The following is a 55678-nucleotide window of genomic DNA, read 5'->3' on the forward strand; positions in this document are numbered from 1 at the left end:
TCATCGGCACACTGTTGAGTTCTCAAAGAACACGCACACACCATCACCACCAAGAAACACGTTCTCGGCCGCTCCGGGGCAACTGTTCCAGCCTATCTCACCGAGCAGACCCGGTCAAAACCGGCCCCGCCACACCAAGAAGGCAGTCGAAGAAGAACCGATCGAAACCGGCTACACCTTCTAGGATTGTCTGGCGCCTACGTCCAACCTCGTGTCCCGCGCCTCTCGGCCGGGTCGGTGTCCGTGTCGCTCTGACTCGACAAAAGTTACGCGACAAACCTCAGAACACCAAAACGCCTGGTCGGAAGCGGTAATCGGCATTCGGTCGTCAGATTCGGGTGCCGCGGAGCGTTTCCAGCGGCGAATTCGGCAGGTGAATCCACCCCTCCCGCTCCGCCACCGCCCGATCCTCGTCATCGGGCAGCGTCGTCTTGCCGAGTGACGCCGCGCGGGCCACGACGGCGGCCACCACCGCGTCGAAGGCGTCGTCGGATTCCCGACACAAGCGCTCCCCCGCTCCGAGGTCCAGCCACGGCGCCGCCTCACCGAAGCCGGTCACGAGTTGGGTGAGTGCCGCCCTGTTCGCCAGTCCCTTGTAGCCACGTGCAGGCAGACCCCACCCGAGTAGCGCAGCGGCCGGGTACACCTCGACCGCGCGTCCCGAGACCCGGCCGGCCTCGACACCACTCTCTCGAAGCTCGGCGAGCAGGCCCGCGCAGCGAAACGCAACGTGCGCGATGCGATCGGCGGAGACGCTGAGCGGGGACAGCCCTGTCGACGCACGGACGACGAGGTCGGTGTGTCTCATCGCCAGCGGCCTGCGGCCGTCCCTGCTCTCCAGTTTGTTGGTGCCCGAGAGGGTGCCTGCGTCGTGTTCGTTCAGGAACCGAACGAACGCCTCGGGCCACCCGAAGGGCGAGTCGATCCCGGTTCGCTCGGCGCCGCGTCCGGCCTCGAGGATCTCCGCGTTGCCGACGCCGAGCCGCAGGCTCTCGACACTCGCCGCGCCCTCGGACCACGCGATCACCGCAACCGCCGTCTTCCCCGGCTCCGCCGCGAGGTCAACGCCCACCGTTCGCATCACACGAGGCCAGGTGCGTGCACCTTCACGTGGGCGACTAGGCAATGGTGCGACGGGAGCGCGCGGGGCGCTCGAGCCGACCGTGCGACTCCGCCCGCAGCTTCAGCAGGTAGAGCCCGGAGACGGACGCGACGATGAGCCACAGCACCGCGACCTCGACATCCAGGCCGTAGATGCCGATGGCGGCGCCGACGAGCCCGGTCACAAAGACACAGACACTGAGGGTCTTGAGGGCGGGAGGGGCGATTGTGGTCATGCTCGAACACCTACTCGGAGGTTCTTCGGCGCCCGCACGCGAGCCACCGTCTTGGTATCTGCTTCGTCGAGAATTACGCCTCTCGGGTGCGTAAGACTCCTGAGCCGCATTTCCGCACGAAACGCTAGCGGCACGTGGCAGACAATCCCGATAGGCGCGGCGCCGTTATCCAAATCGAGACCTTCGCCTACCTCGCAGGCAATTCGGAAGTCTTGTCCGAACGGTTATCCAAGGGCACGACCGCTTTTCTCCCGCTTCGTTAGATTGTCAGCGGCCGCGATTGAAGTTCGGCCGTTAAACAGAATCGAGAGGGAAGGCCCAACCGATGACCCGGACCCCCAAGTACCTGATGCTGTCCCTCGCCGCGACCGTGGCGTCGACCGCGGTACTCGCCATCGGCGCTCCCGCCGGGGCGGCGGATCTGTTCTGCGGCGGTACCGGCAGCGGCGGGAGCAGCGGGTTCGGAAGCACGGGCGGCGCGGGCAACCCGATCCCGTGGTTGAACGGCCAGGACGGGCGGCTCCCCAACCTGAAGGGCAAGACCCGGGCGATCGAGCATGTCACCGGTATGAACGGCCCCAACGACACCGCGCGGCGGTTCAACGTGGTCGGCACCGATCTCGGCATCATGTGGGACAACGGCGCGGGCCAGGTCCTCACCGCGTTCGGCGACACCACTGGGCTCAGCCAGGCTCCCCTGTGCGAAGGGCTGGTGGGCGACTGGCGGAGCAACGTGCTCTTCCGCAGCTCCGACCGCGAACTCGGCGACGGGATGAGCATCGACAGCTCGCCGCTGGACCGACCGAACCACTCGAAGGAATTCCTCCCGAGCAAGAAGATCCCCGGCATCGAGCACACCGTCATCCCGACCACCGGAATCTCCGTCAACGGGGTGCAGTACATCAATTACATGTCCATCCGCAGCTGGGCGGCGCCCGGCGAATGGGTCACCAATTACTCCCAGATCGCAACCTCCACAGACAATGGCGAGACCTGGACGCCGCGGCCGGAATCGGTGCGACTGAACGTCCTCGACGACGCCCTCTCCCGGGCGAATCTCCCGGCGACGGGAAATCAGAATTTCCAGATGGGCGCCTTCGTCAAGCACGACGGCTTCATCTACAACTTCGGCACCCCGTCGGGTCGTTCCGGGCAGGCCCGGCTCTCCCGCACCCCGGAAGCCTCGATCCTGAACGTCGCCGGCTATGAGTACTGGGACGGCGCTCGCTGGGTGGTGGGCAACCCGGCGGTCGCGGTGCCGGTGCTGGACGGCAGGGTCAGCGAGCTGTCGGTCCAGTACAACGCCTACCTGGGCAAGTTCATCGCGCTGTACTCCAACGAATCGAACGGGCTGGTCATGCGGACCGCGCCGGTGCTGACCGGGCCGTGGAGTGCACCGGAAACGCTGATCAGCGGCGCGACAGTGCCCGGCCTGTACGGCGCGTACATGCATCCCTGGTCGGAGGGCGAGAACCTGTACTTCCTGGCCACGACCTGGTCCGACTACAACGTGATGATGATGCGCACCACGCTCAGCCGCTGACCCCCGACGTCCGAGAGCCCCGCCGACCGCACGGGTCGTCGGGGCTCTCGGACGTTACGGGTTACTGCGAGACGTTGACCATCTCGTGGTCGGCGACGGTGCCCGCCAGCACGCGCAGGTGGTCGTCGGCGCTGCCCAGTGTGTGCTCGATCGCGACGAGCCGGGAGACGTAGTGCCCCACCGGGTACTCGGCGGTCATGCCGATGCCACCGTGCATCTGGATGGCCTCCTGACCGATGTGCCGCGAGGCCCGCCCGATCTGCAGCTTGGCCCGCGAGGCGATCGTCGGGTCCTTCACGCCGTCCGCAAGGGACATCGTGGCGTACAGGCTCATGCTGCTCGCCAATTCCAGCGAGACGTACATGTCCGCCGCGCGCTGCGTCAGGGTCTGGAACTTCGCAAGCGGAACACCGAACTGCTTGCGCTGCTTGAGGTACTCCGTGGTCAGCCGCAGCGTCTCCGCCATCGCACCCACGGCCTCTGCACACAGCGCGGCCTGCGCCCGCACCTCGGACGCGGTGATCGCGGCGGTGACGTCGCCGCCGTCACCGAGCTGCTCGGCAGGTGCGTCGGCGAACTCGATCTGGGCGCCGCGCAAGCCGTCGTGGGTGGCGTAGCCACGCCGCGTCACGCCCTCGGCGGCCGCGTCGACCAGGAACAGGCCAACTCCCCCGCCGGGCAGGGTCGCGCTGACGACCAGGGTGTCGGCGCAGTCGCCGTGCAGCACCGGGTTCTTGCGCCCGGTGAGGACCCAGCCGTCGCCCCGCGCGGTGGCAGTCGTCGAGACCACGCTCGCGGGCCAGCGGCTACCGGGTTCGGCGTGCGCGAACGCCAGCAGCACGGTGCCCTCGGCGACCCGAGGCAGGTAGCGCGCACGCTGGTCGGCCGAGCCCGCGTCGGCGATCAACCCACCGGCGAGCAGGACGGCGAGGTACGGCTCCGGCGCCAGCGCGCGGCCGATCTCGTTCATCACGGCCATCGTCTCGACCGGTCCTGCGCCCATCCCGCCGTCCTCCTCGGCGAACGGCAGACCGAGCAGGCCGATCTCGGCGAAGCTCTTCCACACGTCCCGGCTCCAGCCGAGGTCGGTGGCGGTGACGGCGTTGCGCTTCTCGGCGTCGTAGCTGCGACCGAGCAGCTCACGGGTCGTGTCGCGCAGCATGACCTGTTCGTCATTGAGTTCGAAGTCCATTGCGGCGCCTCACAATCCGAGGATCGAGGAGGCAATGATGGTGCGCTGCACCTCGCTCGATCCGCTGTAGATGGATACCTTTCGGTAGTTCAGGTAGGTCGGGGCGGCGTGCTGCGCCCAGGACGGCGACTCGATGTCGGCCGCGCCGAACGGCAGCGAATCGGGGCCGGCGACGTCCATGAGAATCTCGGTGGTGGCCTGCTGCAGCTCCGAGCCGCGCAGCTTGAGCAACGACGACGCCGGGTTGGGCTTGCCGTCCGCCGAGCCCGCGACCACCCGCAGCTGGGTCAGCTCGAGCGCGAGCAGCTCGTTCTCCAGCTCCGCGAGGCGCGCCGCGAACAGCGGGTCCTGCAGCAGCGTGCCGTCGCCGACCTTGGTCTGAGCCGCCAGCTCCTTGGCCCGTGCCAGGCGCACCTTGGAGGTGCCGACCCGGGTGACGCCGGTGCGCTCGTTGCCGAGCAGGAACTTCGCGTATCCCCAGCCGGCGTTCTCCTCGCCGACGAGGTTCTCGGCCGGGACGCGGACGTCCTCGAACCACACCTCGTTGACCTCGTAGCTGCCGTCGATCAGCTTGATCGGGCGGACGGTGACGCCGGGGGTCTTCATGTCGATGAGCAGGAACGAGATGCCTGCCTGCCGCTTCGGGGCATTGGGGTCGGTCCGGACCAGGCAGAAGATCCAGTCCGCGTGCTGCGCCAGCGTGGTCCAGGTCTTCTGGCCGTTGACGATGTAGTCGTCGCCGTCGCGGACGGCACGGGTCTTGAGCGAGGCCAGGTCGGAGCCCGCCTCCGGCTCGGAGAAGCCCTGGCACCACCAGATGTCGAGGTTCGCGGTCGCGGGCAGGAACTTCTCCTTCTGCTCCTGCGAACCGAAGGCCGCGATGACCGGTCCGACCATGTCGGCGTTGAACGCCAGCGGGTCCGGCACCGAGGCCAGCTGCATCTCGTCCAGCCACAGGTGACGCTGTACCGGCGTCCAGTCGCGGCCGCCCCACTCGACCGGCCAGTTCGGCACGGCGAGCCCGTTGGCGTTGAGGATCGCCTGGGTGGTCTTGAAATCCTCGGCGGTCAGCTCACCGCCACGCGCGGCGCGCTCACGGATGTCGGCCGGGATCTGGGTGGTGAAGAACGTGCGCATCTCGTCGCGAAAGGCGAGTTCCTCGTCGGTGAGTTTCAGGTTCATTGTGTGCTTTCTGTGTCAGATCGCCGAACCCCGGCCGGCCGAAGCGGACGGGGCGAGCCGAGAGCGCGCACCGCAGAACTAAGCGCACGCTCATTTCCTAAGCGCATGCTTATACTTGTCCCGTTGGCGGGAGTTGTCAAGGTCGAGAACGTGAAGCGGAGGCGAAGGTGAGCGAATCGGTGGCGGCCGAGACACCCGGCGTGGTGAGCAGCTCCAAGGCCGCCGCGCGGATCCGGGCCGCGGCCGTGGAGGCCTTCGCCGAGAACGGCTACGGGGGGACCACCACCCGCGACATCGCCGCCCGCCTCGGCCTGAGCCCCGCCGCGATGTACCCGCATTACAAGTCCAAGGAAGAGCTGCTCTACGCGATCAGCTACGAGGGCCACCAGCGGTGCGTCGAACTGCTCACCGACGCCGATCCCGTCGACTCGCCACCCACCGAGCGGCTGCGCGCGGTCGTCGGCGCCTTCACCCGGTGGCATGCAACGCACCACGCCCGCGGACGGGTGGTGCAGTACGAGCTGACCGCGCTCTCACCCGAGCACTACCACACGATCATCGGCCTCCGCCGCGACGTGAACCGGATCGTCAAGCGGATCGTCAAGGCGGGCGCCGCGGACGGCTCGTTCGTCGTGCCGGACGTCGAGGGCGTGACCCTCGCGATCACCTCGCTCTGCGTCGACGTCTGCCGATGGTTCCCCGGTGGCGGCTTCACCGAACCGGATCGGGTCGCGGACCTGTATTCCGAACTGGCCCTTCGCCTCGTCGCGGCCACGGCCTGACGGTCAGTCCCGCCCGCGGCCCGGTTCCGCGCGCGACGTCAGCGCCAGGATGTCGCGGTACAGGACGCTCTGATACGTCCCCATCAGCTCCTCGACCCCACCGAACTGGTCGCCGACGTGATGGGTGTTCTCCGCCGAGAGTTCCCGGCTGCCCGAGCGCGCGATGAGGTCGTCGATCCTCGAATCGAGGCTCATCGTCCGCTGCACCGCGGCGATGGCCTGCAACTGCTCCTCCGCCTGGGAGAGCAGGTCGCCGATGCGGGCCAGCGCCGCGACCCGTTCGACCAGCTGATGCCACACGGGCGCCAGCGCTGTCTGCCGCGCCGTGATCTGGGCGCGGGCACCCTCGCCCCGTGTGGACCGCATGGCCGCGGCGAGCTCGGCGCCGATCCCCCGCAGCGCCACGGTGTCGGCCGCGATCTGGATCAGCTCGTCCGCCAGGTCCAGCTGGGCACGCTGGATGAGGAAGTGCTCCGAATGCCAGGCCGACGACCCGTCGATCCGGTCGTACAGCGTGCCCGCCAGGTAGAGCAGGGTGTCGTACCGGTCAGTGAACCGCTCGCCCTCGGGTGCGGCGCCCTGGGCGAGGGCCTCGGCGGCCCGGCGACCGAAGCCGGCCAGCGGCGTGCTCTCGGTGAGCGCGGCGACGCGCTCCGCTGCGGCGCCGAGGGTCGCGTTCCGCACCTGATCGACGGGGCGATCGCCCGAGGCGACGGGCACCGGGGTCCGTTGCAGCGCAGCGAACAGCGCCTCCCGCTGGGCGGGTTCCAGGTGCACCCCGTCGCGTCTCTCCCGCCGGATCGCACGCACCCCGCTCGCGTAGTGCGTGGTAGAGAGCACCAGCGCCGACCGCAGGTGATCGAGCCGCTTGGCGACCTCGGCGGCCCGGAAGGTGAACACGGCCTGCACGGGCCCCGGCCGCAGCTCCGCAGCCCGACCCGCGAGCCGGGCCTGCTCGTCGGTGAGCCGTCGGAGCGCACCGAAGCCCCCGATCGACGGGATGGTCCGGCCCGTCCGCCGCCGCTCGGCCAGGATCTCGCGCGTGGCGACGTCGACGTGCCCCGCCGCGATCAGCACGGCGGCCTCGTCGGACAGCACCGGCAGCCGGGCCTCGACCCACGCGCCCTCGCTCCACCGTCGCACCTGCAGCGAGATGCGCTCGCGGCGTTGCGCCGCGGTCTCGTAATCGCCCGGGACCTGCGGGTCATCCGACATCGAGCCTCCTCGAGTTCCAGGACTCCACTGTTCCAGAAATCGAGGCGGGACGCTTCGACACGGCAGACGGGTGCTGCGCACGCCGACTTCCCGAAGAACCGACCGATTTGTCCGCTATGGTGCAAGTTCTCACAATTCATGAAATGGAGAAGGATCGATGATGGTTCGACGGCTCACTGTCGGGATACTCGGGTGCGCAGCGGTATTGGTCGCACCGACCGCCGCATCTGCGGCAACACTGTCCGAGTATCTGCCGCCCGAAGTTGCAGCCATGATCACCAGCGGATCCGCCGACGCCGCCCAACCCCTGCTCCCGTTGCTTCCCCCGCCGCCGTTCCCCGCACCGGCACCCGCACCGGCGCCGGCGCCGGCGCCCCGGTTCGTGCCGCCCGCTCCTGCTCCCCCTGCGCCGGCGAAGCCGAACCGGACGTACAAGAACTGCACCGAGGTCCGCAATGCCGGCGCGGCGCCGCTCTATCGGGGCGAGGCCGGCTACGCCGCCCACCTCGATAGGGACAACGACGGAATCGCCTGCGAAAACTGAGTTCGGCCGGCCGTGTGCCCTCCATGTCGAGCGGAGGGCACACGTGCCGTCGAATCACCCAGTCGCGCAGCACCGCTCGTCCCCGCCCGGTGTTAGTCTGCGGCGACCATGACCTACCTGGCGCTGATTCGGCACGGCGAGACCGAGTGGAACGCACAACGCCGCTTGCAGGGCTCTTCCGACATCCCACTCAACGACACCGGCCGCGCACAGGCGAGCAGGGCCGCCGACGCGCTGGCTGACCAGACCTGGGATCTACTGGTCAGCTCGCCGCTGTCGCGCGCGACCGAGACCGCAGACATCATCGGCGCACGGCTCGGCATCAAGCCCTCGGCCGCGTACCACGACCTGGCCGAACGCCATCTCGGCGAGGCCGAGGGCATCACCGACTACGAGGCCTACGACCGTTGGCCGCACGGCCGCTATCCGGATATCGAACCGAAGCCCGCGGTGGCGCAGCGCGGGCTTCGCGCCATCGACGACCTGGCCCGACACCACCCCGGGTCTGCGATCATCGCGGTCACGCACGGTGGGGTCATCCGCGCGGTCCTCGACGCCGTCCACTCGGCTCGCTCACCGCGGATTCGCAACGCCGGCATCAGCACCATCAGCCACGACGGGCAGCGGTGGACCGTGCACACCATCAACGGGGTCGAACTGCTGCCCCGGCACGCCAAGAGCCGGACAGGCCCGCCCGCGACCATTGCCACTACTTCCCGGGACCAGGTGCGAAACTCTTAGGGTGAGGCAACCACCCGAACGTGGAAACAGACGCCGGATTCGCCCGTCGCTGCTGCGGTTGTGGGGCATCGCCGCGGTCGGCCTGTTGTGGCCGGTCCCGGTCGCCGCGGCCGCGACGCCGCCGAGCCAGCCCGCCGCCTGCGTACCGTTCGGGACCGCCCAGCTGCCGCCGGGGGCACCGTCCGGCGGCGGCAGGCTCGGGTTGACGAACCTGCCGGTGTTCACTGGGCAGTCGGCCCCGGCCAGCGTCGAACTACGCACGCCGACCACGCAGTTCAACCGGTTCTCCGATTTCGCGCTTGTCGGCCGGGACCTGCTCACCCGTCCCCGAGCGACAGACGGAACCAACGCCGAACCGTGGCGCTACGTCCCGATGCCCGAATGCCTGCGAGGCCGCCTGATCGGGATCTCACTCGACGACGACGAGTTGGCGGCCATCGACGACAACGGCTGGATCTACACGATGGACAACGCCTCGCAGGACCCGATCCTGTGGAACTGGACATCCGCGTGGGGCTCGCCGCTGTGGTTCGCTCCTGGACAACAACTTCCGGGCGAGAACGGGAACGGTTGGGCACTGAGCGTCTCCTCCCCGTGGGACAACCAGACCTTCACCGACATCGCGGGGCGAATCCACTATGTGGGGCTGGGGAAGATGACGATGCTCCCCGCGCTCACCGGCGACGGCAGCCGCATCACCTTCGCCGACCCGTGGCTGCCGAACGACGACAGCTACGAGATCGGCGGCCCGCTCGGTGGCCGGTTCAAGTCGATCTCGCTGTCCGCGGCCGGGTCGACGACGTTCGTGATGAACAGGTACGGCGACATGTACACCCGCAGTTTCGATTTCGACTCATCGGGATCGGATTCGGTCTTCTTCCGGTACAGCTGGGACAGCCAGGCCGGCAAGCCCACCGCCCCCAACATCGTCGCCGAACTGCTCGATCGCAACACCGCCGCCATCCAGCTGCCCGCGCCCGACTGGGTCCATCAGCCCAAGGTCCCCGGCGAGATCACCTCGGCGATCAGCGTCAATTCCCTCGGGCCGGGCCCGGGCAGGCGTGAACTGCGGGTCGAGGGCCGCCGCGACGGCGGCACCGGGTTCTGGCACAAGGACCTGACCGCGCCCGCCTGGGAATTCACCCGCACGGACGCCCCGCGCCTCGGCATCCCCGTGGACAACCCGTCGGCGGACCGGTCGAACGACACCCTGGCCCCACCCGCACCGTGGCACCTGTCGGGGAACCTGCCCGCCCGGGACGGCAGCATCGACGGTCAGACCCTGATCGACATCGGGTTCCCCTACTCGGTGGTCGACCCACGGCTACTCGACGCGGTCGGATCGCACGCCGCACCGTCGGGCTACCGCATCTCGGTGTCGCAGTTCGACCCCGCGGCCACGAGCAGGGCGGCGACGGTGACCGCGCCCGACGGTACCGAGATCCCGGTGGTGCTGCACACCGCCGACGGACTGCGACTGTTCGACACGCGTGCCGCCGGCCTCGACGCCGAACCGCGCCATCTCGTCGGCGCCGTCGAGGTCCCCCGCGACGCCTTCTACTCGCGCGGCGACGATCCCGCGCTCGAGAGCTTCGTCCGGGACTGGATGCGGGGCAAGCAGATCGCCGCGATCACCCTCAGCGCCACCGACCACGATCTGGTGGTGAGGTAGCAACGTCCAATCCGTCGAACGCCAACCGAGGAAATCAGGTGCCGCGATGCACAAGCCCACCGTTCGAACCATCGCACTGACCGCGGGCGCGATCGCGGCCCTCACGGCATGCGCGGACCCCATCTCGGGAGTCGCGCAGGATGATCCGCCGTCGCAGGAACAGGTCGCAGAGTTGTTCGACACCTGGAACGAGACGCTGGCGACCGGCGACCCCGAGGCCGTCGCGGACCTGTACGCCCCGGACGCGGTGCTCCTCCCGACGGTGTCCAATGTGGTGCGCACCGACCGCGCGGGCATCATCGACTATTTCACCGGCTTCCTGCCCAGCAAGCCCAGCGCGGTGATCGAGCAGTCCGTCGTCAACGTGCTCGATGCGGAGAACGCGATCGACACGGGCGTCTACCGCTTCACCCTGAACACTCCCGAGGGCCCCGAGCTCGTCGATGCCCGTTACACATTCGTGTACGAGAAGAGGGACGGCAAATGGCTGATCGTGAACCACCACTCCTCCGAAATGCCGGAATCATGAACCGGCCGACCACGCCCCGCAGTCGGCTCGTCGCGCTCTGCGGCGTGCTCACGGTGGGCGGAGCGCTCGCGCTGACCGGCTGCGGCGACAGCAACGACGGCCTCGCGACCACCTCGGGGTCGGTCACCGCGGCGCCGGTCGACTCCCCCACCTCCGCGTCGGGCGCCACACTCATGTCGACCACCCCGAACACCGCCTGGAGCACCGACCCCCAGCGGGCCGACGCGTCAGCCGATGCGCGCCTCACGGTCACCGGACTGCGCGTCGGCGGCCACGACGGCTACGACCGCGTCGTCTACGAATTGGGCGGCACCGGCGTTCCCGGCTGGACGGTCCGCTACGCCGACCTCGCCGTCCAGGAGGGCAGCGGGGAGGTGATCCCGATGGCAGGCGATGCGATCCTCGAGGTCCTCATCTCCGGGAGCGGCTACCCGTTCGACACGGGCATCGCCGAATACGACGGGCCGAATCCGTTGTCGGGCGAGGGTTCCGAGCTGGTCACCGAGACCCGGATCTCCGGGGTGTTCGAGGGGACGACCCAGTCGTTCATCGGGCTCGAGTCCGGCGGGCATCCGTTCACGGTGTCCACGCTGAGCGACCCGACCAGGCTGGTCGTCGACATCGAGCACTGACGTCGACGACCAGCCCGGCGGCACGCGCGATCACACCCCGGCGATCGCCTCCAGCGGCTTGGTGCGCGCGGCCCGCGCGGCCGGCCACAGGGCGGCAAGCACGCCGACCACCGCGGAGCCGAGCAGCATGGCCACCACCTGCCCCCACGGCACCGCGATCACGTCGAGACCCTCATCCGCCAGCGTGCTGACGAAACCCCAACCGAACGCGAGTCCGAGCAGCACTCCCACCGCCGCACCGAAGACCGCGATGAGCACCGACTCCAGGTAGATGGTGCGGCGCACCTGCGGTCGTTGCATGCCGACGGCCCTGAGCATTCCGATCTCGCGGCGCCGCTCCACCACCGAGAGGGCGAGGGTGTTGATGATGCCGAGGATCGCGATCACGATGGCCAACGCGAGCAGCCCGTAGAGCACCGCCAGCAAGGTGTCGATCTGCTTGCCCTGACTGCCCTTGAACTCCTCGCGGTCCTTGACCTGCACGACGAGGAACTTGTCCGTCGCCGCCGCCAGATCGCCGCGCATCGCCACAAGGTCGGCGCCGGGCTGGGCCTCGATCAGCACCGCCCAGACCGCCCTGACCGCGGCCGGCGTCACCTGCTCGTACACAGATTCGGGCACCATCCAGTCACCGAGGAGCTGGGAGTCGGCGTAGATGCCGGTGACATTGGTGGTCACCTGCTCGCCGTCGCGGTCGGTCAGGACGACGGGCGTACCGAGTCGCCACCCCTTCTCGTCGGCGGTCGTCCGAGAGATCAGCATGTTGTTGCCCGCCAGCTCGGCCGCACCCTCCTCGAGGGTGTAGTCGAGGACACCGTCGAGCTGTCCGCTGAGGGCGGTGCCGAACTGTGGCTCGTCGTCGATCTTGACCGCGACGCCGTGCAGTTCGACCGCATCCGCCACCCCTGGCACCTCCTTGGCGGCGGCCGCCGCCCCGAGAGGAACACCCATCGCGTCCGGGCCTGCGAGGATGTAGTCGGCGCGGACGCCGGTGTCCACCAGGGAATTCACACTCTCCTTCGCGGACGCGCCGAACACTCCGATCACCGACACCAGCATCAGCCCGAGGGTCAACGCGAACGCGGTCGCCGCGGTGCGACGGGGGTTGCGCACGGCGTTGGTGCGGGCCAGCCGGCCCACCGGACCGAACGGCTTGGCGAACACCGCGCCGAGCGCGCCCACCACCGGGCGCGAGAGCGCGGGCGCCGCGAGCAGGACCGCGACGATCAACGCGGCCGCCCCGAGGCCGACCGTCGTGGCCGCTCCGCCACCCGTGCCGCGCGAGCCGACCAGCAGCAGTACGCCGCCGACCACCGCGGCGATCGCACCGATCAACGTCCGCACCCGCAGCGAGTCACCCGTGGAGGAGAACTCCTCCCGCATCGCCGCCACCGGCGGCACCTTGGCCGCCCGGCGCGCGGGCGCGTAGGCACTGACCACCGTGACGAGCACCCCGACGGCGAGCGCGACGATGACGGTGCGCGGCTCCAGCTGCAACGACCCGGAAGGCAACCCGACATCGAAACTGTTGAGCAGCGCGCGCAGCCCGTATGCGAGGCCGACGCCCGCGGCGATGCCGAGCGCGCTACCGAGGAGGCCGACGATCAGCGCCTCGAGCACCACCGAGCGCCCCACCTGCTTGCGGCTGGCGCCGATCGCCCGCAGCAGCGCGAGCTCGCGCAGCCGCTGGGCCACGATCATCGAGAAGGTGTTGTAGATGATGAACGTTCCGACCAGCAGCGCGATCGCGCCGAACGCGAGCAGGAAGTAGTTCATGAAGCTGAGCGCCGAGTTCACCTCCGCCTTCACGTCCTCGCGGACCTGATCGCCGGTGTCCACCTTGAGATCCGGGAGGGCGGCCGCGACCCGGTCGCGCAGCTCGGACTGGGAGACCCCGGTGCCCGCTACATCGATGTAGTCCACGTGGCTGCCGTCGGTGAAGAGCTCGCGCGCCTGCGCTCCGTCGAACTGCGCGCCGACGAATCCACCGGAGTCGGAAGGTGTTTCGTAGATCCCGCTGACGGTGACGTCGATGACCCCGCTCGTCGGCACCAGCACCTGGGTCCGGTCACCCACCGCGAGACCGGCCTTGCGTGCCGCGCCCTCGTTGAGCGCGATCTGGCCCGGAGCGGCCGGCGGCGCCCCCGCGACCATCACATCGGGATCGCCGAGCGCCTGCTCCGGCGGGGTGTAGGACAGCCCGATGCTGGGCGCACCACCGGACTGCAGCGGCTTCTTGTCGGCGCCGAGCAGCACGATCGGGCCGTCGACGGCCGGCACGACCGCGCGCACCCCGTCGACCGACTCGAGCGTCGGGAGCTCGGTGAGCGGTACCCCGCTCGACCCCTCCTCCAGTCCGCTGACCCTGACGTCGACGCCCTTCGCCGCGTCCGCGAACAGCCCGTCGAAGGTCTTCTGCAGCGTGTCGGTGAACACGAACGACCCGGCCACGAATGCGGTGCCGAGGACGACGGAGAGCACGGTCAGCGCGAGCCGGACCTTGTGCGCCGCGAGGTTTCGCAGCGACACCTTGCGCATGGGTGATGCCATGTCTCAGCCCTGTCCGTCGACGGCGACGGTGTCGAGCCGCTTCATCCGGTCGAGGACGGTCTCGGCGGTCGGGTCACGCAACTCGTCGACGATGTGGCCGTCGGCGAGGAAGACCACCCGGTCCGCGTAGCTCGCGGCCCGCGGATCATGCGTGACGATCACGACGGTCTGGCCGAACTCGTCCACCGCGGCCCGCAGGATGGCGAGCACCTCGCCGGAGGAGCGCGAGTCCAGGTTGCCGGTGGGCTCGTCGCCGAAGATGATCTCCGGCTGACCGGCCAGCGCCCGCGCGCAGGCGACACGCTGTTGCTGACCGCCGGACAGTTCGCTGGGCCGATGGTCGAGCCGGTCCTTGAGCCCGAGCCGGGTGAGCACGTCGTCGAGCCAGGACGGATCGGCCTTTCGGCCCGCGATGTCGAGCGGAAGGGTGATGTTCTCCAGTGCCGTGAGCGTCGGAACCAGGTTGAACGCCTGGAAGACGAAACCGATCCGGTCGCGCCGCAGCTGCGTCATCTGCTTGTCGGACAGGGTCGTCAGCTCGGTGTCCCCGATCATGACCGACCCCGAGGTGGCGGAGTCCAGCCCGGCCAGGCAGTGCATCAGCGTCGACTTACCGGACCCCGAGGGCCCCATGATCGCGGTGAACTCGCCGCGCGCGAAATCGGCCGACACCCCGTCCAGCGCCCGGACCTGGGTGTCCCCCGAGCCGTACGTCTTGTTCAGGTTCTGCGCGCGGGCCGCGACGGGGGTGGGGGCGGGCGTTTCGGTTGACACCGCTACGGCGCCGAGGGCATGCGAGCTCATGACTGCCTTTCGTCCTGGGGCTGGGCTGACACTGCGACCGCATCAGTCTTGCCGGAGCCGATGTGCGAGCGCCATCAGGGACCACCCTGATCTTTTGGCACATCGAACCATCACGCGAGGCGATCGGTGGCAGCTCGTCAAAGAACCGACGCACCGCCGCCGAGGTGCGATCCGGCGACCCCATCGCGTTTCGACTGGGTTAGAGCGGTGAAGACCGGCCGAGAAGGGGTTCTCGAAGTCGTCTGTCCGACCCAGGCCCTACCCTGGTAACCATGCGAATCGGAGCACACGTACGCGAGGACGACGATCCCATCGGGGCAGGTGAGCGGCTCGGCGCGGAGGTGGTGCAGCTGTTCCTCACCGATCCGCAGAAGTGGAACAAGCTGACCCCGCATCCGAGGACCGAGCAGATCCGCGACAGTGCGATCGACGTCGTGGTCCACTCGTCGTACGTCATCAACGTGGCGAGCCTGAACAACCGGATCCGGATCCCCTCCCGCAAGTCGGTGGCGGATCAGGCGAAGGCCGCGGCGGACCTCGGCGCGATCGGCCTTGTCGTGCACGGCGGGCACGTCCGCGACGGCGAGGACCCCGCCGCGGGGTTCGACAACTGGCGCAAGCTGTTCGAACGGCAGGCCGACAAGGGTGGCTTCGAGGTGCCGATCCTGATCGAGAACACCGCGGGCGGGGAATCGTCGATGGCCCGGCGGTTCGACGACATCGCCCGGCTGTGGGACCAGGTCGGCGAGTTCGGCGCCGGATTCTGCCTCGACACCTGCCACGCGTGGGCCGGTGGCGAGGACCTGGTCGGCGTGGTGGAGCGGATCAAGGCGATCACCGGGCGCATCGACCTGGTGCACCTGAACAATTCCCGCGACGAGTTCAACTCCGCGCGGGACCGGCACGCAAACCTGACCGACGGCACCATCGACCCGGAGGTGCTGGCGGCCGTCGTGCTCGCAGCGCAGGCCCCGGTCATCTTGGAGACCCCGGCGGACGGCCTCGCCGACGACCTCGCCTACCTGCGCGAGGCCGTCGGCAACGCCTGAGCCGATATCGCCTACAGCGCCTCGGCGATCCGCTTGATCTGGTCGAGCCGCGCGTCCCATTGCGCGCCGATCTCCTCGAGCCTGCGGCCGACCGCACTGAGAGTGGCGCCGATCGCGCGGTATCGCACCTCCCGGCCCACCGGGACGCGTTCGACCAGCCCGGCGACCTCGAGCGCCGCGAGGTGTTTCGCGATCGCCTGCCTGCTGACGGGCAGGCGATCGGCGAGCGCGGACGCCGACAGGTCCGCCTCGCCGAGCAGCACGAGGATGTCCCAGCGGGTGTCGTCGGCTAGCGCCGCGAACACACGGGTCGGGGTCGGCCCCCCTCCTGTCATGCCGCCTTCGCCTCGAGGTAGGCCACGAGCTCGTCCAGTTCGGCGTTCCAGCCCTGCCGGTTGCCCTCGAGCGCGTCGCGGCGCTCGGACTCCTCGTCGCTGACCCGGTCGAATCCGGTCTCGACGACGGTGAGCTCGGTGGAGCCGCCGAGCTCACGGAGCGCGAATCGCACGTCCGTACCCCGGATCAGGTCGGGGTCATCGGCCTGGCCCCAGCGGTACCCGAAGCGGTCGGGCTCCTCGACCTCGATGATCTCGAGCGGCATGTCGCCGTGCTCGTCCCAGCTGAAGACGCCCCTGGCCCCGACGGTGAGCGAGTCGATCACCGCGCGCTGGCCGAACCACTTCGCGATGTGTTCCGGGTCGGTCAGCGCCTGCCACACCCGATCGCGCGTCGCATCGATGACCACCGTCCGGCTGACGGTGTAGCGCCCCTCGTCCACGGTTGCCTGACCTGTCGACGTCATCTGGATCTCCTCCTGTGGGTTGCCCGCGATATCTGCAACCCAATGGTTGCACTCGATGGCAATCAATGCAACCCCCCGGTTGCATCGAGGAGGTTGCGTATCGCCGCCTGTCGCTCCCGGGGATTCGGGTCGCCGATTGTTAGGATGGGCAAGTGAACTCGCTGGTCGAGGCCCTCAACTCCGATACCGCACCGTGGTGGGCGGTACCACTGTCGATGATCCTCGGGATCCTGCTCGGCGTATTCGCCGTCCGGCGCGGCAGATCGACCCCCACCCCGGAACCGGTCCGCACCGCCGCGTCAGACCCGCAGGCCCGGTCCACCTACGTGCGATTCCTCGCCGCGGCCGACCGGGCACACAACAGCATCGTCGAGGTCGACCATGCCGTGCTCGCCGAGGCGGACCTCGAGGAGTCGCTCGAGGCCGAGGACCCGCAACTGAAGGCCCTTGCCCGGTCCATCGTCGAGATGGACTCGATCGCGAACGAACTCCGGATCTGCGCCCCCGGCCCCGTGGTCGGCGCGACCGTCGCCCTCTTCGGATTCGTCACCGACTCCACCATCGACGGGGTCACCGACCAGGACGCGTTCCGGGCCCGGTACAACGACAAGAAGGCAGCACTGATCGGCGCGATCCGAGAATCGCTCGGGGAGCAGCCGCTCACGACTGCACGCTGAACGGGCCGGAATCCGGAACATCCCGGATAGCATCACGGCTCATGCGACTGCTTGCGTGTCTGCTGCTCACGGCTGCCCTGGTCACCGGAGCGACGTCGATAGCAGGTGCCCAACCGGTTTCGGCCAATTCCGACCCGTTCTACTCGCCGCCCAAGGGTTTCGAGGCCGAGCAACCGGGCGCCATCCTGCGCGAGCGGACGGTCGAGCTGGCGTCGTTCTCAACGCTGCCGTTCGACGCCAGAGCCTGGCAACTGCTCTATCGGACAACCGATCTGGACGGCGAGCCGACAGCGACGGTCACCACGGTGATCCTGCCCGGCGGCCCCGTGCCCGCGGGCGGCAGGCCGCTGCTGTCCTATCAGGTGGCGCAGGACAGCGGGAACCTGGACTGCGCGCCGTCGATCGGGATGCGCGCGGGATCCGGCATCGAGGCCTTCACGACCCAGGGCGAGATGACCTTCCTGCCCGCCGCTCTGCACGAGGGTTGGGCGGTGTCCGTGCCGGATCACCAGGGCCCCCGGTCCGCCCTGCTCGCGCCCCGCGAGCCCGGCTATGCGGTGCTCGACGGCATCCGCGCTGCGCAGCGGTTCGCCCCCCTCGGGCTGGCAGGCGCCAAGACCCCGGTCGCCGCGTGGGGCTACTCCGGCGGCGGCCTCGCCTCCGGGTGGGCCGCCGAGATGCAACCGTCCTATGCGCCGGAACTGGACATCCGGGGCGTCGCCCTCGGATCGCCGGTACCGGAACCGTTGGCCACGATGGGCACGCTCAGCGGCACCGTGTGGTCGGGTCTGCAGCTGGTCGGGCTCAGCGCCTTTCAGCACAGCTTCCCCGCCGCGGCCCGGTCGCTCGAGGAGCACCTCACCCCCGAGGGCAAACGACTGATGGACGAGGCAACCGGCCGATGCCTGGCGCGCAACCTCGCGAGCGGGGTGATGCGCGACAACGCGCCGCTCTTCACCATTCCCATCGACCGGTTGGTCGAGCTCCCCGGAGTGGCCGATGCCTTCGACGAGATGCGGCTCGGCAGGCACAGCCCGACTGCACCTGTCTACGTCTACAGCGGCGTCATCGACGAGGTCGATCCCATCGACACGGTCGACCGACTGGTCGAGCGGTACTGCGAGGGCGGTACCCCGGTGACCTACCGGCGGGACTCGACCGGACTGCACACCGGCCTCATGCTGACGGGCGCACCCGACGCCAAGAACTGGCTGCGGGCCCGACTGACGGGAGCACCCGTCGGGCCCGGGTGTGACACCCAGACGGTCACGTCCACGCTGCTGTCACCCGGCGCGGTCGACACGTACGCGACCTCGAATCTGCAGACCCTGCAGACGATGCTCGGCGTGCCGATCCGCTGAGCCCGACAACGGGCGGTCGGGCGCTGAAATCATCTCTCGCCGGGTGCACGGTTATCCGGTACCTTCTCCTCGGAGCAGCACACGACACGAGGAGCATTGAGTGAACGGCAAGAACCTGGCACGTCGCACCACCGCCGCATTCGCCATCGGCGCGACCGCCACCCTCGTGTTCGCGGGCACCGCAGGCGCCGACCCCCAGTCGGACGGCATTCAGGATCTCCGCAAGGCCGCCGCCAACTCCGAGGCGAACAGCGCCGCCGTCGACGTCCTGGTCGGCTCTCCTCTGGTCACCACGAACATCGCGAGCTCCTTCGGCCTGTTCGCGTTCACCTCGCCCACGATCGGCTGCGGCCCCGGCGTCCCGATCACGCTCACCGGAGCCTCCGCCAGCAGCGGCGGCGACCTCAAGACCGGCCAGATCCGGTTCCAGGCCTCCCCCCGCGTCTCCGGCGTGGCGAAGGGCTCCGGCCTGACCGCCGTGTGGGTCAACACCAGCACCGGCGCGAGCGGCATCGCGCCCATCGACGGTGTCACCGAGTTCGGCACCCCGTCGCTGTCGAAGGTCGTCGACTCCGGCCCCGGCAACGTCGCCGCCGCGCTGTTCGGCACGGTCACCTACGCCGACGCGACCTGCGTGGTGCTGCCGACCGTCGGCATGTTCACCGTCGCCGCCCCCGCTGGCACTCCCGCCAAGTAGCCCCGGATTACGTCGCCGGGGCGGCCTCGATCGTCTGCCCCGCGACGAGATCGGCGTACGCGCCGCCCGCACCGACGAGTTCCTCGTGCCTGCCGCGCTCCACGATCCTGCCGCCCTCGAGCACCAGGATCACGTCGGCCTCCCGCACCGTGCTCAGGCGGTGCGCGATGACGATCCGGGTCTGACGCAGCGTGGTCAGATTCCCCGCGACGGCCGCCTCCGTTCTCGTGTCCAGCGCGCTGGTCGCCTCGTCCAGCAGGAGGATGCACGGGTCCGCCAGCACCGCCCGCGCCAACGCCAGCCGCTGCCGCTGCCCGCCGGACAGCCCCGCCCCCTCCCGCAGCACGGTGTCGTAACCCATCGGCATCGCGGCGATCTCGTCGTGCAGGCAGGCCACCCGGGCGGCCGCGATGATCGCGTCCCGCCCGGCCCGTGGCCGGCACAGCCCGATGTTCTCGGCGATGCTGCCGGTGAACAACACACACTCCTGCGTGACGACGCCGAACTGGGCGCGCAGCGACTTCAGGTCGACGCCAACGGAATCGATGCCGTCGAAATGCACTGATCCCTCGGTCGGCGGGAACAGCCCGAGCAGCAGGCGCGCGAGGGTGCTCTTGCCCGAGCCGGAGCGTCCGACCAGCGCCACCGTGGCCCCCGCAGGAATCTCGAGGTCGAGGTCGCGCAGCACCCACTCCGAGCGTGGGTCGTACCGAAACCCCACGCCCCGCAACGAGATGGATCCACGAAGCTGCGGCGCGACCGCGACCTCGAGGCCGTGCTGCTCGGCAGGGGCCTCGAGAATGTCGCCGATCCTCCGCAGGTGCGCGCCCGCCACCTGGAGGCGCTGCAGGGTGCCGACGAGCGAGCCGATCGGCGCCAGCGCGGCAAGCGCGATCCCGTTCAGCGCGATCATCTGACCGAGCGTCTGCTGCCCCGACATCACCTGGGTCGCACCGACGGTGATCAGCGTCGCGGGGGCCGCGACCCGCAGCGTCGAGAGCGCCGCGTCCAGCGCACCCTGCAGCAGGCCGCTGCGCGCAGCATCGTGCACCGACGCGGCGAACAACCGCGACCACTGCGTCAGCACCGCGGTCTCGGCGCCGGAGGCCTTCACCGTCTCGATCCCGCCGACCGCCTCGATAAGCTGCCCCTCGGCGGCGGTCTGCCCGGCGAGTTCCCGCTGCCCGAGCTCGACCACGCGGCGGTTGCTCAGCACGATGAGGCCCACCGACGCCGCCGCGAACCCGGTCAGCCAGAGGCCGACCAGGGGCGACCACCAGTACACCGCCGCGAGGTAGCCCAGCGCCAGCGGCCCGTCGAGGAGTGCGGCGACGACCGGGCCGGTGACCAGTTCGCGGACCGCACCCACCGATGAGATGCGTTGCACCACATCGCCGGTCCCCCTCCTGAGGAAATACCCGAGCGGAAGGCGCAGCAACCGCTCGACGAGTGTCGCGGTGACCTCCGCGTCGACCTGACTGCGGAAGAGGACCAGCAGCGCGCTCCGTGCCAGCCCGACCCCGAGGTAGCCGAGGGCCGCGGCGCCCACGGCGAGCATCACCGCGACCAGCAGGCCGCGATCACCGTCCGGAATGACCCGGTCCACCAGGACGGCCGAGGACAGTGGCAACGCCATCCCCAACGCCTGCAACGCCGCCGAGGCGAGCACGGTCCGGGCGATCAGACCGCGTCGGCCGCGCAGCAGGAGCGAGGCCAACTCCCGGCGCCATGGCGCCCCCGCGCGTTCGGACCGGTGGGGTTCGAGCGAACCGCGCTCGAACTCCAGCAAGACACCGGAATAGCCCTCGTCGAACTCGGCATGACCGATTCTGCGCCTGCCACGGGCCGGGTCCACGATGTGAACCCACCGCGGACCGACCCGCTCGACCACCACGAAATGATCTCCGCGCCAATGCACAACGGCCGGCAAGGCCACCTCGCCGCGCAGCACGATCTGTGCCGGTCCGCCCAGCGCGCGTACGCGCAGCCCGTACCCGCGAGCGGCCTGTACCAGCGCCAACGCGGTCAACCCGTCCCGCCCCGCGCCCAGTTCCTCGCCCACCTCGGCCGCGGTGTGATGCGACCCGAAATACCGGAGGATCATCGTCAGGCACGCCGCACCACAGTCCGACATCCCGTTCTGGGCGACGGGGACGATCCGCGTCACGGCCGGTGCACCGGCGCGCCGGTGGGCGTCTTGGCGGCGTCACCCCAGAACCACTCGACCCGGGCGGCCTCGCGCCGCTCGTCCAGCCACTGCGCGAACACCGCCTCCGACACCGCCCGGTCGGCTCGTGCGTCCGACGCCGCTCCGAATCGCGCCAGCACCTGCACGACCCGCCATCCGGATTCGTCCCGCACCGGACCGAGCAGCTCCGACGGTTCGGCCAGGAACAGCGGCCCCGCAACAGATTCGGGCAGCTCGCACCTGACCACCTCGGTCATATCAACGCCCGAGAGCGTGGCCGAGGCCGCGAACTCCCCCGCGGCCGCTGCGGCGAACGCGCACACGGCATCCTCGGTGCAGTCGACCATCCGTGCCCGCACGAGATCCAGGAACCGTTGCGCCTCGGCGTGATCGGCGAATCGCACGGAGGCGACCCGCGCCCGATCGAGGGCGCCGGCGTTCTCGGCAAGCCACCCGGGGCGTCGGTCCGCCACCACCAGCCGCTTCAGCTCGGCGATGGCGGCCTCGCGCTCCACCAGCTCCTCGAGCGCCGCATGGCTGAGTGTCCTGGCACGCATCCAGCGCTCGGTGTCCGCCACCGTCAGCAGCCCGCGCGCCCGCCGGAACGCGTCCATGGCGTCCTGCAGTGCGCCCGGCTCCAACCGCACGGGATTCTCGGCGAGTTCCTGCTTGATCAGGCACACCGAGATCAGCCGGTCGAGCAGGTCGGTCCGCTCCCACATGACGTCGAGGTAGGCCATCGCCTCCTCGATCGCGAGCGCCTCCCCGTTCACCCGCAGCAGCATCGATTCGGCGGTGCGCTGGGTCCCGCGCAGCGACCACGGTATGGCCCGGTCGGGCGCCCACGAGAGCGTGGCCGTGCCCACCCCGGTCTCGGTGAGCAGCAGCCCGTAGTGCATCGAGTCGTCCAGCGCCTCGCGGTGCCGCAGCAGCCGCATCCGGGTGCGCGGATGCCGGGCGCGCAGCGGGGCGAGCGCCTCATGGGGGTCGGGCCGAGCCGAGCCCTCGTTGAGCTGCACCAGCAGGCTCAGCGCCTCGGCGAGCAGGGTCGGGTTCGGTGCGGTCATCGGTTGGCTCCGAGGGTTCGTTGAGGGAGGTGACGGTCGGCCGAGCTCAAGAGCAGGGCGGCCAGCTCGGCGGAGATGGTCAGCCCGGTGGCGTCCTCGATCCACAGCCACTGGCCGGACGGATTGATCTCCAGGAAGACATACCGGCCGTCCGGGGTCACGATCAGATCGATTGCGCCGTAACGCAGGCCGAGCTCGGCGACAAGGACTATGCAGCGTCTGGCGACGTCGCCGGGGAGGTCGTGCACGGCGTACCTGGTCGCGGACGGGTCGTAACAGCGCCAGTCGAGGCGGGTGTGATTGCTCTCCTGGCTGTGGATCTCGGCGGCGAAGACGGTCGCGCCGACGACGGTCACCCGCAGTTCCACCCGCTTCGGCACATAACCCTGGACGATGAGCGGGCACAGCCGCATCGCCTCGGCCGAGGCCACGTCGACGGTGGTGGCGAGTTCAGCCATCCGGGCGTAGCTCTCGTCGCCACGCACCAGCCACGGTCGCTGTAGCGGCTTGGTGATGACCCGGCCCTCGTTCTCGTCCCAGAAGTCGAGGAACTCATCGGGATCGGTCGTGATGATCGTCGGCGGGAGCTCGAAGCCGAGTCGTCCCGCAAGGGCGAGTTGCCCCGGTTTACGACCCGCGTGCCGGATCGCCGACCTGGTGCCCGGCACGGCGAGGCCATCCAGGTCGTCCCAGAGTCCCGAGGCAAAGGACTCGCATTCCTGCTCGACGTACTCGCGGGCCGCGGGCTCGATGACGGCAGGGTGCGCGCGCGGGTCCTGTGGGCGGCGGAACCAGACTGCGTCGACGGAATCAAGGTCCACCCGCTCACCGTCGCGAACGAGTCCACGGCTCAGCCGGCCGTCGGATGTGTACCGCACCGACAGCGCCGCCGCGGAGGGGAACTCGGCGGGATCGAAGACGGTGACGCGGGCGCCCGCGGCGTCGAGGAGGCCCGTCACCGTGTCGGCGTGGGCGTCACCGGGCTGCGTCAGCACCAGGATGTGGGCGGCGGGCTCTGGCATGGCGATTGCTCCTCGTGTGCGTCAAGAAGGCGCAGGGGGCGCGGTTCGCACCGCGCCCCCTGTCTCCCCCTGTGGGTGACCGATCAGAAGTCGGCGTCGGTCCCGGTCCAGCCGTCGACCACGTCGATGACCTTGCTGGAGCGGCCACGGTCACGCATACCGCCGGACACGGCCGCGAGCTGGGCCTCGTTGAGCTCGGCGCCGGCCGCGGGGATCTCGGTGATGGTGGTGTTGCGCATGTCGTTCTCCTGTCGTAAACGGTGTCGGTGTGTCCGACCAGAAGACAGTGCCTGGCCTCGGTGGGAAACGATTGGCAGTGCGCTGCACGGCGCTGGCAACTCACTGGCAAGTCGCTGGCAAGCGCGCCCCCTATGCTGATCGGCATGCTCGAGCCGACCGCAGCCACGCCGCCTCCGAAGTCCGTGTACCTGCAGGTTCTCGGCCCGGTGCGGGTTCTCGTCGGCGATGAGGACGTCTCGATCGGCGGCCCGGTGCCGCGGGCGTTGCTGTCCCGGCTGGCGATCGCGGCGGGCGAGAGCGTCTCGGACGACGCCCTGATCGACGACCTGTGGGGTGCCGATCCGCCGCCCAGCGCCAAGGTCACCCTGCAGGGCTATGTCGCACGGATCCGCCGGGCGCTCGATCCCCACCGCCGCGGGGCGCGTTCCCTGGTGCTGACGCGGCGCGGCAACGGGTACGCGCTCGAACCCGATGCCACGGACTGGCAGCAGTTCAGCACGTTGGCACGGGCAGGCAGAGCGCATCTCGTCGACGGCAACGCCGCGTCGGCAGCCGAAACCCTCGACGCCGCACTGGATCACTGGTGCGGCGACGCGTACGCGGACGTCACCGACTCCGAAGCCGTGTCCGTCGAGGCGCACCGGCTCGACGCGCTCCGGCTCGACGCGGTGGAGGATCGGATGGAAGCCGCACTCGCGCTGGGCGAGTACGGATCCGCGGCGGCCCGGCTGGACGCGTTCACTCGTCGGTACCCGCTCCGGGAGCGGTCGTGGGAACTACTGGCCCGCGCGCACTACCTCGCCGGACGTCCCGGTGAGGCCCTCGACGCCCTGCGCCGGGCTCGGGACACGCTCGCCGACGAGCTCGGGACCGATCCGCGCCCCAGCCTGCTGGCGCTGCAGGCCGCGATCCTCGAGCACGACGTCGCGCTGACGCCCGCACCGACGGCCCCGGCCGCAGCCCAACCGCCGACCCCGCCTCCGACCCCGCCTGCGGCGCCGGATCCGTTCGCGCACAACATCCCTCTCGCCCTCTCCCCGCTGGTGGGGCGGGCGACCCAGCTCGCCGAACTCGCCGCGCTGATCCGCACGCATCGCCTCGTCACGCTCACCGGCGCGGGCGGCATGGGCAAGACGAGGCTCGCACTCGAAGCGGCGCGGTCCCGACGGGACGCCGACGGGCCGTGGCTGGTGGAGTTGGCAGGCGCCCGCGACGGCGCCCAGGTCACCGACGCCGTCGCCACCGCCCTCGGACTGACCGTCGCCGGCGGTGTCGAGTCCCTCGCCGTAGTGCTTCGCGAGCGTGAACTACTACTGGTCCTCGACAACTGTGAACAGGTCGTGGCCCCGGTCGCAGACGTGGTCACGACGATCCTGACCCGGTGCCCGTCGGTTCGGATCCTCGCCACCAGTCGCGAAGCCCTATTCGCTGCAGGCGAATTCGTGTACGAGGTGCCGCCCCTCACCGACGGCGAGGACGTGCAACTGTTCGTCGAGCGTGCCGCCGCACAGCTCGGCGCCTTCGAACCGGACGCCGAGGAACGTGCCCTGCTCGACCGGTTGTGCACCGAACTCGACGGAATGCCCCTGGCCATCGAACTGGCTGCGGCCCAGTGCCGCACCCTGTCGGTGCGGCAGTTGATCGCGAACATCGACGATCGCTTCAGCGTGCTGCGGGGCGGCCCGCGCACCAACGCGCGGCACACCACGATGCTCGCCGCGGTCGAGTGGTCGTACCGGTCGCTCAACCCTGACGAGCAGTGCCTCTTCCAGTCCCTGGCGATCTTCGAGGGTGGGTTCGACCTCGACGCGGCGACCGCCGTCGTCGACCACCCGACCCTGCTCGCCGACCTGGCCTCCCTCGTCGACAAGTCGCTGATCTCCGTGGTGGGTGGCGACCCCCGCCGCTATCGCATGCTCGAAACCCTGCGCGGGTACGCGGCACTGATCCGCGATCGCTCGCACACCGCGGAGCTGCGCGAGCGGCACACCCGGTGGATCTGCGAACTGGCCGACGGCGCCCATTACGGGCTGCGGGGACCTCAGAGCACCCGGTGGATGCGGCGGCTCGACATCGAGATCGGGAACGTCCGCGCCGCGTTGGACGCCAGCCTGCACGACCACGAGACCTACCTCCGGATCGCAGGCGGCGTCTACTGGTACTGGTACCGGGCCGGACACGTCGCGGAGGCGCTGAGCTACCTCGATCCCGCTCTGCAGCAGCACGATGACCAAGCGATGTCGGACATCCCGAGCCTGATCCGGGTGCGCGCCGTCTCCGGGGTGACGCTGATCCGGTACCTCGCCGGCGACATGGCCGGACTCCTCGAGGCGTTCGGCAGGCTCGCCGAACTCCACGTTGACACGGCCGACCCCGTCGCGCGGACGGAGGCCGCACTGATCCTCGCCTTCTTCGAGGCCGGCTCCGGGCTCGTCGAGCAGGCACGGGCGCACGCGACGAGTGCACTGGACTTCGCGCGGCGAACCGAGCAGCCGTTCACCGAGTGCGAGGCGCTGATGTGCCTGGGGACGGCGGACTTTCGGGACGGCGCCTTCGACGACGCCGCTCGCAACCTCGGTGCGGCGACGAGGGTCGCGGCGGAGTACGGATACGGCTGGTGTGAGGCATCCACACTGTGGATCGACGCGAAGGCCGATCTGGCCCAAGACAAGTGGGGCGGCCCTGCGGAGGACAAGCTGATCCGGATGGTTGCGGTGTGCGAGTCCAACGACGACGTCACCTCGTGGCTGGTGGCGGTGGCCACGCTTGCCTACGCGGCGTTCCGGCGCGGGGACCACGACTCGGCCGCGGAACTGACCGGGGTGGTGGCCAAGCAGGGCGCGCTGATCGGCTACCACCCGCATACGATGGACCCGGTCGACCTGGCCCGCTACGACCGTGAACTCAGGGCGGGGATCCCGTCGGACCGTCTCGAGGCGGGTCTGTCCCGGGGCGCCGCACTGTCCCGGGACAGGGTGACGATCCGGGTCCCCGACGCCCCTGCCCGGTCGGCGTGATCCGCTAGTAGCGGTCGCGCTTGGGCTTACGGTCGAACTTGCCCTTGCCGCCGTCGTGCGTCGGCCGTTGCCCCGGCGGGCCCTGGTCCGGCGTCAGCTGGATGAGCACACCGGAGATCCGGGTCCGCCGCAGCGCCTCAAGGGTCTCGTTCGCGAGGTCCGCGGGCAGCTCCACCAGGCTGTGATCGGGCCGAATGCTGATGTGGCCGAAGTCGCTTCGCCGAAGACCGCCCTCGTTGGCGATCGCGCCGACGATCGCGCCCGGCGCCACCCTGTGCCGCTTGCCGACCGCGATCCGGTAGGTGGCGAGCTCCTGCCCCTCCCGACCGAACTTGGGCGTGTCGTCGAACTTGCGGGGCGGGCGCTCCGCTCGGGGCTCGCGCTCGCGGCGCGGCGGCGCGGGCGGCTCGGGCGGCATCAAGAACGTCTCCCCGTCGCGCGAGAGCACGGCCAGGGCCGCCGCGATGTCGGCGAGCGGCACGTCGTGCTCGCGCTCGTAGTCCTCGATCAGAGTCCGGAACAGCGCCAGGTTGTCGGAATTCAGGCTCTCGGTGATCGAGTCGCCGAACTTGGCGACGCGCTGCGCGTTGACGTCCTCGACCGTCGGCAGCTGCATCTCCGTCAACGGCTGGCGCGTGGCCTTCTCGATCGCCTTGAGCAGGTGCCGTTCCCGCGGCGCCACGAACAGCAACGCCTCGCCTGAGCGTCCGGCGCGGCCGGTACGGCCGATGCGGTGGACGTAGGACTCGGTGTCGTGCGGGATGTCGTAGTTGACGACGTGCGAGATGCGCTCGACGTCGAGGCCACGGGCCGCGACGTCGGTGGCGACGAGGATGTCGAGCGCACCGTTCTTGAGCTGACCGATGGTGCGCTCACGCTGCGCCTGCACGATGTCGCCGTTGATGGCGGCAGCCGAGAACCCGCGCGCCCGCAGGCGTTCGGCGAGGTCCTCGGTGGCCTGCTTGGTGCGGACGAAGATGATCATCGCCTCGAAGGACTCGACCTCGAGGACCCGGGTCAGCGCATCCAGCTTCCGCTGGTGCGCGACCTGCACGTACCGCTGCGTGATGTTCGGGGCGGTCGACGTCTTGGTCTTCACGGTGATCTCGACCGGATCGTGCAGGTACTGCTTGGAGATCTTGCGGATCGCCGGGGGCATGGTCGCCGAGAACAGCGCCACCTGCTTGTACTCGGGGGTGTCGGCCAGGATCCGCTCGACGTCGTCCTGGAAGCCCATCTTGAGCATCTCGTCGGCCTCGTCGAGCACCAGGTAGTCCAGGTGCGAGAGGTCGAGGGTGCCCTTCTCGAGGTGATCGATCACCCGGCCAGGGGTGCCGACGATGATCTGCGCGCCGCGCCGCAACCCGGACAGCTGCACCCCGTAGGCCTGGCCGCCGTAGATCGGCAGCACGCTCAGGCCGGGGATGTGCGCCGAGTACTTTCCGAACGCCTCCGCAACCTGCAGCGCCAGCTCACGGGTTGGCGCCAGCACCAGGGCCTGCGGCCGCTTCTGCTCGGTGTCGATGCGGGAGAGGATCGGAACGGCGAACGCCGCGGTCTTGCCGGTGCCGGTCTGCGCGAGCCCGACGACGTCATTTCCGGACATCAGCGGCGGGATGGTCGCGGCCTGGATCGGCGACGGCGACTCATAGCCGACGTCCGAGAGTGCCCGCAGCACCCGTTCATCGATGCCGAGATCGGCAAAGGTGGTGGTGTCGGTTTCCGGCTCGGGGTTGTGCTCGGTGTCGCTCATCTCACCAGGAGTTTAGTACGTCGCCGCCGGGAGTCCCGTTCACGCCCTTGTCGCGCCCGTCGCCGACACCTGCCGGACGGGCTGACGGAGCACCGTCCGCAGCTTCTCGGGCGCGGACTTCCTGGGGTCCCCGAGGTAGATCTCGTGGTGCTTGCCATTGAATTCGAGACCTCGCCCGGGAATGAACTCGTCGTGCAACCGCTCGAGGGTCGGCGCCTCGTCGTCGTACGAGCCGACGTGCATGATCTGCGCCGACAGGCCTTCGTCGTGCCGTTCGTGCCGCAGCTCCCCCACGACGGGCAGCTTCTTCTTGGACTCCGTCTCGGCCAGGATGGCCGCGACCTCCTCGGCGGTCATCCAGTCCGGCTGGCGGATCTGCATCGTCCAGTTCCACTCCGACTTGCTGCGGTCGACGAAGACCGCGGGATCCGGCGCCCACCACCGGCCCTCCAGCGGCCCGACAACGTAGTCGGCCTCGCGCCCCTTCTTACTCGCGAACTTCACCGCGTACGAGGCGGCGTACAGCGCCTCCACCGCCAGCCGATAGTCCTCGGAGACGTTCGGGTCTCCGTGACCGTCGATCATGAGGAACCACATCGGCGGAACCTCCACCAGCACGAAGTCATCGGCCGCCGGCGAGTAGAGCTCCTTCTGCTTCTTGAAGTCCAGCTTGCTCATCGTTTCCTCTCAAGGGATGTCAGGGTCCGGTCGACCCAGCTCAGTTCCGCGTCGAGCATCACGACCGAGTAATCGAAGACGGCCTCGACGAAATCCGGTAGTGGTTGTTGGGCGTCGCGCGCGGCGAGCACCTCGGCCCGCTTGCGCAGCAAGGCGTCCGAGCGTCGCAGAAGTGCGGCGACCGACTCGGCGGGCGGGATGAGCGGCCAGTTGGCCATCCCGACCAGCACCGGCGCGGTGGTCGCGGACGGCTCGGCGAGCAACTGCGCGGTCCGCTCCGCGGCGGCCGCCCGCCCGGCCGCGGTGATCGCGTAGACGCGGCGGGGCCTGCCGGGTCCACCGGCCACGGCCGCCACCTCCTCGATGAGTCCGCGCTTGTCGAGCTTGCCGAGGAGGTAATAGATCGAGGAGAACCCGATCTGGGTCCACTGCCGCATGCCGCGCTCGTCGATCACCTTCTCGAGATCGAAGCCGTGGCGAGGACGCTCGGCGATCAGGCCGAGAACGGTCACCTCGGATTCGGTCAGGTCTGCGGGCACGACTCATATCCTAGCACTAGGATATGAGTCGGTGTGAGCCGCACCACCCCCCTGGTCGCGGCGCCGCAGCGGCCGCTGATCACAATGTGCCCGTCCCATTCGTCCGAATACTGACCAGGAGCGCCCGTGCCCGAGCCGACGCCGATCCCCACCCACTGGTACAACATCGCGGCTGACCTGCCGGTGCCGCCGCCCCCGCATCTGCACCCCGGCACCAGGGAGCCGGTCACCCCCGCCGACCTCGAGGCACTGTTCCCGAGCGCACTGATCGCGCAGGAGGCCGCCACCGAGCAGTACATCGAGATCCCCGAACCGATCCGCGAGGTGTACCGGACCTGGCGCCCGGCACCGCTGATCCGGGCGAAGGAGTTCGAGAAGGCGCTCGGCACCCCGGCCCGCATCTACGTCAAGTACGAGGGCGTCAGCCCGGTGGGCAGCCACAAGACCAACACCGCGGTCGCGCAGGCGTATTACAACGCCCAGGACGGGGTCAAGAAGATCACCACCGAGACCGGCGCGGGCCAGTGGGGCAGCGCACTGTCCTTCGCGTGCGCCAAGTTCGGCATCGAGCTCGAGGTGTGGCAGGTGCGTGCGTCCTACGCATCCAAGCCGTACCGCCGGCACCTCATCGAGACCTACGGCGCCACCGTGCACCCGAGCCCGTCCGACCTCACCGCGTCCGGGCGCAAGATGCTGGCCGAGTTCCCCGACACCCCTGGCTCGCTCGGCATCGCGGTCAGCGAGGCCGTGGAGGTCGCGGCAGGCGACCCCGACACCCGCTACGCCCTCGGCAGCGTGCTCAACCATGTGGTGCTGCACCAGACCGTCATCGGACTCGAGGCCGTCGAGCAGCTCCGCGCGGCAGGCGAGGCCAACGCGGACGTGGTGTTCGGCTGCGCGGGCGGCGGATCCAACCTGGCCGGACTCGCGTTCCCGTTCATCCGCGAGGTGCTGCACGACCGGGCCACGACGCGCATCGTCGCCGCCGAACCGGCCGCCTGCCCCTCGATCACCAAGGGCGAGTACCGCTACGACCACGGCGATGTCGCGGGCCTGACCCCGCTGCTGAAGATGCACACCCTCGGCCAGGACTTCGTCCCGGACCCGATCCACGCAGGCGGCCTGCGCTACCACGGCATGGCACCACTGCTCAGCCACACCGTCGAGCTGGGCTACGTGCAGGGTCAGGCCGTCGACCAGACCGAGTCGTTCGCCGCGGGCGTGCTGTTCGCGCGCGCCGAGGGCATCGTGCCCGCGCCCGAGTCCGCGCATGCCATCGCCGCCTGCGCCGAGTACGCACGCGGACTGACCGAGCCCGAGGTCCTGGTCATCGGCCTGTCCGGACACGGCATGCTGGATCTGCCCGCGTACCAGGCATACCTGAACGGCGATCTCACCTCCACGGCATAGGACGCACCGGTGGGCGCGCCCGCGGCGCGCCCACCGGCTGGGCCATACTCGTGCCATGGTCGAGATCGCCGTTGCCCAGTTCTCCGCCGGACAGGACAAGCGGGAGAACCACCTGACGCTGCGAAACCTCGTCGGCGAGGCGGCCTCGCGCGGCGCGCAGTTGGTCGTGGCACCCGAGTACGCGATGTTCACCGCGCCGCCGACGGATGAACGCATCCTGTCCTCTGCCGAACCTCTGGACGGCCCTTTCGTGGGCGGGATGCTCGAGATCGCCGGACAGTTCGGCGTGCACGTGATCGCAGGCATCAACGAGGCGCTCGACGGCGACGAGCGGGTCTCCAACACCCTTGTCGCGGCGGCTCCCGACGGCCGGATCGCCGCCGTCTACCGCAAGCTGCACCTCTACGACGCCTTCGGTTACCGCGAATCCGAGTTCTTCCGCGCCGGGGCGATCGACGATCCGGCGACCTTCGAGGTGGACGGGCTCACCTTCGGCATGCAGACCTGCTACGACCTGCGATTCCCCGAGGTCACCCGGCGGATCGTGGACGCGGGCGCGGACGTGCTGTTGCTGCCGGCCCAGTGGGTGCCGGGGCCGCTCAAGGAAGACCACTGGACCACCCTGGTGCGCGCCAGGGCGATCGAGAACACCATCTACGTCGCCGCCGCCGACCAGAGCGCCAGGACGGGGGCGGGGAACTCGATGATCGTCGACCCGATGGGCGTGGTGCTCGCGTCGCTCGGCGATCAGGTCGGGACCGCGCGCGCCGAGGCCACCGCCGAGCGGATCGCCCAGGTTCGGGCGACCAACCCGGCACTGGCGCTGCGCCGGTTCGGCATCACCGAGCGCTAGGCCCCTCGCACGGGCGCCGGAGGCGCTCGAGCGGCGTAGCGTCAGAGACAGGATGCTGTACGAGACTCGCGCGAAAGCCGGTCGCGCGTTGGCCGAGTCGCTCGGCCACCTGCGCGACGCGGATCCGCTCGTGCTCGGGCTGCCGAGGGGCGGGGTGCCCGTCGCGACCGAGGTCGCGCACGAACTCGGCGGCGAACTCGACGTGATCCTCGTCCGCAAGCTCGGCGTCCCCTGGCAGCCGGAACTGGCGATGGGCGCGCTGGGAGAGGGTGGCGTCCGGGTGCTCAACGACGACGTCCTCGCGCAGACCGGGATGAGTCCGCTCGGGCTGGCCACCGTCGAATCGCGCGAGCGCCGCGAACTCGAGCGGCGCGCACGGGTGCTGCGCGGCGACCGGGGGCGGATCCCGCTGCGAGATCGGACCGTGGTGATCGTCGACGACGGCATGGCCACCGGGGCGACGGCGACGGTTGCGTGCCGGGTGGCCAGGGCCGACGGGGCCGCCCGCGTGGTGGTCGCGGTGCCCGTCTCCTCCGAGGAGGCGGTCGCTCGGCTGGCCAAGGAGGCGGACGAGGTGATCTGCCCGCTCGTCCCGCACTGGCTCGGCGGAGTCGGCGGCGCCTACCGGGATTTCCACCAGCTCACGGACCAGGAGGTGACCGACCTGCTCGACATGTGACCTTCGCCTCAACCCGACGAAAAACCTGCAGATCACGCTAACTGGAGTTACATGTACTCCCCACGGCGAGGGGTGAACCCTCGCAATCCGGACAACCTTGAGAGTGCATACCGATCACAGATGTGATCCAATGCACACTCCACACGTCAGTAGTACCTGGAGGGGTCACAGTGCGAGAGTTCGAAGTTCCGGCGTCGTTTTCCATCCCGGAAGACATCTCGATGGCCGATACGGTGTTCCGCCTCGAGAAGGAGAGCCCCCAGCACGTACCCTTCAAGCGACTGGTCAACGGCGCCTGGGTCAACGTCACCGCGGCCGAGTTCGCAGCGCAGGTCAAGGGCGTCGCCAAGGGCCTGATGGCCTCCGGGATCGCGCTCGGCGATCGCGTCGCCATCCTGTCCGCCACCCGCTACGAGTGGGTCGTGCTGGACTACGCCATCTGGACCGCGGGCGGCTGCACCGTCGCGATCTACGAGACCTCCTCCGCCGACCAGGCGCAGTGGATCCTCGAGGACTCCGCCACCTCCGTGTTGGTCGTCGAGACCGCGAAGCACGCCGCCACCGTCAAGGACGTCGCCGAGGCCGCACCCGCGCTGCGGGAGATGCTGCAGATCGAGGCGGGAGCCATCGACGAGCTCACCGCCCGCGGCTCCGCCATCACCGACGAGGAACTGCACGAGCGCCGCGGTCAGGTGAATGCCGCCTCCGCCGCCACGCTCATCTACACCTCCGGCACCACCGGCCGCCCCAAGGGCGTCCAGCTCACCCACTCGAACTTCTACGCCGAGTCCAAGGCCGTGAAGATCGCGCTGAACGACGCGATGTACGAGGGCCAGAGCACCCTGATGTTCCTGCCGCTGGCGCACGTGTTCGCCCGCGCCATCTCCTTCGGCGCCTTCGACAACAAGGTGACCGTCGGCCACACCGCCGACATCAGCACCCTGCTCGAGCAGTTCGCGGCGTTCAAGCCGAACTTCATCCTGTCGGTGCCGCGCGTGTTCGAGAAGGTGTACAACTCCGCCAAGCAGAAGGCCGAGGACGGCGGCAAGGGCAAGATCTTCGCGAAGGCCACCGACACCGCCATCGCATGGAGCGAGGCCAAGGACACCGGCGGAGCGGGCCTCGGGCTCAAGCTCAAGCACGCCCTGTTCGACAAGCTGGTCTACGGCAAGCTGCGGGCGGCGCTCGGCGGCGAGTGTGACCGTGCGGTGTCCGGCGGCGCGGCACTCGGCGCGCGTCTCGGCCACTTCTTCCGTGGCATCGGTCTCCCCATCTACGAGGGCTACGGCCTCACCGAGACCAGCGCCGCGATCACCGTGAACACCACGGACGCCCAGAAGGTCGGCTCCGTCGGCAAGCCGATCAACGGGCATGCGGCGAAGATCGCCGAGGACGGCGAGCTGCTGGTCAAGGGACCTGTCGTGTTCAACGGCTACTGGCACAACGACGCAGCCACAGCGGATTCCATCCGCGACGGCTGGTTCCACACCGGCGACCTCGGCTCGATCGACTCGGAGGGCTTCGTCTCGATCACGGGTCGCAAGAAGGAGATCATCGTGACCGCCGGCGGCAAGAACGTCGCCCCGGCCGTGCTCGAGGACGCGCTGCGCGCCCACGCGCTGATCAGCCAGTGCCTGGTCGTCGGCGACGCGAAGCCGTTCATCGGCGCGCTGATCACCATCGACCCCGAGGCCCTGCCGGGTTGGCTCGAGCGCAACGGCATCGCCGCGGACATCGCGATCTCGGAGGTCGTCAAGCACCCGGACCTGGTCGCCGAGATCGACGCCGCGGTCGCCGAGGGGAACAAGAAGGTCTCCAACCCGGAGCAGATCAAGAAGTACCGCATCCTCGATGTGGACTTCACCGTCGAGACCGGCGAGCTGACCCCCACCCTCAAGCTCAAGCGCAACATCATCCACCAGGAGTTCGCGACGGCAATCGAAGCCATTTACACCTGAGCGATCCCCGGCCGTGAGTGAATGGGTCGTCCCTCCGATCGGGGGGACGACCCATTCGTTTCCAAGGAGGAGTGCCAGATGCTCAACCCGCAGGACGTACTCGTGTACGACCCGGTGACGACGTTCTTCAACAACCTCGCGCTCGCGCTCGGCTCGGCCGACGCGGTCATCATGACCTGATCCGGCTCAGTAGGTCGCCGGCAGATCCGCGCGCAGCTCCGCGGTGAAGTCGGCGACCGAGAGCGGACGAATCTCGACCGCGGACTCGGTCCGCACCAGATACCGACCATCACCGCTCACGTCGATCCAGCTGAACGCCCGGCTCGTCGACGACGCGGGCCGGTCGAGTCCGGCGGTCACGGTCACCTGTCCCACCCCGTTGCGCGGCAGGTCGAGGAGCGCGCGGATCCGGGCCGCCGCGGTCGCCGAGCGCACCGGTACCAGGAGTGAGGATCGGCGTCCGCCACGAACCTCGGACACCGGAGCCCTCATCGATCGTCCGCCACCCGCCTCGGCCCCCGGCAGCATGTCCATGATGCGCTGGGCCAGCGTGTCCACCCCGCCCAGGCACATCGCCAGGTCTCCGCCCGTGTCCGCCGTGGGTCCAGGGCGCTGCGCGACGACAACGGAGGTGCGCTCGCTCGCGCACCCAAGCACCCGGACCACGGCTGCGGGTCGCCCATCCCATTCGGCGGCGAGCCGCCCGTCGCTGACCGCGGCAGGCCGGCCATCGCTGATGGCGGCGCCACCCTCCACTCCGAATATCTCCACGCGCACGGACGGTTTCGCGAGAATCTCCAAGGCGACGGCGAGCTCCGCGGAGCGGTAGCCCTCGTACCAATTGGACAGCGCTCGCGCGTGGGCGGCACTGTCGTCGACGGTGCGGTGCACCTCCAGCGGGTACGGGAACCGGTCGAGTCCGGCCTCGCGCCAGGCGTGGTCGAACTCATCCGGGCTGAGATTCCATCGCATCCTGATCAACCGTCCGTCCCCGACTAGGTGCCCCTGTTCCGGTTGGACGCACACGCGCCCGACGCGGTTCCACCTCCGCGCTCGCTCGGCTAGATCCGGGCCGCGTCCACCAGTCGCTGCGCCACCGTGACATCGCCGAACACCTCGAGTGCCGCGAGCGGCCGTCGCCGCCACATGGTCAGCAGCAACTCCTGCGCGGTGCCACGGACCGCGACATCGCCCTTGGCGTGACCGGCCTCGACGGCGACCCCCTCGGGCCCGAACCGCAGCAGCCATTCCGCATCCTCGGTGTCGGTGCCGTGCAGGTGCACGGTCCTGCCGTGCAGCTCCGGTGGGATCCGATCGGCCGGCATGGCGCGGACCAACATCAGGCGCGCCCACTCGTCGACGCCGTCCGCGGCCGACTCCGCGGAGATGTCCGCCGGCGGGGGCCCGCCCGCGGCGTGCACCGCGTCGGCAGCGTCCACCCGGTGCACCGCCACCTCGTGTGCCTGCCTGCGCGCCCAGAACCCGACGGTGCCGGGACCCGCGAACGTCGGTGCACCGCGGTCGAAATCGTGGGCGGCGATCTCGTCCAGGAGCTGCTCGAGGGATTCCCGATACGCCGGCAGGCAGTCCGGGCCGCGGGGCAGCGACTCCGGCTGACCGGCCCCGTCCAATTCGGCAGCCGGCCCCGCCGCGAGCGTCGTCCGCACCCATCGGTGCACCCGCCCTGTGTGCCGCACGACCCGTTCCAGGGTCCACCCCGGCACCGTGGGGACATGGGCGTCGAGCGCCGCCGCGGGCATCGCGGCGAGCCGCAGGCCCTCGGTTCGCAGCGTCTCGAGGTGTTGGTCGGGTGTCATTCTTGAACGGTACCCAGCACGAAGGCCGCGACGTCGGAAGTCACGACCCGCTGGACCGGTTCGTGCAGCAGATCGTGACCGGTGTCCGGGTACTCGCGCAGAGTGGCGGACGGCAGCGCCGCGGCCCACGACCGGACCGGATCGATCGGGGCCATCCTGTCGTCGACGCCGTGCATTGTCAGGATCGGCAGCCGCGTGTCGATCGGCGGCCGGGTGGCGATGACGCGAGGGAGCGCACTGAGCACGGCCGCGTGAAACCTCGCCGGCGCCGCCTCGATCGCGGCGAGCGCCGCGGCAGCGCCGAGCGAATGCCCCATCACGATCACAGGAAGATCCGGTCGCTGCTCCTCGGCGATCGCGGCCAGCCGCAGGGCGTTGTCGCCCAGTCCTGGCAGCGGACCGATCACCCCGAGATCGCCCTCCGACAGACCATGGCCGATGTGGTCGAGGGCCCACACCTCGATCCCCTGCGCCGACATGGCCCGTCCGAACCGGTGATAGTTACCGCTGTGCTGGCCCAACCCGTGTAGGAACACCATGACGACGACCGGATCTGGCACCGGCCAATATCGATAGTGCACCTGCCCGCTGACCCCCGAGAAGAATGGCATCGGGACATTGTGCCGTCAGCACACCGCGCAGGGGCACGAAATCATCTGAGATAGTCAACCGATGCCGCGACGGTTCCTCGCATGTGCCCCCACCCTCCTCCGTACCCTCGGCGCCGTCACGATCGGAGTCGCGGTGAGCGGATGTGGCAGCGCAGGCATCGAGGGAACGGCGGTCGCCGCCGAGGACTGGGGCACCCCCGCCACCTCCAGCGAGCAGGCGCCGCCGCGACCGCCGACCCCGGGTGCCACCACCGACACCGCCCGGATCGCCGCCGGGTCCGCGGTCGACCCCGAGACCTACCACGACGCGAAGGAGACCGACTCCTCCCCCGCCGCGCCCACCATCGGATTCCACTTCACGACACCGAGCGGCAACATCCGCTGCTCGACGCCGAAGGAGCCGACCGTGCTGCTGTGCGAGGTCAGCGACCACACCTATCCGTCCGCGACCAAACCCGCGGACGCGAAGGAACCGTGCCAGTGGTTCCCCGACTACGCGATGCTCACCGACGAGGGCGTCGCCGCGGGCGTGTGTCTGCCCAGGGCGCTGGTCACCAGGGGCAGCAAGGTGCTGCCGTACGGCAGCAGCATCCGGATGGGCGACTTCGGCTGCCTGAGCACCGAGGGCGGGCTGCTCTGCGCCGACGAGGGTTCCGGGCACGGCTACCAACTCAGTCGTGAGGCGCTGCGAGCCTTCTAGGGCGGAGCTGCCTGTTCAGCCCCCGGCAGGAGCGCAGGCCGCCACCAGCACGGGCAGCGCCTGGGCCGCGGTGGCCCGCCAGCAATGAGTTGCCACGGCGGTCAATTCGGTTGGCTCCGGATTGATCTCGACCACGGTCGCACCCGACGCGGCCGCCCGCGCCGGGAGTTCCGCCGCCGGGTGCACCATCCCAGAGGTACCGACGACCACCATCAGGTCGCACCCCTCGACCGCACCCTCCGCGACGTCCCACGCCGCCTGCGGCAACTGCTCGCCGAACCACACCACGCCCGGCCGGACCGCCGCGCCGCACGCGGCACACTCGGGTGGCGAAAGACGTTCCACCGGTGCTCGGTCCGGAAGGACGTCGACTTCCGCCGCCGTTCCGCACGCACTGCACCGCGGCGCGAAGAGGCTCCCGTGCAGGTGCGCGGCGACGTCCGAGCCTGCCCGCTCGTGCAGGTCGTCGACGTTCTGGGTGACCACCGCCAGCTCGGCAAACCGTGCCCAGTCCGCCACGGCGCGGTGACCGGCGTTCGGCTGTACCCGCCGCACCAGCGCGCTACGCCACTGGTACCAGGCCCACACCAGCTCGCGATCACGTTCCCACGCCTGCGGGGTGGCCAGCTCGGTCGGGTCGAACCGCTGCCACAGCCCGGTGAGCGCGTCGCGGAAGGTGGGCACGCCGGACTCGGCGGACATGCCCGCCCCGGAGAACACCACCACTCGGGCAGCGGTGCGGGCCGCGTCGATCAGCGCCGGATCGGGTTCAATGGGGCTCATGTCGACGATTGTGCCCGGATACGGCGACACCCTGCCCAAGCTGCTGATCGTGGACCCGGCACCGGACCCGGCCGCGGAGGACCGGATCGCCGGGTCGCTGCACCGCATCGGTGTCGCCTCCCGGCCCACCGGGCTGCGCGCGCCGGGGCAGCACCTGTTCGGGACCCGGATCGTCTCCGCGGTCGGCGATGCGTCGTGGCTGGATCGCGAGTACGCCGAGGTGGGCCGCTGGGTGCGGGTGATCGTCGCGCTCGGCCCGGCCGGCTGGGACGCGACGCTGCGCGCACTGGCGGGGGCTGGCGTCGTACCGTCCGAGCCCGCTCCCGGGTTCGTACCAGGGGCCCGCCTGACGCTCACCCCGGCCGACGGCCGCCCGGTGACGGTGCTCGGCATCCACCATCCCGCCGACCAGGACCCGCTCGGGGAGGCGGCGCTCGACGCCGAGTTGGCGGCGGCCCAGACCCTGGCGGGGATCTCCGCGGCCTGCGGCGGGCGCGGCTAGGTCGCAGCCGCGCCGACCCACCGGATGTGTCGGCGCCGTCTGCGATAGTCGTCCCGTGTTCCTCCTCGACGACGTGTTGATCTTCAGCGCCAGCGACTTGTCCCAGGCCGCGGAGTGCGAGTACGCGCTGCTGCGCAGGCTCGACGCGAAGCTGGGGCGGATCGAACCGGCAGGCGCCGACCGGACGGACCCGATGCTGGCCCGGACGTCCGAGCTCGGCGACGCGCACGAACAGCGTCAGCTCGACCGGTACGTCGAGCGCTTCGGGGACGGCGTGGTGCGGATCGACCGACCGCGCCTGGACTGGGAGGAACTGACCCGGGCGAACAAGGCGACGGTGGCAGCGGCCCGGTCCGGTGCGGACGTGATCTACCAGGGCACCTTCTTCGACGGACGCTTCCTCGGTTTCTGCGACTTCCTGGTGCGTGAGGGCGACCGGTACGTGGTGGTCGACACCAAGCTCTCGCGCCACGCCAAGGTCACCGCCCTGCTGCAGTTGGCGGCCTACGCGGACGCGCTGACTGCCGACGGGGTCCCCGCCGCGCCGCACGCCACGCTGGTCCTCGGCGATCACAGCACCGCGGACTTCGCGCTGGGAGACATCGCCCCGGTATTCCGACAGCGTCGCGACGAGCTGGTCCGGGTCCTCGACGGGCACCACCGCGAGCAGGCGCCGGTGGCCTGGTCCGATTCGCGCTACCGCGGCTGCGGCCGGTGCGAGCAGTGCACGCCGGAGATCGTGCGGACCCGGGACCTGCTGCTGGTGGCCGGGATGCGATTCTCGCAGCGGGAAAAGCTGATTCGCGGTGGCGTCGTCGACCTCGACGCCCTCGCCGACCGCACCGAGCCGGTCGAGGGTATGAGCGCGCGCACCTTCGGCGGACTGCAGGCCCAGGCCGCCGCACAGGTCCGGCAGGAGCGCTCGCACACCCCGGTGTACGAGGTGATCGACGGCGCGAGCGCGCTTGCCGCCGTCCCGGAGCCCGACCCGGGCGACATCTTCTTCGACTTCGAGGGCGATCCGCTGTGGGCGGAGGACGGATCCACCGACTGGGGCCTCGAGTACTTGTTCGGCGTGACGGAGACCGACGGGACCTTCCGCCCGTTCTGGGCGCACGACCGCGCCCAGGAACGCCGCGCCCTGCTCGACTTCCTCGACTACGTCGCCGAGCGCCGCAAGCGTTTCCCCGGCATGCACGTCTACCACTACGCGGCCTACGAGAAGACCGCTCTGCTACGGCTGGCGGGCCGCTACGGCGTCGGCGAGGAATCGGTGGACACGCTGTTGCGGGAGAACGTGCTGGTCGACCTGTACCCGTTGGTCCGCGGCGCGGTCCGGGTCGGCGCCTCGTCGTACTCGATCAAGAAGCTCGAACCCCTGTACATGGGCAAGCAGCTGCGCGACGGCGACGTGACCAACGCCGCCGCCTCGATCGTCGCCTACGCGGACTACTGCGCGCTGCGCGACGCGGGGCGCGAGCGCGAGGCACAGGAGCTCCTGAAGGAGATCGCCGACTACAACGAGTACGACTGCGTCTCCACGCTGCGGCTGCGGGACTGGCTGCGGGCCGTCGCGGCCGAGCACGGAGTGCAGCCGCACCCGGCGCAGCAGGTGCTCTCGGCGCCCGTCGAGGAGGCGAGCGCGGCCGAGACCGCACTCCGCGACCATGTCGGCGACGCCCTGCCGGGAGAGCGCACCGACGACCAGCGGGCCGCAGCCCTGATGGCCGCCGCGGTCGGCTACCACCGACGCGAGCGCAAACCGTTCTGGTGGGCGCACTTCGACCGGCTCGTCCAGCCCGAGGACGAGTGGGCGGACTCCGCCGACGTCCTGGTGGCCGAGCGGGCCGAGGTGCCCGTCGAGTGGCACAAGAGCACCCCGCGGCAACGCAAGCAGCGCAGGCACGTTCGCCTCGCCGGACACTGGGGCGCAGGCACGACGGTGCGCGTCGGTGACCAGTTGTACGCGCTCTACGAGCAGGGCACCGGGATCGGCTCCGACGACCCGCGTACCCGCGGCGCCGTCCTCGTCACGGTCCTCGCGCTCGCGGAGGAGGACGGGCCCGACGGCGAGCCGCGCGAGGTGGCCGTCGTGGAGGAACTCGAGCCGACCGGCACCGGCCCGCACGCCGTCCTACCGATGGCCCTGGCCCCCGGCCAGCCGGTCCGGACGGTGGCCATCGAAGCCGCGATCGCCGAGCAGGCCGCCGCGATGGCCGCGGCCCTGCCGTCGATGCCCGCCTCGGCTGCCGTTGACGTGCTGCGCCGGGTCCCGCCCCGCACGCGCTCCGGCAATCCGCTCCCCGTGGCCGACCCGGACCACAAGGCCGCCGCGATCATCGCTGCACTGCGCGACCTCGACGACTCCTACCTCGCGGTGCAGGGGCCACCCGGCACCGGCAAGACCCACACCGGCGCCGCGGTGGTCGCCGAGCTGGTGAACCGGCACGGCTGGCGAATCGGCGTTGTCGCCCAATCACATTCGGTGGTCGAGAACATGCTCGATGGGATCGTGCGCGCCGGGGTGCCCGGCGAGCGGGTCGCGAAGAAGCCCGGTTCCGGCCTGGCCGAGAACCCGGCGTGGACGAAGGTCGAGTCCAGCGGACTCGCGGCCTTCCTCACCGAGCACGAGCCGACGGGCTGCGTGATCGGCGGGACCGCATGGGATCTCGCGCACACCGCCCGGGTTCCCGCGGGCAGCCTGGACCTGCTGGTGGTCGACGAGGCCGGTCAGTTCTCGCTCGCCAACACCGTCGCGGTGGCGATCTCCGCACGCAACCTGCTACTGCTGGGCGACCCTCAGCAGTTGCCCCAGGTCAGCCAGGGCACCCATCCGGAGCCGGTGGACACCTCGGCCCTCGGCTGGTTGGCGGAGGGTCACGGCGCACTGCCGCCGGAGCTCGGCTACTTCCTGGACCGGACCTGGCGGATGCACCCAGCGGTGTGCTCGGCGGTCTCGGACCTGTCCTACGACGGACGGCTGCACTCGCAGGAGCCGGCCACCACCGCCCGCGCCCTCGCAGGCGTGGAACCCGGCGTGGTGGCCCTGTACGCCGAGCACCACGGCAACTCAACGGAGTCGGTCGAGGAAGCCGAGGCCATCGCGGCGGAGGTGCGCGCGTTGCTCGGCACCCCGTGGACACCCGGTGCCGGCGAGGACACCCGTCCGCTCGCGCAGTCGGACATCCTCGTCGTCGCCCCCTTCAACGCCCAGGTGAGCCTGCTCCGACGGACCCTCGGCGACTCGGGGCTCGACGAGGTCCTCGTCGGCACCGTCGACAAGTTCCAGGGCCGGGAAGCCGCGGTGGTGCTGATGTCGATGACGGCGTCCTCGGCCGACGAGGTTCCCCGAGGCATGGGCTTCCTGTTATCCAGGAACCGACTCAACGTGGCCCTCTCCCGCGGCAAGTGGCGCGCCGTGATCGTCCGCTCCCCGGCACTGACCCACTACCTACCGACCACTCCCGCCGGACTGACCGAGCTCGGCGCCTTTATGCGGACACACCTCTAGCCGAAGCACTGCCCCTCGCCGCGGAAGGTGGGCACCGTGGTGCGGGTCCCGTCGGCCTCGACGAGGTGCAGCTCGTTGAACCGCTCGCAGAGCTCACCGGCCTTGGCATGCCGGAACCAGACGCGGTCCCCGATCCGAAGAGCCGCGGCCGGATCGCCGGTCACCGGGGTCTGGACCTCGCCTGCGCCCTCGTTCCTGGTGAGCTTGAGGCCCGCGGGCCAGACGGGGGTCGGCACCCGCGTGGGGCCGGCGGGGCCGGACCCGATGTAGCCGCCGCCGAACAGGGTGACGATGCGGGGCGTCGGCTTGCGGACCGCGGACAGCGCGAAGTACACCGACGGGCGCGGGGTGAACGCGTTGTACCGGTCGAAGAGCGTCGGCACGTACAACCCGGAACCGGCCGTCACCTCGGTGACCGAACTGTCGGCGGAGCTGACCTCGAGCGAGCCGGTGCCGCCGCTGTTGACGATCTGCAGCTCGCCGACGGTGGCGGTGACGGCATCCACGACCGCCGAGCGCCTGGTCGCGAGCTCGGCCGCGGAGGCGCGCTTGACCAGCCGGACCGGCGCGCTGGTGTCCGGCAGGCCCGCGATCTGCGCCTCGTAGAACATCACGCCCACCACCACGAACCCGCGGCGCTTGGCCTCGCGGGCGACGGCCGCGGCCTCGTCGGGGGTCCGCAGCGGCGACCGCCGAACACCGAGATGGACCGGGCCGACCCGCAGCGAGGCGTCGATGTCGAGGCACACCCGGGCAGGCACCGAGGTGCTGCCCGCCGCGTCGTGCAGCACGTCGAGCTGGGTCGAGTTGTCGACCATCAGCGTGATCGACTCGAGCAGCAGCGGGTCGGAGGCGAGCTCGGCGAGCGCGCCCCGGTCCACGGTGGGGTATCCCATCAGCACGTCGCGCGCGCCGAGCCGCACCAGCCAGATCGCCTCGCGCAGCGAGTAGGACATGATGCCGCGGAATCCGCCCTGCGCGGTGAGCCCCGAGCCCAGCGTCTCCTCGAGCACCGCCCGGCAGCGAACCGACTTGCTGGCCACCCGGACCGGGGTGCCACCGGCGCGCCGGACGAGGTCCGCGGCGTTGGTGCGCAGCGTGCCGAGGTCCACCGCGGCCAGCGGCGGATCGAGTTCACGGGTAGCGGCGTCCAGCCGTTCGCGGGTGGAGGTCATGGCGTAGGAGTCCAGCCGTTCGCGGGTCGAGGTCATGGCCAGAGTCAACCACTCAGTTGGACGAGTGTCCAGGTTTAGCTCTGCTCGGATTCCGGCTCGACCGCCTTCATGGCGATCATCTGCACCGCGTCGTCGAGCTGAGCGATCACGGCCTCACCGTCACGGTCGACGAGCCACCGCAGCACGATGCCGTCGATGACCGCGAGGCAGAAGCGGGCGATGTGCTCGACCGGCTCGGTCCAGTTGGTCCCCGTGTACCGGGCCGTCTCCTCGAGGAAGGCGGTCGCCTCGACGTCCATGGTCCGGTACTGCAGGGAAGCGATGGACCCGGCGAGCTCGGCGCCCGCGGCCTGCTGCCTGAGCCCGTACGCGGTGATCTCGTAGGTGAGCAGCTGCCGGTTGGGCGTCATCTCGATGAGCGGCCACATATTGGACAGGCCGCTGTGCAACACCTCGCGTAGGCCGCGCAGGCCGCTCTGGTCGCCCTCACCCTGCGCAGTGCCGAATGCGTACCGCAACGCACTGCTCAGCTGGAGAACGAGGGCCTCACCCATGGCGGCGACCAGCGCCTCCTTGTTCTCGAAGCAGTAGTGGACCACCCCGAGCGAGACCCCTGCCTCCTCGGCGACGGCACGAATGGTGACGGAATTGATCCCGGTGCGCTCCGCGATACCCATCGCAGACTCGACGAGTTGGGCGCGACGTTCTTCCGCAGGAAGCCGATTCAGCATCTGCCGATCCTAGAACGCCGGAGCCAGTTCCGTAGAAGGTGTTGACCTGGACGATCGTCCAGTAGATTATGAGTGAATGGAATCACATTTCTGGCAGAACTGGGCCGGCTGCGCCAGCGCCCGACCCACCCGCCTCGCTGCACCCGCGACTGTCGCGGAACTGAGTGACGAGATCACCCGCGCCGCAGCTGAAGGCTTGCACGTCAAGTGCGTTGGTGCCGGACATTCCTTCACTCCCGTCGCCGTCACCGACGGCGTGCAGATCAGCCTGGACAACCTTACGGGGATCCAGTCCGTGGTCCCGGTCGAACCGTCTGGCGCCCTCGTCACGGTCCTCGCGGGCACCAGACTGAACGAACTCAATCCCACATTGTGGTCTCTGGGTCTCGCGATGACGAACCTCGGCGACATCGACGTGCAGTCCATCGCGGGCGCCATCTCGACCGGCACCCACGGCACGGGCGCCCGTTTCGGGGGCCTGGCCACCCAGGTCCGCGGGCTGCAGATCGTGCTGGCGGACGGCTCGGTGATGAACTGTTCCGCCGAGGAGAACGCGGAACTGTTCAACGCCGCGCGGCTCGGCCTCGGGGCGCTCGGCGTCATCGCGTCGATGACGCTGCTGTGCGAGCCCGCCTACGCCATGCGCGCGGTCGAGGCGCCCGCGCGGCTGAGCGAGGTCATGGGACGGATCGACGAGCACGCCCACAGCGTCGACCACTTCGAGTTCTACTGGTTCCCGCACACCGACCGGGTGCTGACCAAGCACAACACCCGGCTGCCCGGCGACACCCCGCTCACCCCCGTCAACAAGATCCGCGGCTACATCGACGACGAGCTGCTCTCCAACACCCTGTTCGAGGGCGTCAACCGGGTCGCCACCCGGTTCCCTGCCGCGATCCCCCGGATCAACAACGTCGCCGCACGGGCGCTCTCGGCGCGCGAGTTCACCGACCGCAACTACGCGGTGTTCGCCTCCCCGCGGCGGGTGCGGTTCCGCGAGATGGAGTACGCGATCCCCGCCGAGGCGCTCCCCGAGACGCTCCGCGAGATCGACGGCTGGCTGCAGAAGTCCGACTTCCGGGTCGCCTTCCCTGTCGAGGTCCGGTTCGCCGCGGCCGACGACGTCTGGCTGTCGACCGCGAACGGCCGCGACTCCGCCTACATCGCCGTGCACCAGTACCACCGTCGTGATCACAGCGAGTACTTCAATGCCGTCGAGTCGATCGCCCGCGCCGTCGACGGACGACCGCACTGGGGCAAGCTGCACTCGCGCACCGCGGCGGATCTGCAGCCGACCTACGCGCACTTCGACGAGTTCCGGTCGGTGCGGGACAAGTACGACCCGGCCCGGGTGTTCGACAACGCCTACCTGCGCCAGGTCCTGGGATAGCGGTGATCCGCGCCCGCGAGTGTGTCGTACCCCGATGGGGGTACGACACACTCACAGTTCAGTGAGCTGCGCCTTCCGTTCCGGGGAGGCGAACGAGGCCCGGATGGAATTGCGGGCCAGGGTTTCCCGTTCCTGCTCGGTGAGCCCGAGCTCCGCCTGCAGCCGCGCGAAGTTGTCGTCGACGTACCCGCCGAAGTAGGCGGGGTCGTCGGAGTTCACCGTGACCAGCAGTCCCGCCTCGAGCATGCGGCGCAGCGGATGCTCGGCCAGGGTGTCGACAACCTTCAGCCGCACGTTCGACAGCGGGCAGACGGTCAGGGGGATCTGCTCGTCCACGAGCCGCGAGATCAGGGCCTCGTCCTCCAGGCACCGCACGCCGTGGTCGATCCGCTCCACCTCGAGCAGATCCAGCGCCTGCCAGATGTAGTCGGGCGGACCCTCCTCCCCCGCGTGGGCCACGGTGTGCAGCCCGTTCGCCCGCGCCCGCGCGAACACGTCAACGAACAGCGACGGCGGATAGCCGACCTCGGCGGAGTCCAGGCCGAGACCGAGAACCGGGACGTCCAGCCGGAGCACCTCGTCCAGCATCGCCTCGGCCTCGGGCACCGGCCGGTCCCGGAGCACGGCCGCGATCAGGTCGCTGGACACCCCGAATTCGGCCTCGCTGGTGCGGACGGCATCGGCCAGCCCGTCGAGGACCGCGCGCAGCGGCACCCCGCGGAGCGTGTGCGCCTGCGGGTTGAAGAAGATCTCCGCGTGCCGGACCCCGCCCGCCGCCGCACGCGCGAAGTAGGCGCGGGCCAGGTCGGCGAAGTCCTGCTCGGTCCGCAACACCGCCATGTTCGCGAAGTAGAGGTCCAGGAAGGACTGCAGGTCGCTGAACTCGTAGCGTCCGCGCAGGTCATCGAGGTCCCGGTAGGGCAACTCCACCTTGTTGCGCTCGGCGAGCGCAAAGATCAGCTCCGGCTCGAGGGATCCCTCGATGTGCATGTGCAGCTCGGCGAGCGGGGTCGACACGGTGTCCTCCTGAGGTCGTCAGGCGTCCAGTATCCCGCGTCAGCGCGCCGGTTCCGGACCCGGCGGCATCCACGCCTGATCGGTCGGCAGGTAGGAGCGCAGCATGAGGACGAACTCGCCGGGCGGGGCGGGCAACCAGTTGGACGGACCGGACGTGGGCGGCTCGGCCCCGATCCAGAGGTCGAGGGAGCCGTCGGCGCCACGAACCAGTCCTGGGGTGCGGTCACCGATCGCATAGCGGCCCAACGGGTTCGCCACGAAGAACATGTCCGGTCCGTACAGGGTGACGGACCAGAAGCCGCGCTCGTCGATCGGCGGCAGCCCGCCCGCCGGGAAGTGCAGCCGATAGCCGCCACCGTCTCCGCGCAGCGCGGCGCCACCCGAGTCGGTCCTGGCGACGTGGTACATCGACTCCTCGGGCACGTTCGCCCCGAGTCCGATCTTCGCGACCCCGGCGCGGTGCAGGTAGTCGGTGCCGTACCGGCCCGCGTCCTGCAGCGAGCTCCACGGGCCCTCGCCGCCGAACGAGGTGCTGGCGAGCCCGACGATCTGCTTGTCCCCGCGGACCACGCCCGCCGCCAGGGCCGCCACGTCGTCCGGTTCGCCGCCGCTGGGGGTCGCGCCGGGCGTCACCCCGAGGGTTGCGAGCTGCTCGAGCATCGGCGCGTCCGCCTCGGGCGGCGGATTCGCCGCGAGGATCGCGGACAGCTCGTCGAAGAATTTCGGGCCGGACCCCGCGATCGCCTGCGGCGCCGGGTTGTTGCCGCAGTCGGTCGGCGGCAGCGGCGGCGGCGCGTCCGGGATCGGGGAGCCGAGCACCGTCATCTTGTACTGCTGCTGGACGGCCCGGGCGGCTGCCAGGTCAGCATCGGACTCCACCAGGGTGCGCCCGATCACCCAGGCATCCCAGGTGGGCGACTCGATCACCGCGGCGCCCGCTGGCGTCTCTCCGTGCCATCCGGGCGGCACGATCACGTGCGAGCCCGCCGCCTGCCCGGTCTCCCTGGTGCCGATGTTGCCGAACACGTTGGTGTACATGTCGAGCAACTGGAAATCGAAGTACCGCTCCCCCATCTCGGGATGGGTCAGCAGCACCGGGCCGGACCGGAGGTCGAGCCAGGCGATCGAGTACAGGGTGTCCGCGTTCGGGGCGACGACCACCCTGGTCTCCGGCCCCGACATGGCCGACTGGCTGTAGAGCTGGTTGACCGGCAGCAGGCAGATCATGTTGGCCCGGGTCCGGGCCAGGGCGATCGGCGCATAGCCGTAGACGTAGCCGTCGGCCGCGACGTCCGCGGGCTCCCTCACCGAATCCTGTTCCTGCGTGGCGCACCCACCGAGCAGCCCGGCCACCAGCACGAGTGCCGACAGCGCGGCCACCCGACGCGGACGCACCCCTATCGGCCCTTCCAGACCGGAGCGCGCTTCTGCGCGAAGGCGATCGCCCCCTCCTGCGCGTCCTCCGAGGCGAATACCGGCCCCATCAGCTCCAGCTGCCGGGTGAACGCCTCCTCGTCGGTCCAGCCGGACGACTTGACGATCACCTCCTTGGTGGCGGCGACCGCCAGCGGACCGTTCGCGGTGATCCGCTCGGCCAGCTCCAGCGCACCGTCGAGCGCCTTGCCCGGTTCGGTCAGCCGGTTGACGAAGCCGTAACCGTGCGCCTCCTCCGCGGTGAAACTGTCTCCGGTGAGCGCCAATTCGAGCGCCTTCTGATACGGGATCCGCTTCGGCAGCCGCAGCAGACCGCCGCCGGCGGCGACCAGTCCGCGCTTGACCTCGGGGATGCCGAACCGGGCCTCCGAGGACGCGACCACCAGGTCCGTCGCCAGCACCAGCTCGGTGCCGCCCGCGAGTGCGTATCCCTCGACGGCGGAGATGATCGGCTTGCGGGGCGGCGCCTCGGTGAAGCCGAGCCCCTTGCCGGGGGCGATCACGTTCTCGCCCGCGACGAACGCCTTGAGATCCATGCCCGCGCAGAAGTTGCCCCCCGCGCCGGTCAGGACGGCGAGCGAAAGGTCCGCGTCGGCATCGAGTTCGTCGACCGCGGCCGCGAGCCCGTTGCTGACCGCGGCGTTGATCGCGTTGCGCGCCTCCGGGCGATTGATGGTGATGACCAGGATGCGGCCACGACGTTCGAGCAGCACTTCATCAGACATGCCGCTCACCCTAGGCGCTACCGCGCCGACGCGAGCCGACTCGGCGCTCAGCGCCCCGTGTAGGTGGCCTTGCCCGGTCCGACGTCGAGGAAGCTGCGGACCGCGCCCGCGAGGTCCTCGGTGCCGAACAGCTCGCCCGAGACCTCGGGGGTGATCGAGTCCGCGTGTGCGACACCGCCGGAGCGCCAGGCCTCGATGATCTGCTTGGTGGCGTGGTGCGCTCGGGTCGGGCCGTCCGCGAGCCTCGCGACCAGGGCGCGGGAGGCCGCGTCGACATCCTCGTGCACCGCGTTGACGACTCCCCAGGAGGCCAATGTCGCGGCGTCGTACAGATCGCCGGTCATCACCAGTTCCCTGGCCCGGCCCGACCCGGCGCGCTCGGCGAGCCGCTGCGGCCCGCCCATCGACGGCGTCAACCCGACCACCGTCTCGACGAGACCGAACTTGGCCTTGGGCGCCGCGAGGATGATGTCGCAGGCGAGCGCGATCTCGAAGGCGGCGGTGAGCGTCAGCCCGTGCGCGGCGTACACCACCGGGCAGGGCAGGGCCTCGATCTGGTGGATGATCTCCGCGAACAGGGTCCGCCACAGCTCGGCGCCCTGCTCGGTGCTCAACCCCTCGAAGACGTGCACATCGACGCCGCCGGAGACGACCTTGCCCTCCGCGCGCAGCAGCACCGCACGCGGAGGGGCCGCGCTCAGCGCGTCCACGTCGGCGGTGATCGCGTCGAACATGGCCTTGTCGAACAGATTCAGCGGCCCGTGCGCGAAGGTCAGCACGGCGATCTCGGCACCGGCGTCCGTGGTGACGCGCTCCAGCCGGGTCGGCTTGGCGGGCTCGGGGCTGGCAGGCGGGAACGACGCGGTCATGGCGTCAGCCTGCCACACCCGAGCCCGCGCGGCCTAGGCCTGGACGCGCTCCTGTCCGACGTCAACCGGGGGCTGGTCGCCTTCCCGGATCGGCCGCGAGAAGCACAGCGACGCAACGAAACCGATCAGCAACACACCCGCGGGCAGCAGCACTGCCTGCGCCATCGAGGTGCTGAACCCGTCGACGATGAAGCTCGGCATCGCGCCGCCTGCCTCGTGCTCACCGCCGGTCGGTACGCCGTTGGCGGTCAGCCGCGAGGTGATCAGGGCACCGATGCCCGCACTACCGAGCACCGCACCGACCTGCCGGGTGGTGTTGTACACGCCGGAGCCCGCTCCTGCCGCGTTCATCGGCAGGTTCCTGGTGGCGGTTGCCGCCAGCGGCGACCAGATGAAGGCGTTCGCGACGCCCATCAGGGCGATGGGCAGCAACAGCTCCCAGATCGCGACGTCCGGCTTCATCACCATCGCGAGCCACGCGAGCGAGATCGAGAGCATCAGGAAGCCGGGCGCGGCGATGTAGCGCGGGTGCACCCGGTCCACCAGCTTGCCGACGTTCGGCGCCAGCGCGCCGGTGAGCACCGCCATCGGGACCATCAGCAGCGCCGAACCGGTCGGCGAGAGCCCGCGGACGGCCTGCGCGTAGAACATCAGCGGCACCACCATCGCGGTGATCGAGAAGCCCATCGACGTGATCGCGATGTTGGCCAGGGAGAAGTTGCGGTCCTTGAACAGTCCCAGCGGCAGCAGTGGCTCGTTCTTGTTCCACGACTGGTACCAGATGAAGGCCGCGAGCAGGATCATGCCGCTGACGATCGACAGCCAGACCAGCGCGGACCAGTCGTAGGTGTTGCCCTCCTGCAGACCGAAGACCAGGAAGAACATGCCCGCGGCACTGAGGATCACCCCGGGGATGTCGAAACGGTGCTGATGGGTCTCGAGCGACGGCACGAACCGCCACGCCGCGAAGAAGGCGATGACGCCGACCGGGACGTTGACGATGAAGATCCACTGCCAGCCGAGTCCGTCGACCAGGACACCGCCCGCGAGCGGGCCGACCAGGGTGGCGACACCGGCGACCGCGCCCCACAGTCCCATCGCGGTTCCGCGCTTGTCCGGCGGGAAGATCCGGGTGATCACGGCCATCGTCTGCGGGGTCATCAGCGCGGCACCGAAGCCCTGGAACACGCGCGCGACGATGAGCATCTCGATGTTGCCGGACAGACCGCACCAGAGCGAGGACGCGGTGAACAGGGTGAGCCCGAGCAGGTAGAGGTTCTTGGGACCGAAGCGGTCACCGAGCCTGCCCGTGATGAGCAACGGGACCGCGTAGGCCAGCAGGTAGGCGCTGGTCACCCACACGACACTGTTGATGTCGGTCTGCAGGTCCTCCATGATCGCGGGGTTCGCGACCGCGACGATGGTGGAGTCCACCAGAATCATGAAGAAGCCCAGACACAGAGCCCAGAGCGCGGGCCACTGTTTGATTTCGGCGTTCTGGTTGATCTCGGTCACGTGTCAGCCCTTCGCCAGTTCGCAGTGTTGCTTGTCGGTGTGCCACGGCAGTGCGCCGCTCTCTATCTCGTCGATCAGCCCGCGCAGCCACTCGACCTCGGTGACCGCGAGAGCACGCAGGTAGTCGAAGCCGAACCAGAACACCCGCGGGATCTCTTTGGACACCGCCACCTGGCGCAACGCGTCGAGTTCGGCGAGGTCCTTCTCCACGAGGCCGATCCGTTCGGCCATGGCGGCGCACACGCTGTCGGCACCGAGGTTGTGCGCCTCGGCGAGCGCCAGCGGGAACGCCGGGTACTCCGGTTTGGGGGTCGAGAGGGTCTCGCCCACCCACCGGGTGAGCGCCGCACGCCCGGCGTCGGTGACGCAGTAGGTGGTGCGCTCCGGGCGATTGCCTGCCCGCTCCGTACCGACGACGGCGACCAGTTCTTGGCGTTCGAGCCGCTCCACCGTGTGGTAGAGCGAGCCCGGCCTGATCTTGACGATCCGGTCGTCGCGTCGCGTCACGTGCAGTTGGTACATCTCGTACGGATGCATGGGCCGCTCGAACAGCAGCGCCAGCACGGTGATCCCGAGGGGCGTCAACGCCGTGGCCGCCATGTTCACCCCCACCTATTCCGCGCCAATTAGTCCAGATGGAATATACGGCGTGGAACTGACTTCGGCAACGGCTTTTCTCACCGAGCTCTCATGTGGGCGCGGCATGCTGGTTCGAATGGGGACCCCGAAGCCGAAGGCCCGTGGCCGCGTACCGCGGTTCATGCCGGGCGCGACGATCGCGACGATGTGCGCGATCGCGCTGATGGTCGTGCACTCGGTGTTCGTCACCACCGAGGGCGGCCAGCTCGTCGACCAGCAGGCGATGCGCGCCGCGAACGCCGCACCCGACTCCTGGCACGAGGCGGGCTTCGCCCTGCTCGGCGCGGTGAATGCGACGTTCATCGCCACGGCGATCGGAGTGATCGCCCTCATCGGGCTGATCCGTCGTCGGCCGCGCTCGATCATGGTTGCGCTGGCGGTGATCGCGGGCGCGAACCTCACCACGCAGGCGGTCAAGATGCTGCTCGACCGGCCGTATCTCGGCTGGGGCGCGCAGAACACGCTGCCCAGCGGGCACGTCACCGTGCTCACCTCGCTGGCGGTCGGGCTGGCGATGGTCCTGACCCCTGGCTCGCGGTCCGCGGCGGCGGCGCTGATGTGCGGGGCCGCCGCCGCGGCCGGATCCGCGGTGATGATCTGCCAGTGGCACCGGCCGAGCGACGTGATCGCCGCGGTGCTCGTCGTCGCGGGCTGGGCCGCGATGCTGTGGCCGGCGTGCGCCGAGCGCCGGGACCGATACCGTGGCCAGGGTGGACGCCCATCAGATCGACATCATCGCCCTGGCCTGGGCCAGGGAACTGGGACTGCCGGACCGTGGCCTGGCCCTGCCGGGTACCCGGCAGCTCCTGGTGGACCAGACCTCCGACCGGGTCCGGTTCCTCCGGCTGGCTGGGACCACCGCGCTGGTGGGCCCGGGCTGGGCGATCGAACGGGCGCAGCACTACAGCGACGATGAGCTGACCGACGGCGCGACGATGCTCACGATCACCAAGGACCACGGTGGCAGCTGTTCGGGCCCGCGACTGCTGTCCTTCGCCGCCGATGTGGGCACCGAGATCGGCCGCGAGGACCCGCTGATCTCGCACGACCTCGAACACGTGCTGGCCCTGCAGTCGGCCTGCCCGCCCGACGACGTTGCGGAGGCCGACCTCACCGGAAAGCGGAACTGGTTCACGCTCGTCGACGACGCCGGGACGCCGCTGTCCTCGTCCGGATACGTGGAATGGCAGGGCATCCTGGCCCACATGGGCGCGCTCACCTCGCCGGATCACCGCAGGCGCGGACACGGAGCCGTGGTGGCCCGGCTGACGACCAACGACGCGATCGACGCCGGCCTGATCCCGCAGTGGCGCAGCCACCCCGGCAACACGGCCTCGCGCCGGATGGCCGCGTCGCTGGGCTACGAGGAGCTGGGCGTCCATACCGCGGCGACGCTCCCGCGAAGTACCGTGTGAATTGTTGCCCACCGCCGACGGAGTTGATGAACAGTGACCGACGAGAACAGCACCACCGGCTCGTACGTCGAAGCGGGCCAGGAGTTCACCCGCGACACCCGCTACATCAACACCCGGATCACCGCGGACGGCCGCGACGCCTACCCGGTCGAGCCCGGTCGCTACCGCCTCGTCGTCGCGCGGGCCTGCCCGTGGGCCAACCGGGCCATCATCGTGCGGCGCCTGCTCGGCCTCGAGGACGTCCTGTCGATGGGCATCTGCGGGCCGACGCACGACCAGCGGAGCTGGACCTTCGACCTCGATCCCAGCGGGGTGGACCCGGTGCTGAAGATCCCGCGCCTGCAGGACGCCTACTTCGCGCGCTTCCCCGACTATCCGCGCGGGATCACGGTGCCCGCGGTCGTCGACATCCCGACCGGTCAGGTCGTGACCAACAACTATCCGCAGATCACCCTCGACCTCTCGACCGAGTGGAAGCAGTTCCACCGCGAGGGCGCACCCGACCTGTACCCGGAGGCGCTGCGACCGGAGATCGACGAGGTCGCCGAGCTGGTGTTCAAGGATGTCAACAACGGCGTGTACCGCTGCGGTTTCGCAGGCACACAGGAGTCGTACGAAGCAGCCTATGACCGCCTCTTCGCGAGGTTGGACTGGCTGACCCATCGCCTCGCGACGCAGCGATTCCTGGTGGGCGACACCATCACCGAGGCAGATGTCCGGCTGTTCACCACCCTGGTCCGGTTCGATCCGGTCTATCACGGGCACTTCAAGTGCAACCGCAGCAAGCTCACCGAGATGCACGTGCTGTGGGACTACGCGCGAGACCTGTTCCAGACGCCTGGCTTCGGCGACACCATCGACTTCGCGCAGATCAAGGAGCACTACTACGTGGTGCACTCCGACGTGAACCCGACCCAGATCATCCCCAAGGGGCCGGATCTCGCGAACTGGCTCGAGCCGCACGGGAGGGAATCGTTGGGCGGCAGACCGTTCGGCGACGGCACGCCGCCGCATCCGCCGAAGCCCGACGAGGTGGTCCCCGCCGATCACTGGGTCCTGGGCGGCTCTCCCCACCCCGGCGGTGCCGGCTATTCGCCTCTGTAGGTACCGAAGCTCCAGTACACGCCCTCGGGGTCGCGGCAGGTGAACCCACGCGAGCCGTAATCCTCGTCGGTCAGCCCCTTCACGATGGTCGCCCCGGCGTCGACGGCGCGCCGGTACAGCGCGTCGGGGTCGGTGACGACGATGTACACCGAGCCGACCCCCGTCGGCAGGTCACCAACGGCTGAGTCGGGGCGTTGCGAGCCGAGCATGATGCCGCCGCCGCCCGGCCAGTCGAGCTGAGCGTGGTCGACCCGCTCCCCCTCCCCGTAGACGGCGGTCTCGATGAACCCGAAGGCGTTCACGAGGAACGCGATTGCCTCTCGCGCGTTCGCGTAGCTGAGCGTGGGCCAGACGGTGGTGGTGTCTGTCTTCTGTGCGGTCATGCCCTCGACACTGCTCCTTCTGACGTCTGGTCCGCTTGGATGAATGAGAACAGCTCCTCGGCCCGCCATCTCGAGGGCGGGATCCCGACGATGTCCCGCCAATCCCGCGCCAGGTGGGCCTGGTCGTAGAAGCCGCACCGGACCGCGGCGTCGGCGAGCGAGATGGACGGCCGGCTCCGCAGGAGTTGATGCGAGCGGTGGAAGCGGGCCAGCTTGGCCGCCTCCTTGGGACTGACCCCGAACTCGGCGGCGAACCGGCCGACCAGGTGCCTTCTGCTCCAACCGATCTCGCGGGCCACCTGGCCCACCCGCACCACACCGTCGGCGGCCGTCAGTAGCTGCCACGCGTGCGCGAGGTGCGGGTCGATCTCGGCTGCGGCGAGGCGGCGGGACAGCACCTCGTCGAGCACCGCGAACCTTGCTTCCCAGGAGGGCTGCGCCGCGATCCGGTCGCTCAGCTCGGTGGCGTCGGCGCCGAGCAGGTCCTCGAGCTCGACGACCCAGGCACCGAGCTCGGCGGCGGGCACGCCGAGGAGCGCCCTGGAACCGGCCGGGGTGAGGGCGAGCTGGACACCGTGCTGGTTGCCGTCGTGCCGGATCGTCACTGGCGCGGTGGACAGGCCGCTGGCGAGGGTGCCCCAGGC

General features: G+C 69.9%; 54 protein-coding genes (1 of these 54 cut by a window edge). 24 read left to right on the top strand and 30 right to left on the bottom strand.

The genetic code is table 11. The annotated features are described in order from the left end of the window. The coding region (locus tag ACWFRB_RS06875; RefSeq protein WP_452639763.1) for a hypothetical protein at window positions 1-184 on the top strand (184 nt) is incomplete at its 5' end. A gap of 144 nt (window positions 185-328) precedes the next feature. Here ACWFRB_RS06875 and ACWFRB_RS06880 read toward each other — a convergent pair. Further along, window positions 329-1081: a DUF429 domain-containing protein gene (locus ACWFRB_RS06880; RefSeq protein ID WP_452639764.1), complete on the bottom strand. Its 753-nt coding sequence runs from the start codon at window positions 1079-1081 to the stop codon at window positions 329-331. A 37-nt stretch (window positions 1082-1118) separates the two neighbouring features. Then, entirely contained in the window at window positions 1119-1337 is a 219-nt protein-coding gene (locus tag ACWFRB_RS06885; RefSeq protein ID WP_452639765.1) for a hypothetical protein, read from the bottom strand. A 325-nt stretch (window positions 1338-1662) separates the two neighbouring features. Here ACWFRB_RS06885 and ACWFRB_RS06890 point away from each other — a divergent pair, with 325 nt between their 5' ends. Continuing rightward, on the top strand, window positions 1663-2880 hold the full coding sequence (locus tag ACWFRB_RS06890) for a DUF4185 domain-containing protein (RefSeq protein ID WP_452639767.1): 1218 nt from the start codon (window positions 1663-1665) through the stop codon (window positions 2878-2880). A gap of 61 nt (window positions 2881-2941) precedes the next feature. Here the strand turns inward: ACWFRB_RS06890 and ACWFRB_RS06895 are convergent, their stop codons facing one another. Both ACWFRB_RS06895 and ACWFRB_RS06900 read right to left on the bottom strand, forming a co-directional pair. Beyond that, a complete protein-coding gene (locus ACWFRB_RS06895; protein WP_452639768.1) occupies window positions 2942-4072 on the bottom strand; it encodes an acyl-CoA dehydrogenase family protein in 1131 nt (376 codons plus the stop codon). 9 nt (window positions 4073-4081) lie between these two features. Continuing rightward, window positions 4082-5254 (bottom strand): acyl-CoA dehydrogenase family protein, encoded by a 1173-nt coding sequence (locus ACWFRB_RS06900; RefSeq protein WP_452639769.1) that lies wholly within the window; start codon window positions 5252-5254, stop codon window positions 4082-4084. 167 nt (window positions 5255-5421) lie between these two features. Between ACWFRB_RS06900 and ACWFRB_RS06905 the strand changes: the two genes are divergently transcribed. After that, window positions 5422-6036, top strand: a complete 615-nt coding sequence (locus ACWFRB_RS06905; protein ID WP_452639770.1) for a TetR/AcrR family transcriptional regulator — start codon at window positions 5422-5424, stop codon at window positions 6034-6036. A gap of 3 nt (window positions 6037-6039) precedes the next feature. Here ACWFRB_RS06905 and ACWFRB_RS06910 read toward each other — a convergent pair whose 3' ends face one another. Further along, entirely contained in the window at window positions 6040-7251 is a 1212-nt protein-coding gene (locus tag ACWFRB_RS06910; protein ID WP_452639772.1) for a hypothetical protein, read from the bottom strand. A 157-nt stretch (window positions 7252-7408) separates the two neighbouring features. On the opposite strand from ACWFRB_RS06910, the gene ACWFRB_RS06915 reads away from it, so the two are divergent. From ACWFRB_RS06915 to ACWFRB_RS06935, 5 genes are all read left to right on the top strand, one after another. Further along, complete coding sequence (locus tag ACWFRB_RS06915) at window positions 7409-7795, top strand: excalibur calcium-binding domain-containing protein (protein ID WP_452639773.1); 387 nt, start codon at window positions 7409-7411, stop codon at window positions 7793-7795. Window positions 7796-7903: 108 nt separating this feature from the next. Further along, window positions 7904-8536, top strand: a complete 633-nt coding sequence (locus tag ACWFRB_RS06920) for a histidine phosphatase family protein (RefSeq protein ID WP_452639775.1) — start codon at window positions 7904-7906, stop codon at window positions 8534-8536. An 85-nt stretch (window positions 8537-8621) separates the two neighbouring features. Then, a complete protein-coding gene (locus ACWFRB_RS06925) occupies window positions 8622-10208 on the top strand; it encodes a hypothetical protein (RefSeq protein WP_452639935.1) in 1587 nt (528 codons plus the stop codon). Between the two features lie 46 nt (window positions 10209-10254). Beyond that, a complete protein-coding gene (locus ACWFRB_RS06930) occupies window positions 10255-10737 on the top strand; it encodes an SgcJ/EcaC family oxidoreductase (protein WP_452639776.1) in 483 nt (160 codons plus the stop codon). Next, window positions 10734-11369, top strand: a complete 636-nt coding sequence (locus tag ACWFRB_RS06935) for an AMIN-like domain-containing (lipo)protein (protein ID WP_452639777.1) — start codon at window positions 10734-10736, stop codon at window positions 11367-11369. Before ACWFRB_RS06930 ends, ACWFRB_RS06935 begins: the two co-directional genes overlap by 4 nt. Window positions 11370-11399: 30 nt before the next feature. On the opposite strand, the gene ACWFRB_RS06940 is transcribed toward ACWFRB_RS06935, so the two are convergent. Together ACWFRB_RS06940 and ACWFRB_RS06945 are read right to left on the bottom strand one after the other, a co-directional pair. Beyond that, window positions 11400-13907 carry an ABC transporter permease gene (locus ACWFRB_RS06940; RefSeq protein ID WP_452639937.1) on the bottom strand — a complete coding sequence of 836 codons (2508 nt, stop codon included), beginning with the start codon at window positions 13905-13907 and terminating at the stop codon, window positions 11400-11402. 15 nt (window positions 13908-13922) lie between these two features. Next, entirely contained in the window at window positions 13923-14723 is an 801-nt protein-coding gene (locus ACWFRB_RS06945; RefSeq protein ID WP_452639778.1) for an ABC transporter ATP-binding protein, read from the bottom strand. 272 nt (window positions 14724-14995) lie between these two features. On the opposite strand from ACWFRB_RS06945, the gene ACWFRB_RS06950 reads away from it, so the two are divergent. After that, a complete protein-coding gene (locus ACWFRB_RS06950; RefSeq protein WP_452639780.1) occupies window positions 14996-15772 on the top strand; it encodes a deoxyribonuclease IV in 777 nt (258 codons plus the stop codon). Between the two features lie 11 nt (window positions 15773-15783). Here ACWFRB_RS06950 and ACWFRB_RS06955 read toward each other — a convergent pair whose 3' ends face one another. Continuing rightward, a complete protein-coding gene (locus ACWFRB_RS06955) occupies window positions 15784-16107 on the bottom strand; it encodes an ArsR/SmtB family transcription factor (protein WP_452639782.1) in 324 nt (107 codons plus the stop codon). Continuing rightward, window positions 16104-16574: an SRPBCC domain-containing protein gene (locus ACWFRB_RS06960; RefSeq protein WP_452639784.1), complete on the bottom strand. Its 471-nt coding sequence runs from the start codon at window positions 16572-16574 to the stop codon at window positions 16104-16106. The genes ACWFRB_RS06955 and ACWFRB_RS06960 overlap by 4 nt, the downstream gene beginning before the upstream one ends. 152 nt (window positions 16575-16726) lie before the next feature. Between ACWFRB_RS06960 and ACWFRB_RS06965 the strand changes: the two genes are divergently transcribed. From ACWFRB_RS06965 to ACWFRB_RS06975, 3 genes are all read left to right on the top strand, one after another. Continuing rightward, window positions 16727-17251, top strand: a complete 525-nt coding sequence (locus tag ACWFRB_RS06965; protein WP_452639786.1) for a hypothetical protein — start codon at window positions 16727-16729, stop codon at window positions 17249-17251. Window positions 17252-17292: 41 nt separating this feature from the next. Continuing rightward, the gene (locus ACWFRB_RS06970; RefSeq protein ID WP_452639788.1) at window positions 17293-18612 is read left to right on the top strand and encodes a lipase family protein; all 1320 of its coding nucleotides are present in this window, start codon (window positions 17293-17295) and stop codon (window positions 18610-18612) included. Between the two features lie 100 nt (window positions 18613-18712). Further along, window positions 18713-19309 (top strand): hypothetical protein, encoded by a 597-nt coding sequence (locus tag ACWFRB_RS06975; RefSeq protein WP_452639790.1) that lies wholly within the window; start codon window positions 18713-18715, stop codon window positions 19307-19309. A 7-nt stretch (window positions 19310-19316) separates the two neighbouring features. Here the strand turns inward: ACWFRB_RS06975 and ACWFRB_RS06980 are convergent, their stop codons facing one another. The 4 genes from ACWFRB_RS06980 to ACWFRB_RS06995 form a co-directional block, all read right to left on the bottom strand. After that, window positions 19317-21476 carry a peptidase domain-containing ABC transporter gene (locus ACWFRB_RS06980; RefSeq protein WP_452639792.1) on the bottom strand — a complete coding sequence of 720 codons (2160 nt, stop codon included), beginning with the start codon at window positions 21474-21476 and terminating at the stop codon, window positions 19317-19319. After that, window positions 21473-22564, bottom strand: a complete 1092-nt coding sequence (locus ACWFRB_RS06985) for a TIGR04500 family putative peptide maturation system protein (RefSeq protein WP_452639794.1) — start codon at window positions 22562-22564, stop codon at window positions 21473-21475. Before ACWFRB_RS06985 ends, ACWFRB_RS06980 begins: the two co-directional genes overlap by 4 nt. Next, window positions 22561-23586, bottom strand: a complete 1026-nt coding sequence (locus ACWFRB_RS06990; RefSeq protein WP_452639796.1) for an MvdC/MvdD family ATP grasp protein — start codon at window positions 23584-23586, stop codon at window positions 22561-22563. The genes ACWFRB_RS06985 and ACWFRB_RS06990 overlap by 4 nt, the downstream gene beginning before the upstream one ends. Window positions 23587-23669: 83 nt before the next feature. Next, window positions 23670-23825 (bottom strand): putative ATP-grasp target RiPP, encoded by a 156-nt coding sequence (locus ACWFRB_RS06995; RefSeq protein ID WP_452639797.1) that lies wholly within the window; start codon window positions 23823-23825, stop codon window positions 23670-23672. A 144-nt stretch (window positions 23826-23969) separates the two neighbouring features. Here ACWFRB_RS06995 and ACWFRB_RS07000 point away from each other — a divergent pair, with 144 nt between their 5' ends. Continuing rightward, window positions 23970-26843: an AfsR/SARP family transcriptional regulator gene (locus tag ACWFRB_RS07000; protein WP_452639799.1), complete on the top strand. Its 2874-nt coding sequence runs from the start codon at window positions 23970-23972 to the stop codon at window positions 26841-26843. A gap of 4 nt (window positions 26844-26847) precedes the next feature. On the opposite strand, the gene ACWFRB_RS07005 is transcribed toward ACWFRB_RS07000, so the two are convergent. From ACWFRB_RS07005 to ACWFRB_RS07015, 3 genes are read right to left on the bottom strand one after another with little or no spacing between them, the layout of a single operon-like run. Beyond that, window positions 26848-28596: a DEAD/DEAH box helicase gene (locus ACWFRB_RS07005; RefSeq protein WP_452639800.1), complete on the bottom strand. Its 1749-nt coding sequence runs from the start codon at window positions 28594-28596 to the stop codon at window positions 26848-26850. 39 nt (window positions 28597-28635) lie between these two features. Next, window positions 28636-29274: a GyrI-like domain-containing protein gene (locus tag ACWFRB_RS07010; protein WP_452639802.1), complete on the bottom strand. Its 639-nt coding sequence runs from the start codon at window positions 29272-29274 to the stop codon at window positions 28636-28638. Continuing rightward, the gene (locus ACWFRB_RS07015; protein ID WP_452639804.1) at window positions 29271-29813 is read right to left on the bottom strand and encodes a PadR family transcriptional regulator; all 543 of its coding nucleotides are present in this window, start codon (window positions 29811-29813) and stop codon (window positions 29271-29273) included. The genes ACWFRB_RS07010 and ACWFRB_RS07015 overlap by 4 nt, the downstream gene beginning before the upstream one ends. Before the next feature lie 126 nt (window positions 29814-29939). Here ACWFRB_RS07015 and ACWFRB_RS07020 point away from each other — a divergent pair, with 126 nt between their 5' ends. The 4 genes from ACWFRB_RS07020 to ACWFRB_RS07035 all read left to right on the top strand — a co-directional run bounded on the left by ACWFRB_RS07020 (window position 29940) and on the right by ACWFRB_RS07035 (window position 34713). Next, a complete protein-coding gene (locus ACWFRB_RS07020) occupies window positions 29940-31223 on the top strand; it encodes a TrpB-like pyridoxal phosphate-dependent enzyme (RefSeq protein WP_452639805.1) in 1284 nt (427 codons plus the stop codon). Window positions 31224-31278: 55 nt separating this feature from the next. After that, window positions 31279-32076, top strand: coding sequence for a carbon-nitrogen hydrolase family protein (locus tag ACWFRB_RS07025; protein WP_452639807.1), 798 nt, complete (start codon window positions 31279-31281; stop codon window positions 32074-32076). 52 nt (window positions 32077-32128) lie between these two features. Beyond that, entirely contained in the window at window positions 32129-32755 is a 627-nt protein-coding gene (locus ACWFRB_RS07030; protein ID WP_452639808.1) for a phosphoribosyltransferase, read from the top strand. A gap of 170 nt (window positions 32756-32925) precedes the next feature. Continuing rightward, the gene (locus ACWFRB_RS07035; RefSeq protein WP_452639809.1) at window positions 32926-34713 is read left to right on the top strand and encodes an AMP-dependent synthetase/ligase; all 1788 of its coding nucleotides are present in this window, start codon (window positions 32926-32928) and stop codon (window positions 34711-34713) included. A gap of 186 nt (window positions 34714-34899) precedes the next feature. Here the strand turns inward: ACWFRB_RS07035 and ACWFRB_RS07040 are convergent, their stop codons facing one another. The 3 genes from ACWFRB_RS07040 to ACWFRB_RS07050 form a co-directional block, all read right to left on the bottom strand. Continuing rightward, window positions 34900-35685, bottom strand: coding sequence for an ESX secretion-associated protein EspG (locus ACWFRB_RS07040; RefSeq protein ID WP_452639810.1), 786 nt, complete (start codon window positions 35683-35685; stop codon window positions 34900-34902). An 89-nt stretch (window positions 35686-35774) separates the two neighbouring features. Beyond that, window positions 35775-36530: a maleylpyruvate isomerase N-terminal domain-containing protein gene (locus ACWFRB_RS07045; RefSeq protein WP_452639811.1), complete on the bottom strand. Its 756-nt coding sequence runs from the start codon at window positions 36528-36530 to the stop codon at window positions 35775-35777. Further along, the gene (locus tag ACWFRB_RS07050; RefSeq protein ID WP_452639813.1) at window positions 36527-37141 is read right to left on the bottom strand and encodes an alpha/beta hydrolase; all 615 of its coding nucleotides are present in this window, start codon (window positions 37139-37141) and stop codon (window positions 36527-36529) included. Before ACWFRB_RS07050 ends, ACWFRB_RS07045 begins: the two co-directional genes overlap by 4 nt. 61 nt (window positions 37142-37202) lie before the next feature. Between ACWFRB_RS07050 and ACWFRB_RS07055 the strand changes: the two genes are divergently transcribed. Then, window positions 37203-37841: a hypothetical protein gene (locus ACWFRB_RS07055; RefSeq protein ID WP_452639815.1), complete on the top strand. Its 639-nt coding sequence runs from the start codon at window positions 37203-37205 to the stop codon at window positions 37839-37841. A 15-nt stretch (window positions 37842-37856) separates the two neighbouring features. On the opposite strand, the gene ACWFRB_RS07060 is transcribed toward ACWFRB_RS07055, so the two are convergent. Continuing rightward, a complete protein-coding gene (locus ACWFRB_RS07060; protein WP_452639816.1) occupies window positions 37857-38624 on the bottom strand; it encodes an SIR2 family NAD-dependent protein deacylase in 768 nt (255 codons plus the stop codon). Between ACWFRB_RS07060 and ACWFRB_RS07065 the strand changes: the two genes are divergently transcribed. Both ACWFRB_RS07065 and ACWFRB_RS07070 read left to right on the top strand, forming a co-directional pair. Then, window positions 38623-39126: a hypothetical protein gene (locus tag ACWFRB_RS07065; RefSeq protein ID WP_452639818.1), complete on the top strand. Its 504-nt coding sequence runs from the start codon at window positions 38623-38625 to the stop codon at window positions 39124-39126. The genes ACWFRB_RS07060 and ACWFRB_RS07065 overlap by 2 nt on opposite strands. A 55-nt stretch (window positions 39127-39181) precedes the next feature. Beyond that, window positions 39182-42637 carry a TM0106 family RecB-like putative nuclease gene (locus ACWFRB_RS07070; RefSeq protein WP_452639819.1) on the top strand — a complete coding sequence of 1152 codons (3456 nt, stop codon included), beginning with the start codon at window positions 39182-39184 and terminating at the stop codon, window positions 42635-42637. On the opposite strand, the gene ACWFRB_RS07075 is transcribed toward ACWFRB_RS07070, so the two are convergent. Next, window positions 42634-43812: an amino acid deaminase/aldolase gene (locus ACWFRB_RS07075; RefSeq protein WP_452639939.1), complete on the bottom strand. Its 1179-nt coding sequence runs from the start codon at window positions 43810-43812 to the stop codon at window positions 42634-42636. The genes ACWFRB_RS07070 and ACWFRB_RS07075 overlap by 4 nt on opposite strands. 74 nt (window positions 43813-43886) lie before the next feature. Beyond that, entirely contained in the window at window positions 43887-44543 is a 657-nt protein-coding gene (locus ACWFRB_RS07080) for a TetR/AcrR family transcriptional regulator (RefSeq protein ID WP_452639820.1), read from the bottom strand. Window positions 44544-44619: 76 nt separating this feature from the next. Here ACWFRB_RS07080 and ACWFRB_RS07085 point away from each other — a divergent pair, with 76 nt between their 5' ends. Next, window positions 44620-45933 (top strand): D-arabinono-1,4-lactone oxidase, encoded by a 1314-nt coding sequence (locus tag ACWFRB_RS07085; protein WP_452639822.1) that lies wholly within the window; start codon window positions 44620-44622, stop codon window positions 45931-45933. 51 nt (window positions 45934-45984) lie between these two features. Here ACWFRB_RS07085 and ACWFRB_RS07090 read toward each other — a convergent pair whose 3' ends face one another. The 6 genes from ACWFRB_RS07090 to ACWFRB_RS07115 form a co-directional block, all read right to left on the bottom strand. Next, complete coding sequence (locus ACWFRB_RS07090; protein WP_452639824.1) at window positions 45985-46950, bottom strand: adenosine deaminase; 966 nt, start codon at window positions 46948-46950, stop codon at window positions 45985-45987. A 39-nt stretch (window positions 46951-46989) separates the two neighbouring features. Continuing rightward, a complete protein-coding gene (locus ACWFRB_RS07095; protein WP_452639826.1) occupies window positions 46990-48345 on the bottom strand; it encodes a DUF1254 domain-containing protein in 1356 nt (451 codons plus the stop codon). A 2-nt stretch (window positions 48346-48347) separates the two neighbouring features. Next, the gene (locus ACWFRB_RS07100) at window positions 48348-49109 is read right to left on the bottom strand and encodes a crotonase/enoyl-CoA hydratase family protein (RefSeq protein ID WP_027502924.1); all 762 of its coding nucleotides are present in this window, start codon (window positions 49107-49109) and stop codon (window positions 48348-48350) included. Window positions 49110-49156: 47 nt separating this feature from the next. Continuing rightward, the gene (locus tag ACWFRB_RS07105; protein ID WP_452639827.1) at window positions 49157-49978 is read right to left on the bottom strand and encodes an enoyl-CoA hydratase/isomerase family protein; all 822 of its coding nucleotides are present in this window, start codon (window positions 49976-49978) and stop codon (window positions 49157-49159) included. Window positions 49979-50011: 33 nt separating this feature from the next. Beyond that, window positions 50012-51421: an MFS transporter gene (locus tag ACWFRB_RS07110; protein WP_452639940.1), complete on the bottom strand. Its 1410-nt coding sequence runs from the start codon at window positions 51419-51421 to the stop codon at window positions 50012-50014. Window positions 51422-51496: 75 nt separating this feature from the next. Continuing rightward, window positions 51497-52093 (bottom strand): PadR family transcriptional regulator, encoded by a 597-nt coding sequence (locus ACWFRB_RS07115; protein WP_452639828.1) that lies wholly within the window; start codon window positions 52091-52093, stop codon window positions 51497-51499. A gap of 115 nt (window positions 52094-52208) precedes the next feature. Here ACWFRB_RS07115 and ACWFRB_RS07120 point away from each other — a divergent pair, with 115 nt between their 5' ends. The 3 genes from ACWFRB_RS07120 to ACWFRB_RS07130 are packed head-to-tail and all read left to right on the top strand — an operon-like array spanning window position 52209 to window position 54651. Beyond that, the gene (locus ACWFRB_RS07120) at window positions 52209-53048 is read left to right on the top strand and encodes a phosphatase PAP2 family protein (protein WP_452639830.1); all 840 of its coding nucleotides are present in this window, start codon (window positions 52209-52211) and stop codon (window positions 53046-53048) included. Continuing rightward, window positions 52999-53547 (top strand): GNAT family N-acetyltransferase, encoded by a 549-nt coding sequence (locus ACWFRB_RS07125; protein ID WP_452639831.1) that lies wholly within the window; start codon window positions 52999-53001, stop codon window positions 53545-53547. The genes ACWFRB_RS07120 and ACWFRB_RS07125 overlap by 50 nt, the downstream gene beginning before the upstream one ends. A gap of 33 nt (window positions 53548-53580) precedes the next feature. Next, a complete protein-coding gene (locus tag ACWFRB_RS07130; RefSeq protein ID WP_452639832.1) occupies window positions 53581-54651 on the top strand; it encodes a glutathione S-transferase family protein in 1071 nt (356 codons plus the stop codon). On the opposite strand, the gene ACWFRB_RS07135 is transcribed toward ACWFRB_RS07130, so the two are convergent. After that, window positions 54636-55034, bottom strand: a complete 399-nt coding sequence (locus tag ACWFRB_RS07135; RefSeq protein ID WP_452639833.1) for a VOC family protein — start codon at window positions 55032-55034, stop codon at window positions 54636-54638. The genes ACWFRB_RS07130 and ACWFRB_RS07135 overlap by 16 nt on opposite strands. Next, window positions 55031-55678: the 3' portion of a helix-turn-helix domain-containing protein gene (locus tag ACWFRB_RS07140; RefSeq protein WP_452639835.1), read on the bottom strand. It continues 201 nt past the right edge of the window; only the last 648 of its 849 coding nucleotides appear in the window; its start codon lies beyond the right edge, outside the window; the stop codon is at window positions 55031-55033. The genes ACWFRB_RS07135 and ACWFRB_RS07140 overlap by 4 nt, the downstream gene beginning before the upstream one ends.

Source organism: Rhodococcus sp. NPDC055112 (genome assembly GCF_053607505.1).

What these genes read in the sequence shown, in the direction of transcription:
- ACWFRB_RS07025 (WP_452639807.1), top strand. Translation starts at nt 31,279, where the DNA reads ATGGTCGAGATCGCCGTTGCCCAGTTCTCCGCCGGACAGGACAAGCGG.
- ACWFRB_RS07000 (WP_452639799.1), top strand. Translation starts at nt 23,970, where the DNA reads ATGCTCGAGCCGACCGCAGCCACGCCGCCTCCGAAGTCCGTGTACCTG.
- ACWFRB_RS07105 (WP_452639827.1), bottom strand. Translation starts at nt 49,978, where the DNA reads ATGACCGCGTCGTTCCCGCCTGCCAGCCCCGAGCCCGCCAAGCCGACC.
- ACWFRB_RS07110 (WP_452639940.1), bottom strand. Translation starts at nt 51,421, where the DNA reads ATGATTCTGGTGGACTCCACCATCGTCGCGGTCGCGAACCCCGCGATC.
- ACWFRB_RS07075 (WP_452639939.1), bottom strand. Translation starts at nt 43,812, where the DNA reads ATGACCTCCACCCGCGAACGGCTGGACGCCGCTACCCGTGAACTCGAT.
- ACWFRB_RS07045 (WP_452639811.1), bottom strand. Translation starts at nt 36,530, where the DNA reads ATGACACCCGACCAACACCTCGAGACGCTGCGAACCGAGGGCCTGCGG.
- ACWFRB_RS06985 (WP_452639794.1), bottom strand. Translation starts at nt 22,564, where the DNA reads ATGACCGCACCGAACCCGACCCTGCTCGCCGAGGCGCTGAGCCTGCTG.
- ACWFRB_RS07080 (WP_452639820.1), bottom strand. Translation starts at nt 44,543, where the DNA reads ATGCTGAATCGGCTTCCTGCGGAAGAACGTCGCGCCCAACTCGTCGAG.
- ACWFRB_RS06900 (WP_452639769.1), bottom strand. Translation starts at nt 5,254, where the DNA reads ATGAACCTGAAACTCACCGACGAGGAACTCGCCTTTCGCGACGAGATG.
- ACWFRB_RS06920 (WP_452639775.1), top strand. Translation starts at nt 7,904, where the DNA reads ATGACCTACCTGGCGCTGATTCGGCACGGCGAGACCGAGTGGAACGCA.
- ACWFRB_RS06885 (WP_452639765.1), bottom strand. Translation starts at nt 1,337, where the DNA reads ATGACCACAATCGCCCCTCCCGCCCTCAAGACCCTCAGTGTCTGTGTC.
- ACWFRB_RS06955 (WP_452639782.1), bottom strand. Translation starts at nt 16,107, where the DNA reads ATGACAGGAGGGGGGCCGACCCCGACCCGTGTGTTCGCGGCGCTAGCC.
- ACWFRB_RS07030 (WP_452639808.1), top strand. Translation starts at nt 32,129, where the DNA reads ATGCTGTACGAGACTCGCGCGAAAGCCGGTCGCGCGTTGGCCGAGTCG.
- ACWFRB_RS06950 (WP_452639780.1), top strand. Translation starts at nt 14,996, where the DNA reads ATGCGAATCGGAGCACACGTACGCGAGGACGACGATCCCATCGGGGCA.
- ACWFRB_RS06880 (WP_452639764.1), bottom strand. Translation starts at nt 1,081, where the DNA reads ATGCGAACGGTGGGCGTTGACCTCGCGGCGGAGCCGGGGAAGACGGCG.
- ACWFRB_RS07010 (WP_452639802.1), bottom strand. Translation starts at nt 29,274, where the DNA reads ATGAGCAAGCTGGACTTCAAGAAGCAGAAGGAGCTCTACTCGCCGGCG.
- ACWFRB_RS06995 (WP_452639797.1), bottom strand. Translation starts at nt 23,825, where the DNA reads ATGCGCAACACCACCATCACCGAGATCCCCGCGGCCGGCGCCGAGCTC.
- ACWFRB_RS06990 (WP_452639796.1), bottom strand. Translation starts at nt 23,586, where the DNA reads ATGCCAGAGCCCGCCGCCCACATCCTGGTGCTGACGCAGCCCGGTGAC.
- ACWFRB_RS07120 (WP_452639830.1), top strand. Translation starts at nt 52,209, where the DNA reads ATGGGGACCCCGAAGCCGAAGGCCCGTGGCCGCGTACCGCGGTTCATG.
- ACWFRB_RS07055 (WP_452639815.1), top strand. Translation starts at nt 37,203, where the DNA reads ATGCCGCGACGGTTCCTCGCATGTGCCCCCACCCTCCTCCGTACCCTC.
- ACWFRB_RS06945 (WP_452639778.1), bottom strand. Translation starts at nt 14,723, where the DNA reads ATGAGCTCGCATGCCCTCGGCGCCGTAGCGGTGTCAACCGAAACGCCC.
- ACWFRB_RS07115 (WP_452639828.1), bottom strand. Translation starts at nt 52,093, where the DNA reads ATGGCGGCCACGGCGTTGACGCCCCTCGGGATCACCGTGCTGGCGCTG.
- ACWFRB_RS07085 (WP_452639822.1), top strand. Translation starts at nt 44,620, where the DNA reads ATGGAATCACATTTCTGGCAGAACTGGGCCGGCTGCGCCAGCGCCCGA.
- ACWFRB_RS06895 (WP_452639768.1), bottom strand. Translation starts at nt 4,072, where the DNA reads ATGGACTTCGAACTCAATGACGAACAGGTCATGCTGCGCGACACGACC.
- ACWFRB_RS06915 (WP_452639773.1), top strand. Translation starts at nt 7,409, where the DNA reads ATGATGGTTCGACGGCTCACTGTCGGGATACTCGGGTGCGCAGCGGTA.
- ACWFRB_RS06935 (WP_452639777.1), top strand. Translation starts at nt 10,734, where the DNA reads ATGAACCGGCCGACCACGCCCCGCAGTCGGCTCGTCGCGCTCTGCGGC.
- ACWFRB_RS07100 (WP_027502924.1), bottom strand. Translation starts at nt 49,109, where the DNA reads ATGTCTGATGAAGTGCTGCTCGAACGTCGTGGCCGCATCCTGGTCATC.
- ACWFRB_RS06970 (WP_452639788.1), top strand. Translation starts at nt 17,293, where the DNA reads ATGCGACTGCTTGCGTGTCTGCTGCTCACGGCTGCCCTGGTCACCGGA.
- ACWFRB_RS07050 (WP_452639813.1), bottom strand. Translation starts at nt 37,141, where the DNA reads ATGCCATTCTTCTCGGGGGTCAGCGGGCAGGTGCACTATCGATATTGG.
- ACWFRB_RS07135 (WP_452639833.1), bottom strand. Translation starts at nt 55,034, where the DNA reads ATGACCGCACAGAAGACAGACACCACCACCGTCTGGCCCACGCTCAGC.
- ACWFRB_RS06910 (WP_452639772.1), bottom strand. Translation starts at nt 7,251, where the DNA reads ATGTCGGATGACCCGCAGGTCCCGGGCGATTACGAGACCGCGGCGCAA.
- ACWFRB_RS07005 (WP_452639800.1), bottom strand. Translation starts at nt 28,596, where the DNA reads ATGAGCGACACCGAGCACAACCCCGAGCCGGAAACCGACACCACCACC.
- ACWFRB_RS06960 (WP_452639784.1), bottom strand. Translation starts at nt 16,574, where the DNA reads ATGACGTCGACAGGTCAGGCAACCGTGGACGAGGGGCGCTACACCGTC.
- ACWFRB_RS06930 (WP_452639776.1), top strand. Translation starts at nt 10,255, where the DNA reads ATGCACAAGCCCACCGTTCGAACCATCGCACTGACCGCGGGCGCGATC.
- ACWFRB_RS07040 (WP_452639810.1), bottom strand. Translation starts at nt 35,685, where the DNA reads ATGCGATGGAATCTCAGCCCGGATGAGTTCGACCACGCCTGGCGCGAG.
- ACWFRB_RS07060 (WP_452639816.1), bottom strand. Translation starts at nt 38,624, where the DNA reads ATGAGCCCCATTGAACCCGATCCGGCGCTGATCGACGCGGCCCGCACC.
- ACWFRB_RS06940 (WP_452639937.1), bottom strand. Translation starts at nt 13,907, where the DNA reads ATGCGCAAGGTGTCGCTGCGAAACCTCGCGGCGCACAAGGTCCGGCTC.
- ACWFRB_RS06890 (WP_452639767.1), top strand. Translation starts at nt 1,663, where the DNA reads ATGACCCGGACCCCCAAGTACCTGATGCTGTCCCTCGCCGCGACCGTG.
- ACWFRB_RS07065 (WP_452639818.1), top strand. Translation starts at nt 38,623, where the DNA reads ATGTCGACGATTGTGCCCGGATACGGCGACACCCTGCCCAAGCTGCTG.